Here is a 41,586-nt window from a genome sequence, read left to right as displayed (position 1 = left end):
CCCCCTCCCTGCGCCGAAATGATCACGTTCAGCACGAAATCTCGTGTCGCACCATGCTTGCACGCATGGTGACGCGCAATAAGTCCTCGTGATGGGCCGGCGTGATCATTTCGGGAGGGAAGGGCGGCGGAGTGCGGCCGAGGCCACGGTGCGAACGGCGCGGACGGTGACCACGGCCAATGCGAGGGTGGCGGCGCCGAGCACCGCGCCGGAGGTGAGAGTGACCGCCTTCACCTGAGCCGGGGTCAGCGGCGACAGGGCAGCAGCGGACTGCTCAGCCGGGTCGACGACGGCGCCGCGGTCGGACGACCGCAGCGCGACCTCGGCCCGCTCCGCGTCCTCGAGCCGGTCGATCGCGCTCTCGGCGGTGATGGCGGCCGTCACCATGAGCAGCCGCGTCACCACGTAGATCCAGGCCAGCATCGCCAGCGGCGCGGCGAACGCGGCGTAGGAGCTCTGCGTCGCCGTGCCGACGACGTACTGCACCAGGAACTGCTTGAGCAGCTCGAACACCACGGCGCCGAGCAGTGACACCACGGCCAGGTTGCGCACGGGCACCGCGATGCGCGGCAGCCCGGACAGCAGATACGCGAACAGCGCTGCGCTCACCCCGACCGACACCAGGCCGCTGACCACCCGCAGCACCCAGCCGCCGCTGCTGAACCCGAGCCAGTCGAGGACGTCGCCGGCGAAGGACACCAGCACCACGCTGGCGCCCCAGGAGACCAGGATGAGCACGCCCAGCCCGGCCAGCGAAACGATGTCGAGGGCCTTGCGCACCACGACGTTTCCCGGCTGGTCGTCGACGCCCCACATGGAGCGGACGGCGGCGCGCACCGCGTCGACCCAGCCCAGTCCAGTGAACAGCAGGATTCCCGCGCCGATGACGCCGATTGTGCCGGCCCGCTCGTGGAAGTCGCTGACGTCCAGCTGGAGACCCGGCAGGTTGTCGTCGACGATCTCCTGGACGGTCTCGACGCCGGACTCGCCGGCGATCGCGCTGACGAGCGCCGCGGCAAGCACCAGCAACGGGAACAGCGACACGAAGCCGTAGAAGCTGCACGCGCCGGCCAGCCGGTTGCCGCGCAGGTCGCCGTAGCGCTGCCAGGCCCGCAACGGCAGGGTGCGTTGTAGCCGCGCCCAGACCGCGCGCAGCCGGGCGATCACACCCGGGCTGCCTCTCCGCTCAGGGCGAAGTCGTGCTCGCGGCGCCAGTAGCCGTCGTCGCCGTGCTCGTAGAGGCTGAACGCGGCGACGTCGAAGCCCGCGTCGTAGCCGGCGAGCGTGTCGAAGGCGGTGTCCATCGCCTCCTCGGACACATGGTGGGCGACGGTCACATGCGGGTGGTACGGGAAGGACAGCTCGACCTTGAGCGGGCCGGTGCGGATGGCGTCGGACAGCCGCTCGCACGCGGAGATGCCCTGCGCCAGCGCGACGAACACCACCGGCGAGACCGGCAGGAACGTGGCCGTGCCGCGCAGGTGCACGCGGAACGGCGCGAAGCGGGTGGCGACCTCGTTGAGGTGGGCGTAGACGGTGTCGCGTTCGCCGGCGGCGACGTTGGTGGGCGGCAGCAGCGTGATGTGGGCGGGGATCGCGTCGGCCAGCGGGTCTCCGAAGGAGCGCCGCCAGTCCTGCAGCTCACTGCCGTACGGCTCCGGAATCGGCACGGCCAGACCGATGGTCTGGCCGGCGGGTCGGGAGTCGGATGTCACCAGGTCACCGCGCTGGGAGGAATCCGACGCGGTCGTACACCCTCGCGAGCGTCGGCCCGGCGACCTCGCGGGCCTTCGCGGCTCCCCTGGCCAGGACGGCATCGAGCTCGGCCGGGTCGTCGAGCAGCTCGCGGACCCGCTGCTGAAACGGCACGACGACGTCGAGCACCGCGGCCGCCACCTCCTTCTTGAGGTCGCCGTATCCCCGGCCGGCGAAGTCCTGCTCGATCTGTGCGATCGAGCGCCCACTGAACGCGGACAGGATAGTGACCAGGTTGGTGACGCCGGGCTTGTTCTCGGCATCGGCGACGACCTCGCGGCCGGTGTCGGTGACCGCGCTCTTGATGCGCTTCTCGATGGTCTTGGGTGCGTCGAGCAGCTCGATCAGCCCGGACCCGGCGACGCTCTTGCTCATCTTGGCGGTCGGGTCCTGCAGGTCGTAGATCTTGGCCGTCGCCGCGGGGATGTACGCCTCGGGCAGCACGAACGTGTCGCCGAACCGGGAGTTGAACCGGCCGCCGAGGTCGCGGGTGAGCTCGATGTGCTGGCGTTGGTCCTCGCCGACGGGCACCTGGTCGGCCTGGTAGAGGAGGATGTCCGCGGCCTGCAGGATCGGGTAGGTGAACAGGCCGACGGTGGTGCTCTCGGCCCCGGCGCGAGCTGACTTGTCCTTGAACTGAGTCATCCGGCTGGCCTCGCCGAACCCGGTGATACAGCTCAGCACCCACGACAGCTGCGGGTGCTCGGGCACGTGGCTCTGCACGAACAAGGTGCTGCGCTCGGGGTCGACGCCGCCGGCGAGGTACTGGGCAGCGGTGATGCGGGTGCGCTCGCGCAGCTGGGCGGGGTCGTGCCCGGCGGTGATGGCGTGCAGGTCGACGACGCAGTAGAAGGCGTCGTGGTCGTCCTGCAGCGCCACCCATTGCCGCAGCGCACCCAGGTAGTTACCCAGGTGCAGCGACGCATTGGTCGGCTGCATCCCGGAGAGCACACGTGGGCGGCGGCTGGTCGTCATGCCCGCCATTGTGTCAGCCGTCGTGGCGGAGGACACCCCGGAGCGGTCCTTCTCGGCACGGCGTCATCCAGCGGGCGGGGCCGCTGTCTCGCCGTCGTCCGGTGCGGCCGGCTGACCAGCGGCCTCACCACCGCCGGGCTCGGCCAGCGGGTGGACCCGCAGCCGCGACGCCCGCCGTCCGTCGACGGCGGTGATCTCGAGCCGGATGCCGTCGAACTCGACGGAGTCGCCGACGTAGGGCAGCCGGCCCAGCCGGGCCACCACGAAGCCGGCGACGGTCTCGTAGGGCCCGTCGGGCAGCGAGACCCCGATGCGTTGGGCGAAGTCCTCGATGTTGAGCATGCCGTCGACGTCGACGACGCCACCGAAGGCCGCCGCCGCGGGTAGCTCGTCGGTGTCGTACTCGTCGCGGATCTCGCCGACGAGCTCCTCGACGAGGTCCTCCAGGGTCACGATGCCGGCGGTGCCGCCGTACTCGTCGACGACGACGGCCAGGTGCGAGCCTTCGCGGCGCATCTCCGTCATCGCCGGCAGCACCCGCTTGGTGCCGGGGAGCACGAGGACGTCGCGAACCAGCTCCTCGACCCGGATGCTGCGCCGGGACACTTCGGGGTCGAACAGGTCGCGGACGTGTACGAAGCCGACGACGTCGTCAGTGGACGCGCCGACCACGGGGTAGCGCGAGTGCGGCATGGCGGCGGCCAGCTTGACCGCCTTGAACACCGGCATGTCGGCGTCGAGGAAGTCGACATCGGTGCGCGGGCGCATGACCTCGCGCACCTGGCGGTCGCCGGCGGCGAACACGTCACCCACGATGCGCCGCTCCTCCTCGCCGAGTCCTTCGTGGCCGGAGACCAGCTCGCGCAGCTCCTCCTCGCTCATCTCCTCGCGCTGCGCGGACGGGTCGCCGCCGACGAGCCGCACGACCACGTCGGTGGAGCGGGACAGGAACCAGATGACCGGGCGCATGAGGATGGCGAACCGGTCCAGCGGGGGCGCCACCAGCAGAGAGACCCCGGCGGAGCGTTGGAGGGCGATGCGCTTGGGTACCAGCTCGCCGAAGACCAGCGAGAGGTAGGCGATGAACAGCGTCAGTGCGATGAACGCGACGGTGTCCGACGCACCGGCCGGCAGCCCCCAGTCCTCGAGGACCGGTGCCAGGTCCGGCGCCAGCGTGGACGCACCGTACGCGGCGGAGAAGAAGCCGGCGACCGTGACGCCGATCTGCACCGCCGAGAGAAAGCGGTTGGGGTTGTGCGCGAGCGCCGCCACCCGCTCGCCGCGCCGGCCCTGCTGGGCCAACTGTGCCAGCTGGCTCTCGCGCAAGGACACCAGCGCCAGCTCGGTGGCCGCGAAGACCCCGCCGACCAGGATGAACAGCATGACGAGGCCGAAGTTGAGCAGGGTGCCCTGGTTCACGACGAGGTCCCCTTGCAGCTGGTATGTCGGCCCGTGGTGGAGTCGCCCATCCAGAAATCCTAGAGTGCGGGGTGTCAGCCGGCACGACCGAAGGCGCGAGAGGATGACGCGGTGACCAACCACCCCCGCGCGGGGCAGCCCGCCGCCCCCGAGGACCTGGTCGACGTTGCCCAGCTGGTCCGGGCCTACTACACGACGCATCCCGATCCGACGCAGCCCGGCCAGCGGGTGTCGTTCGGGACGTCGGGGCACCGGGGGTCCTCGCTCGCGGCGGCGTTCAACGACGACCACATCGCCGCGACGGCGCAGGCCATCTGCGACCACCGGGCCGCCGCGGGCGTCGACGGCCCGCTGTTCCTGGGCAAGGACACCCACGCGCTGTCCGAGCCGGCGTGGGCGACGGCCGTCGAGGTGTTCGCCGCCAACGACGTGATCCTGCTGGTCGACTCCGCCGACCGGTACACCCCGACGCCGGCGGTGTCGCACGCGATCCTGCGGCACAACTCCGGAGCGGGTCGTGACGGCCGGCGCGCGGACGGCGTCGTCGTCACCCCGTCGCACAACCCGCCGTGGGACGGCGGATTCAAGTACAACCCGCCGGACGGCGGCCCCGCGGGCTCGGAGATCACCGGAGCCATCCAGGACGCCGCCAACCGCTACCTCGAGAACGGGCTGGGCGGGGTGCAGCGGATGCACCTGGCCTCCGGTCGCGGCGCGCCGGCCAGCGGCACGTACGACTTCCTCGGCACCTACGTCGACGACCTGGCCGCGGTCGTGGACGTCGACGCGATCCGCTCCGCCGGGGTGCGCATCGGCGCGGACCCGCTGGGCGGGGCGTCCGTCGACTACTGGGCGGCCATCGCCGAGCGGCACCGGCTGGACCTCACCGTCGTCAACCCGCTCGTCGACCCCACCTGGCGTTTCATGACGCTGGACTGGGACGGCAGGATCCGCATGGACTGCTCCTCGCCCTACGCGATGGCGTCGCTGATCGACCGCATGTCCGACGACGGCGCCGGGTTCGACGTCGCGACCGGCAACGACGCCGACGCCGACCGGCACGGCATCGTGACGCCGGACGGCGGGCTGATGAACCCCAACCACTACCTCGCCGTCGCCATCGACTACCTGTTCCGCCACCGCGCCGGCTGGCCCGCGGCGGCGGCGGTCGGCAAGACCCTGGTCAGCTCGTCGATGATCGACCGGGTCGCGTCCGGGCTGGGCCGGTCGCTGGTGGAGGTGCCGGTCGGATTCAAGTGGTTCGTGCCGGGCCTGCTCGACGCCTCGGTCGGATTCGGCGGCGAGGAGTCCGCCGGCGCGTCGTTCCTGCGCCGCGACGGCGGCGCCTGGACCACCGACAAGGACGGCATCATCGCCTGCCTGCTCGCGGCGGAGATCATCGCGGTGACGGGGTCGTCGCCCAGCCAGCACTACCGAGTGCTGGCGCAGCGTTACGGCGAACCTGCCTACGCCCGGGTCGACGCGCCCGCGACCCGGGAGCAGAAGGCGGCTCTCGGTGCGCTGTCGCCGGACCAGGTGACGACGAAGGAGCTGGCCGGCGAGCCGATCGTGGCCGCCATGACCCGGGTGCCAGGCAACGACGCCCCGATCGGCGGGCTCAAGGTGGTGACGGAGTCCGGCTGGTTCGCCGCGCGTCCGTCCGGCACCGAGGACGTGTACAAGATCTACGCCGAGAGCTTCCGCGGCCCCGACCACCTGGCCGCGATCCAGGCGCAGGCGCGCGCCGTCGTCGATGGAGTTCTGACCAGCACGCCCCCATGACCAGCGACGATCGCGGACATCACGAGGATGCTGTGTGCTCCGCCTGGTCGTGTGCCTGGCGGAGCGCGGGAATGCCTGGTGATGTCGCGGATCGTTGACGATCACGCGGTAGCAATGGCCAGCGACGCCCGACGACCGGAACGGGCCGAAACGCGTTGCACCCGAGCCAGGACGTCATGACAGGCCAGTAGGCGTGCACCCAACAACCCACCCTGCCGGCCACCCCGGACCCGACCACTCCGGCGGCGCTCCCCGCCATCACCCTGATCAACGCGAGGCAGCAGAGAGGGCTGGAGGGTTCGCACAGCACCGCACAGCGGCTGCTACACTTTCACACAGGAACGAACATAGCCGAACACGACGGGAGTCCGATGCTGGCCGCGGAGCGTCAGGCGCTCATCCTCGACGAGGTGAGTCGTCGCGGCGCGGCACGGGTGACGGAGCTGGCCGGACGGTTCGGCGTCTCGGACATGACGATCCGCCGCGACCTCGACGCCCTGGTCGCCAGGGGGACTCTGGACAAGGTCCACGGCGGTGCCACGTCGCGGCGGGCGCCCAGCACCGAGGAGCCCGGCTTCGCCGCCAAGCGGCAGCGCCAGCAGGCCGAGAAGGAGGCCATCGCCCGGGCCGCGGCGGCGCTGGTCGCTCCGGGGTCGGCCGTCGGCCTGTCCGCTGGCACGACGACGTGGACGCTCGCCTGGCTGTTGCGTGGCATCCCGCGGCTCACCGTCGTCACCAACTCCATGCAGATCGCCGACGTGCTGCACGACAGCGGCGACGTCGACGTCATCCTCACCGGCGGCGTGCGCACGCCGTCCGACGCGCTGGTCGGGCCGGTCGCCGTCGCGTCTCTGGAGCGGCTCAACCTCGACCTGGTGTTCCTCGGCGTCCACGGTATCGACCCGCGTGCCGGATTCACCACGCCCAACCTGCTCGAGGCCGACACCGACCGCGCCCTGGTGGCGGCCGGTCGGCGGCTGGCCGTCGTCGCCGACCACACGAAGTGGGGAACGGTGGGCATCAGCACCATCGTCCGGCTGGACGAGGCCGACGTACTGGTCACCGACGACAAACTCCCCGACGACGCCCGCGAGCAGCTGACCGACCTGGTCGGGGACCTGGTCCTGGCCACAGCCGAACCCGAAGCACCGCACGAGAACGGACCGGAATGAAACGCACCACGGCGCGGCTGGCCGACGGCCGCGAGATCATCTACTTCGACCGCCGCGACGACGCGGCCCACCGGCTCGACGACCCCCGCGACCTCCCGCCGGTCAGCACCACGTCGCAGCTGCGCCACGACCCCGTCCTGGACGAGTGGGTCACGATGGCCGGGCACCGCCAGACCCGCACGTTCATGCCGCCCGCCGACCTGTGCCCGCTGTGCCCGTCCACGCCGGGCCGGCCGACCGAGGTGCCCTCGGAGCAGTACGACGTCGTCGCGTTCGAGAACCGCTTCCCCAGCCTCTCGACCCGCGCGACCACCGATGTCACCGGCACCGACCTGGTACCGGTGCGGCCAGGCAGCGGCCGGTGCGAGGTGCTGTGCTTCAGCAGCGACCACACAGCGTCGTTCGCCACGCTCGCACCGGAGCAGGCCCGGCTGGTCGTCGAAGCGTGGGCCGACCGCAGTACCGAGCTGTCCGCGCTGCCCGGCGTCGAGCAGGTGTTCTGCTTCGAGAACCGCGGCGAGGAGATCGGGGTGACCCTGTCGCACCCGCACGGGCAGATCTACGCCTACCCGTTCGTGACCCCGCGCACCACGCGGATGCTGGAATCGGCGCGCCGGCACCGCGAGCGCACCGGCCGCAACCTCTTCGCCGACATCCTGGCCGAGGAGCGGGCCGGCGAGCGGGTGGTGGCACGTACGGAGCACTGGACGGCGTTCGTGCCGGCCGCGGCCCGGTGGCCCATCGAGGTGCACCTGTACCCGCACCGGCAGGTCGCCGCGATCACCGACCTCGACGACACCGAGCGCGACGAGTTCGTCGACCTCTACTTGGACGTGTTGAAGCGGTTCGACGCGCTGTACGACGCGCCGATACCGTACATCGCGGCCTGGCACCAGGCGCCGGTCCGCACCGACCGTGGCCTCGCCTACCTGCACCTGCAGCTGTACTCCGTCAAACGGGCGGCGGACAAGCTCAAGTACCTGGCCGGGTCGGAGTCCGGAATGGGCGCGTTCATAACCGACATGCTGCCCGAGGACGTCGCGGCACGACTGCGGAAGGTGTTCTTGTGAAATTGCTGGTGACCGGGGGTGCCGGCTACATCGGCTCGGTGGTGGGCGCGCAGCTCGTGTCCGCCGGGCACGAGGTGGTCGTCCTCGACAACCTCCTGACCGGACACCGCGACTTCGTGCCGGAGGGCGCCGAGCTGGTGGAGAAGGGCGTCGAGGACGCCGGCTCGGTGCTGGACGCCAGCTTCGACGCCGTGCTGCACTTCGCCGCCCGGTCGCTGGTCGGCGAGTCGGTGACGCAGCCCGGGCTCTACTGGTGGAACAACGTGGTGGGCACGCTCCGGCTGCTCGACGCGATGCGCGAGGCGGGCGTGCGGCGGCTGGTTTCCTCGTCGACGGCGGCCACCTACGGCCAGCCGCCGGTCGTCCCCATCACCGAGGACACCCCGGCGGTGCCGATCAACCCGTACGGCCAGAGCAAGCTCGCCGTCGACCACGCCCTGGCCGGCGAGGCGACCGCGCACGGCCTGGCCGCGGTGAGCCTGCGCTACTTCAACGTCGGCGGCGCGCTGGGCCGGCACGGCGAGCGGCACGACCCGGAGACGCACCTGATCCCGAATGTGCTGGCGGTCCCGGCCGGCCGGCGTGAGACGGTCGACGTCTTCGGCACCGACTACCCGACGCCCGACGGCACCGCCGTCCGCGACTACCTGCACGTCGAGGACCTCGGCCGGGCGCACCTGCTGGCGCTGGACTGGACCGGCAGCGCCGAGGCGGGCGGCACGCACCGCGTCTACAACCTCGGTTCCGGCACCGGCTACTCCGTGCGTGAGGTGATCGAGGCGGTGCGGCGAGTCACCGGACATCCGGTGCCCACGCGCGAACGCGAGCGGCGGCCCGGCGACCCGCCGGTCCTCGTCGCCTCGTCGGAACGGATCACCGCCGACCTCGGCTGGCGGCCGGAGCACGACCTGGACACGATCGTGGAGGACGCGTGGACGTTCCTGCAGCGATGAGCACCCGCACCGGTTCCGCGCCGGGCCGGGTCAACCTCATCGGCGAGCACACCGACTACAACGGCGGCTTCGCGCTGCCGTTGGCCATAGCCTTCCGCACGACGGCACGGGTGACGCCGCGCACCGACGGCGTCGTGGCCGCATCGTCCAGCGCACCGGCGACCGTGCCGACGACGTTCCCCGTCGACAGCCGGCCCGGCGACGTCAGCGGCTGGGCGGCGTACGTGGCCGGGGTCTTCTGGGCACTGCGCGACGCAGGACACGACGTGCCCGGCGCGGACGTGCACATCGACAGCACCGTGCCATCCGGTGCCGGGCTGTCGTCGTCGCACGCGCTGGAGTGCTCGGTCGCGGTCACCCTGAACGACCTGTGCGGCCTCGGGCTCGATCGCACGACGCTGGCGCTGCTGGTGCAGCGGGCCGAGAATGTCTATGTCGGCGCGCCCACCGGCGCGATGGACCAGATGGCGTCGCTGCACGGCAAGGACGGGCACGTCATCCTCTTCGACGCCCGGGCCATGACCGCCGAGCCCGTGCCGTGCGAACTCCAGGCCGCCGGCCTGAGCCTGCTCGTCGTCGACACCCGGGTGCACCACGAGCACACCGGTGGCGGCTACGGCGCTCGCCGGGCCAGCTGCGAGCAGGCGGCCGCGCTGCTGGGCGTGCCCACGCTGCGGGAGGTGCAGGACGATGCCGTCGACGACGTGCTCGGCAAGCTCGGCGACGACGGTGTCATGCGCCGGCGCGTCCGCCACGTGCTCACCGAGAACGCCCGCGTCCTGGACACGGTGGCGCTGCTGCGCTCCGGCCGCGTCGGCGAGATCGGCCCGCTGCTGACCGCATCGCACGCCTCGATGCGCGACGACTACGAGATCACCGTCGACGAGGTGGACGTCGCGGTCGAGAGCGCGCTCGCGGCCGGCGCGCTTGGGGCCCGGATGACCGGCGGCGGCTTCGGCGGCTCCGTCGTCGCCCTCACCGGTACGGCAGACTCGGACCGGGTGGCCGACGCTGTACGTGCCGCCTTCGACGAACGGGGCTTCACCGCACCGTCCGTCTTCACCGTTCGCCCGGCAGCGGGCGCAGGCATCGAGGAGAACCCCACGTGAGTCCCAGTGGCACCCAGGTCGAGCTGCGGCACGGCGACTACACCGCCGTCGTGACCGAGGCCGGCGCCACCCTGCGCACGCTGCACCACGGCCAGCGGCCGCTCGTCGTCGGCTTCGACGTCGACGAGATCCGCCCCGCGCACCGGGGGGCCGTGCTGGCGCCATGGCCGAACCGCATCGCCGACGGCCGCTACGAGTTCGCCGGGCAGGCCCGCCAGCTCCCGCTGACCGAGCCCGACCGCCGCAACGCACTGCACGGTCTGGTCACCTGGGTGCGCTGGGACGTGGTGACGGAGTCCGCCGCCGCGGTCGAGCTGGCGCACCGGCTCGTTCCCCAGCCGTACTACCCGCACCCGCTCGACCTTCGCGTCCACTACCAGCTCGACGAGGCCGGCCTGCACTGGACCGTCTCCGCCACCAACACCGGCAACGGGCCGGCGCCGTACGGCACCGCGCCGCACCCGTACCTCGTGGCCGGCGACGGTCGGGTCGACGAGTGGTCGCTGGAGCTGCCGGCGACGGAGTATCTCGAGGTGACGCCGGACCGCCTGCTGCCGGTGGGCCGGGCGCCGGTGGACGGCTCCGCGTTCGACTTCCGGGCTGCCCGGACCATCGGCGACACCTTCGTCGACCACGCGTTCACCGCCCTGTCGGCCGACGACCGCGGCACGGCTCAGGTGCGGGTGCTTGCGGCCGACGGGCGCGGCGTGGCGTGCACCTGGGACGCCGCGAACTGCCCGTGGGTGCAGATCCACACCGCCGACCGGCCGGGCGAGGCCGGGCACCGCGTCGGCCTCGCGGTCGAGCCGATGACCTGCCCGCCCGACGCGTTCAACTCCGGCGTCGACCTCGTGGTGATGGCGCCGGGCGAGACACACCGCGCCACCTGGACCATCTCCGCACTCTGACCCTCGTAGCGCCCACTCCTTCCCGTCGCGCCCCGGGGCCGGAGAGTTCAGCGGACCACGGTGCGGGTGGCGAACTCCTGGCCGACCTGGAAGCCGAGCCGTTCGTACATGCGCCAGGCGACGCCGTTGTCGGCGTACATGCCGAGCGTGACTGCATGGGCTCCGTGCCCGAACGCGGCGCGCGTCACCGCGGCTGTCGCGTCAGCGCCCAGGCCGCGGCCGCGCCATCGCGGGTGCGTGGCGACGCCCCGCAGGTGCCAGACGCCCGGTGCCTGCGGGAACTCGGCCGCGCACGCGACCAGAACGCCATCGACCTCGACACCCCACCAGGACCGGGTGCGACCGTCGCCGGGCGTCACCGACGTGAGCGGCGACGACACCCGCAGCAGCTCGGCGAGCGCGTCGTGGTCGTCCTCGCCCAGGCGCCGCGCCGCGGCCTCACCGGGCCGCGGCGACGGCGGCCGATCGGTCCAGAACCAGACCCACTCCCACCCGTCCCCGAGCAGGGGCTCCAGGTGCGGCACCGCGTCGCGTGGTACGACGACCCTGGGCACCGGCTCGGTATCCACGACGGCCGCCGCCAGGCTCGCCGCCTCACTGTCGGGACCGACGACGAACAGCGCGCGGCCGTGCGGTGCGACGGCCGTCCACCCGACCGCACCGCCGAGCGACCAGGCACGGTCGAACTCCTCCGGGGCGAGGTGCCAGCGGGGAACCGGGTGACCATCGCTGTGGGCCAGCAAAGTGGCGTGGTCGGACAGTTCGACGGGTGCGGTTGTCAGCACCCATCCAGGCTAACGGCGGTGTCCGGCCCGGTCGCCGCCCGGGTCGTCCCCGGTTCGCACGGCTGCTGCGCAACAAGGACGAGCTGCGGCGGTACTGGACCGATGGACTGACCGGCCCGGCACGTACGTGGGTGACGACTCGAACCCCGCCGGCACGACAGACGGCACCACGGAAGGCACCCCGAGGGTGCGATCTTGAGCGTAATCGGTTAGCCTCCCCTTAGTTAGGCAACGCAAGCTTTCGACGGGGACCTCAACCGGGGACACGATGACCACCGCCACCACCGCGCGTACCGGCCGCCGCGCCGCCGAGGTACCGTCCTGGCGCCCGTTTCGGGTCACGGTGGCCCGGGTGCAACGGCTCAGCCCGTGCTTCCTGCGCATCACGTTCACCGGCGGTGACCTCGACGAGTTCGGCCACGACGGTCCCGACCAGCGCATCAAGCTGTACCTGCCGGCGACGGGGCGACGCGTGCCGGAGATCTCCACCACGGACTGGTACGCGCAGTACCGCGCCGCCGAGCCGGCAGAGCGCGGCTACGTGCGCACCTACACGATCCGCGCCGTCCGGCCGGCCGCCCGCGAGGTGGACGTCGACTTCGCGCTGCACGGCGACGCCGGCCCGGCCTCGGCCTGGGCGGCCCGCGCCGTCGTCGGCCAGGAGGTCGCGCTGATCGGCCCCAACCGCCTGTACGGCGCCGACTGTCTCGGCCACGAGTGGCACCCCCCGGTCGACGCCCGCGACGTTCTGATCGCCGGCGACGAGACCGCGGTGCCGGCCATCGGCGGCATCCTCGAGCGGCTGCGCGCCACCCTGGCCGAGACCACCCGGCTCCAGGTGTTCCTCGAGGTCCCGGAGGCCGCCGACGTCCTGCCGTTGTCCGCACCGCACCACGCCGACGTCACCTGGCTCACCCGGCACCGCCCGGACGGCTCGGTCGCGCCGAACGGCCAGCTGCTCGTCGACGCAGTGCGCGGCACCGACTTCGGCCGCGGCGCCCAGGCGGCCGCGCTCGACGCCAGCGCCGTCGACACCGTCGACATCGACCTCGAGGTGCTCTGGGAGGTGGCCGCCGGAGCCGCCAGCAGCGCCTACGCGTGGGTGGCCGGCGAGGCTGGCGCGGTCAAGACCATCCGCCGGCACCTGGTCCGCGAGCGCGGCGTCGACAAGGGCGCCGTCACGTTCATGGGCTACTGGCGCGCCGGCCGCTCCGAGGACTGACCGTCCTCGCCGCCTGGCTGCCGCACCTGCGCGACCAGCTTCTTCGGCGCCAGCACGCAGTAGCTCTCGGTGAGCAGCTCGGCCACCTCGGTCCAGTCGGTGTGGTCGCCCAGCACCAGGATCATGACGTCGCGGCCCCACCGGCCGCGGAAGAACGGCGGACCGACGGCGAGCAGCGCGTTCATCTCTTCGTCAGTGGCTCGGAACGACAGAACCGTCATCGGCCGGTCGGCGCCGACCACCCAGGCGTACGCGGCCGGATGACCGAGCTCGATGTCGAGGACGTGCGCGAAGGTGCGGCCGCGGACCCGCCACCGGGTGCCCACCCACGCCGGCTCCTCGTAGGCGTCGGGCAGGCTCAGGCACACCTCGCGCAGCCGCCGCACGATCTGCGGCGGCGGATCGGCGATGTCGGCGTCGGCCATGGGAGCGACGCTACCGCCCGCCACCGACACCCTTCCCCGGCCTACGCCCCGCCGGCCAGCGCGTGCTGGAGGTCGCTGGTGCGCTCGTGCAGGCTCCGGTACAGGGGGTAGAGCTTCTCGTAGACGGCGGCGTCGGCGGGGTCCGGCGCCACGGTGACTCCGCCGCCGCTCCACCTCGCGTCGCGGTCAGCGGCCCCGACGGCGACGGCGGCCAGCTTGGCGTCGCCGTAGGCCGCGCCGACGGTGACCGTGGGCACCTCCTGGTCGACCACGGCGACGCCGCTCACGATCCGGGTCCACAGGTCACCCTTGGTCCCGCCGCCGACCGCGACCACGCGTGACGGCGTGACGCCCGCGGCCGCGAACGCCTCCAGATTGTGCCGCACGCCGAACGCCGTCGCCTCCAGCAGCGCCCGGTAGACATGGCCCGGCCCGTGCCGCAGAGTCAGCCCGGCGATGACGCCGCGGGCGTCGGGGTCGGCGAACGGGGTTCGCTCGCCGTCGAAGTACGGCAGCGCCAGGAGGCCGTCCGCACCAGCGCCCACCGCGGCGGCGTCGGCGACCAGCGACTCGTAGGGCCGGTCACCGGTCAGTGACCGGAACCAGCCGGTGATCGAGCCCGAGCTGGCCATCCCGCCGGCCAGCGTGTGCAGGCCCGGATGCTGCCCGACCGTGCCCCAGAGGTTGGCGTCCGCGACCGGCGACGAGGTGACCGCGATGAAGAACATGGTCGAGCCGTACATGATCATGAGGTCGCCAGGCCGGCGGACGTCGACGCTCTCGGCCTCGGCCCAGGCGTCGATGGTCCCGACGGCGACCGGCGTGCCGGCCCGCAGGCCAGTCGCGGCCGCGGCGTCCGCCGTCACCGTCCCGGCGATCTCGGCCGGCCACAGCAGCCGCGGCAGCGCCAGCCCGGGAGCGACGACAGCGGCCCACTCCTCGATCCACTCGCCGCGGTGCCGGTCGTACAGCGGCTGCGCCTGGTTCGCGGAATGGTGATCGAGCACGTACTGGCCGGTCAGCCGGTACACGACGTACCCGTTGGCCATGAAGAAGTAGCGGGTGCGTGCCCACACCTCGTGCTCGTGCCGGCGCAGCCACGCCAGCTTCGGCCCGGCCGACTGCGACGACAGCCGCGACCCGCAGCGCTCCAGCACCGCGTCGGCGCCCAGGCGCTCCGTCAGCTCCGCGGCCTCCCCCACGGCCCGGGTGTCGACGCCGTAGAGGATGGCCGGGCGCAGCGGCGTCCCGTCCGCGCCGGCGGGCAGCACCGTCGGTCCGATACCGCTCACGCAGACCGCCTGGACGCGGCCCGCGTCGGCCGCACCGGTCAGCCGGCGGCTGAGCTCGCACACGTCCGACCACCACACACCGTCGGCGTCGTGCTCCACCCACCCCGGCCGCGGCCGTGCCGTCTCGTGCTCGACCACCTCGACGGCCACGATCTCACCGTCGACGGTGGCCAGCACTCCCTTGCTGCTCGCCGTCCCGATGTCGATCCCGAGGACGAGATCGTCCATCAGCTGCCCAGCGGCTCGAAGTCGACGTCGAGCATGCGGCAGACCTGCTCCAGCTCGGCCACGTAGTCGCCCGGGACGGCGTGGATGTGGTTGGCGCCGAAGCGGGACAGGAACTCGTCGGCCGGGACCTCCATGCGGGTGAACGCGTGCGGCCACTCGAAGGTGGACTGGCGTGCCAGCGTCTCGTTGACCTCGTCGCCGTAGTCCTCGAACGCGCCGCGCACGACCTGCATGCGGTACCGGCCGCTGAGCCGCGTCAGCCTGGCCAGCGTCATGTCGCCCGGCGCCGCGATGTGGTGGACGGACGCGCCGCCGGCAGGGAAGAAGAACACCTCCGGGTAGAGGTGCACGCGGCGCAGGTTCTCCGCCGGGTCGTCGCTGCGGGCGGCGTACCAGGTGGCGTGCTGGCCGGAGTTGGCCATGTCCCAGATATCGCGGTCGGCGTGGTAGTGCCGGACGTCGGCGAACAGGACCGGGTCGCCGGAGATCAGCTTCAGGATCTGCATGGTCAGCGCGGCATCCATGTCCGACTCAGTCGCGGTGACATGGGTCGGCTTCGGGCCCTCCCAGTCATAGGGGTCGTTGAGGAACGCCTCGGTGACGTCCATGGTGGTGAAGTGCGTGGTCAGCTCCGGCTGGCCCTTGATGCCGGAGAAGTCGAGGTTCCACTCGTCGATCAGCTCGCGCACCGCGTGGTAGGAGCGGATCTGCCGCTCCAGCAGCTCCGGGGTGAGCTGCTTGCCGTCGTAGTGGACGTTGGCGTGCTTCTCCAGCCACTCCCGGCCGGCCTTCGCGCGCGAGTCCGGCACCAGCTCCGACCGGCGCACGATCTCCCACTGGTCGATCTCCTCGACGTCGACGCCGAACGTCGACAGCCACTGGTCGGCGTTGGCGACGGCGGTGTACATGCCCATCGGGCGGCCGCCGAACCGGCCGAACGTGCTGCCGCGCAGCCCGCCGACTGCCTGCGCCGCGCGCACGTGCACGAGCAGGCGCTCCAGCGTGGCCGGGTCGGCGACGTCGCCCCAGACGCGGCCGTGCACCCGGCCGATCTGGTCCAGCGCGCCGCCGGCTGCCAGCATGCCCACCATGCCCGGCTGCACCGGGTCGATGTTGGACAGCAGCACCAGCGGCCCCGGTGTCGCGTCGGCGGCCAGCATCGAGAAGTGCGGGAACGCCCAGACGGAGTAGTTGAAGACGGTCAGGTCCGGCCGCTCCTGCGCGACCAGCCGCGCCTGGCTGCTGGCGAGCTCGTTGGTCGACACCAGCTCAGGTGCCCGGACCACCTCGTGGCCGGCCCCTTCCAGGGCGGCGACGATGGCGTCCTCCGACGACCGCGCCCAGTCCGCGATGTCCCTGTGCACGAAGTCCCGGCCATCGGAGATCGTCAACACACCGATACGCGCCACGGTGTCCCACTCCCATCGTCTCGCTCACTCTGCGCTACCCGCGCCACAACGTTCTCGGTTGATCCAGGAATCGATCTAGAAATCGATTGCTCACACGCTAGGTGAGGCCTGCTGCGATGTCAACGACGAGCCCTCCCGACCTACCGCCGGTTTCCTGCGATTTCGGCATTCGTCCTGTCTGGAGTGTTGACCTCGGCGTTACACCTGGTTAACCTCGGCGCCACGGCAAGTAATCGATTGCTGAGAGGACTGTGGCCATGCCACCTCCGCCCTTGTCGTCCCCCGGCGGGCACCCGTCCCGTCGCCACTTCCTTGGTCTCTCCGCCGCGCTGACCGGCGCCGTCGCACTCCCCAGCGTGTTGAGCGGATGCGGTGACGCGTCGGCGTCGTCGCGTCCGCTGCAGTTCTGGAACTTCTACGCACCGGCGCCGAACGAGGATCCCGCCACCATGGCTCGGGCGGCCTGGATGCAGGACACCGTCGACCTCTGGAACGCCGAGAACGACCAGCAGATCGAGCTGGTCTACGCGCCCGTGCTCGGCAGCGAGAAGCTGGCCACCGCGTTCTCCGCGGGCGAGGGTCCCGACATCTTCCTCATCAGTCCCGGCGACATCGCCCGCTACCTCAACGGGGACGTCCTGGCGGAGCTCACGCCGCACATGACGCAGGAGGCGGTGGACGACTTCTTCGCCGACAACCTGGCCACGCGCATGATCGGCGACCGCGTCTACGCGCTGCCCATGGAGATCGAGCCGCTCGCGCTCTTCTACAGCCGCCCGGCGTTCGAGCAGGCCGGCCTGTCCGAGGGCGATCTCCCGGCCACCTGGGAGGACCTGCTCTCCGTCTCCGACCGGCTCGTCGCGGCGGGTCAGGGCGGACTGGTGTTCCCGACCGCGCAGGACTACTACCAGAACTTCGTCTGGTACCCGTGGATGTGGCAGGGCGGCGGCGAGGTCGTCGTCGACAGTGGCGCGCGCAGCGCCTTCGACTCGGCCGGCGCCGTCGACGCGCTGCGGCTGTGGAAGGACGGCGTCGATCTGGGCCTGACCCCGCGCGTGCCACCGGCGTCCAACGACATCGTCATCTCCTTCTCCGAGGGCTACGCGTCGATCTGGCAGTCCGGCATCTGGTCGATCCAGGACTTCGAGCGCAAGGCACCGGACTTCGACTACGGGGTCATCCCGCTGCCCGTTCCCGACGGCGGGGAGTCCGCCACGGTCCTCGGTGGCTGGGCCTTCGCCGCCAACGCGCTGGGCAGCAACCCCGACGAGGCGGCCCGCTTCTGCGCCTGGGCGCTCGGCTCGATGGACGACGACGGCATCGCCCGGGTGGCCAACTGGTGCATCGACTCCAAGCGCGACATCTCACCGCGCCGGTCCAGCCTGGAGTACGGCAGCCAGGCCGGCGGCTACGACAGCGAGCACATGCGGATGTTCCGCGACGAGATCTTCCCCACCGGCCGCGGCGAGCCGCGGTACCCGCCGGTCATCTACAAGGCGGTGTCCGACGCCATCCAGTCGTGCCAGCTCGCCGGCGGCGACCCCGAGGACCAGGCGGCCACCGCGGCCCAGGCGATTGACGCCTACCTCACCACCTACGAGGGGGTGGACCTGGCATGAGCACGCCCACCACCAGCGCCACGGAGCCCGCGAGCCGCCCCGGTGCGCCACGCGCCACCGACGCCGGACCGACCGGCGGCGCCCGCTCGGCCCGGGCCCGCCGCGAACGCCGCGCCGCCTATCTGTTCATGGCGCCCAACCTCATCGGGCTGACGATCTTCGTCGCGATCCCGATGCTGCTCTCCATCGTGCTGGCCTTCTTCCGCGTCGACGGGTTCGGCGGCTACGACTTCGTCGGGTTCGCCAACTTCGAGCGCATGTTCGCCGACCCGTACTTCCTGTCCAGCCTCGGCCGCACGTTGCTGTACCTGCTGGTGATGGTGCCGGGCCTGTTCCTGTCCGGTCTCGGCCTGGCACTGCTGGTTCGGAACAAGTTCCCGCTGGTGGGGCTGTTCCGTACCGCGCTGTTCGCGCCCAACGTCGTCAGCCTCGTCGTCGTGGCACTGATCTGGCAGTTCCTGCTGACCGACGACGTCGGCTTCATCGCCCGCCTGCTCGACCGTGTCGGGCTCACCGCGCCCTCCTGGCTGGGCGACCCGGCGTTCGCACTGCCCACGGTCATGGTCATCACGATCTGGTTCTCCATGGGCTACTACATGCTGATCTTCCTGGCCGGCCTCCAGGACATCCCGCGCGAGTACTACGAGGTGGCGAGCATCGACGGCGCCGGGCCGTGGACCACGTTCCGCAACATCACCTGGCCGCTGCTGAAGCCGACCAGCTTCTTCATCCTGCTGACCTCGACGATCGCGGTGATGACCGGCGGCCTGGACCTGCTGGTGATCCTGACGGGCGGTGGTCCGGCCAACTCGACCACGCTGGTCATCTACTACGTGTACCAGCAGGCGTTCGTGTACGGAGAGTTCGGCTATGCCGCGGCCATCGGGTCGTTCCTCGTGGTGATCCTGCTGGCCTGGTCGGCACTGCTGTTCGCCCTCACCAAGGGAGGCCGATTCACCCATGCCCAGTGACACCGCGGCCATCCCCCGCCAGGCCCCGTCGGCCACACCCGCACCGTCCGCCCGGCGGCGCAGGTCATGGCGACGCCGCAAGGCCTCCACGCTCTTGGTCGTGGTGGGCGTCATCACCATTCTGACGGTGTTCCCGCTGGTGTGGATGGTGACCAGCTCGTTCAAGGGCGCCGACGAGGTGCTCAGCACGGACCTGCTGCCGTCGGCGCCCACCGTCGACAACTTCGAGTACGTCTTCTCCGCCGCGCCGTTCGGCCGGTACCTGCTCAACAGCTTCATCGTGTCGGTGACGGTGACCGTGGTCGCGCTGTTCTTCCACTCGATGGCCGCCTACGCCCTGGCCCGGCTGAGGTTTCCCGGCCGCGACGCGATCTTCATGGGGATCTTCTCGACGCTGCTGGTCACCGCGCCGGTGGTGCTCGTGCCGCTCTTCCTGGTTGTGCACCGGCTGGGGCTGCTGAACAGCTACGCCGGCCTGATTCTGCCGGCCATCTTCAGCGCCTTCGGCATCTTCCTGCTCAGGCAGTTCTACCTGGCCATCCCGGCTGAGCTGGAGGAGGCCGCGGTGCTCGACGGCTGCGGGTACTGGCGCATCTACTGGTCGATCATCGTGCCGCTGAGCCGGTCCATCTTCGCCGCCCTCGCCGTGCTGTTCTTCCTGGCCAACTGGAACGCGTTCCTGTGGCCACTCGTCGCGACGACGGACACGGACCTGCAGGTGGTGCAGCTGGGCATCGTCAGTTTCCAGGACCAGAACACCACCGACTGGCAGTACGTCCTGGCCGCCGCCACGGTCGCGGCTGTGCCGACCCTCCTGGCGTTCGCCATCTTCCAGCGCAGGATCGTGGAGTCGATCAAGACCTCGGGCCTGAAGTGACACCTGGCCCGATGAAACACCGTTCCGCAGAGAAGCACACGAAGGAGAAGCGACCTTGCTCGACGACCCGATCGGCCTGGAGTCCCTGACCCGCCGCTCGTCCCGCATCAGCCGCTCGATCAGCGCCGAGAACCCCACCGGCGAGAAGGGCCGCGGCGGAATGGCGACGGAGGGGACCGGCGCGCGCGCCGCCGGCGACCTCGGCCAGGGCTGGAAGATCTCGCCCAGCATCCACGTCCCCGCCGGCGAGACCGCGGTCCTGGGCGAGATCGACGGGCCGGGGGTGATCAAGCACATCTGGTGCACCACCGCACCGCACCGCGCCTGGCGCGGGACCATCCTGCGAATGTACTGGGAGGGCGAGGAGACCCCCGCCGTCGAGGTGCCGCTCGGCGACTTGTTCTGCAACGGCTGGAACACGTTCAGCCAGGTCTCGTCGCTGGCGATCGCCGCCAACCCGAACGGCGCCTTCAACTCCTACTGGCCGATGCCGTTCCGCCGCGCGGCGAGGATCACGCTGGAGAACGTGTCGGCCGAGGAGGTCGTGCTCTACTACCAGATCGACTACGAGCTCGGCGACGTCGCCGACGACTCCACCTACCTGCACGCGCACTGGCGGCGCAGCCACCCGGTGCCCCGCGGCGAGGTGCACACCATCCTCGACCGGGTCGAGGGCACCGGCCACTACGTCGGCACCTACCTGGCCTGGGCCACCAACGACCCCGGCTGGTGGGGCGAGGGCGAGGTCAAGTTCTACCTCGACGGCGACACCGACTTCCCGACCATCTGCGGCACCGGCACCGAGGACTACTTCGGCGGCGCCTGGAACTTCGACGTCCCCGGCCAGGGCTACACCGCCTTCACCACGCCCTACCTCGGCCTCAACCAGGTGCTGCGGCCCGACGGCCTCTACGCCAGCCAGCAGCGCTTTGGAATGTACCGGTGGCACATCCCGGACCCGATCCGGTTCGCCGAGAACCTGCGCGTCACGATCCAGAGCCTCGGCATCGGGCCCGGCCACCACAACGGGCTGCCCCACCGCTACCGCCCGACCAGCGACGACCTCGCCTCCACCGCGCTGTTCTACCTGGACGCGCCGTCGCTGCCGAACCGGCCGCCGGCGCCGGACCTGATGGCCATGGAGGTGGAGTGACGTCATGGACCGTGCTGCGGAGCCATCAGCGGGAGTCCGGCGCCGTGCGGTCTACCCAGCGGGAGCGTTCCGGACCTTCACGATGACCTTCGACGAGACCTGGGGCGACGACGTGCGCGTCATCGGGCGCCCGGGTGGATCGGCGCGCTTCACGTCCATCGCGGAGTTGGAGGTGTACTACGGGTAGAAGCGTGATCGGTCGGGGTCAGCGCCTGGCGGGAAACTAACGAGAAATCGATTCCCGCGGTCGACTAAGATGGCGCCGCTGATGTCGACGGGGCATGAGAGGGGCACGGGGTGGTCACCATCTACGACGTCGCGCGCCACGCGGGCGTCTCGGCGGCGACGGTGTCGCGCGTCCTCAACGGGCACGCCAAGGTCGACCCCGCGCTCGCCGAGCGCGTCACCAGCTCGGTCGCCGAGCTCGGCTACCGCCGCAACGCCGTCGCCCGCAACCTGCGCAAGAGCCGCACCAGCCTCTGGGCAGTCATCATCTCCGACGTGGAGAACCCCTTCTTCACCTCCATGGTCCGCGGCGTCGAGGACATCGCGCTGGCTGCCGGGTACTCCGTGGTGCTCTGCAACAGCGACGAGAACCCCGAGAAGGAGTCCAACTACATCGTCGCCGCGCTCACCGAGCAGATGGCCGGCGTCATCATCTCCCCGTCCTCCAACCGAGTCGACGACGTCAAGCTGCTGCTCGACTCCGGCTGCCCCGTCGTCGTCATCGACCGCGAGCTGCACGGCCTGCGCACCGACACCGTCCTCGTCGACAACGAGCGCGGCGCCGAGCAGGCTACCGCGCACCTCATCGACCAGGGGTACCGCCGCATCGCGTGCATCGGCGGACCCCGCTGGCTCAGCACCGCCACCCACCGCTACGACGGCTACCGGCGCGCGTTGGGCACGGCCGGGCTCTCGCTGGAACCGTCACTGGTCCGCTTCGCCGACTTCCGCGAGCGCGGCGGCTACGACGCGATGGCCTCCCTCCTCGACGACGGCGCCGAGCCCGACGCCCTGTTCGCCGCCAACAACCTGATGACGGTCGGCGCGATGGAGTGCCTCGTCCAGCGCGACCTCGCGGTGCCCACGGACATCGCCGTCGTCGGCTTCGACACCATTCCCTGGGCCGACCTGATCCGGCCCACCCTGACCACTGTCTCCCAGCCCGCCTACGAGGTCGGCCGGCAGGCGGCCCAGCTGCTCGCCCGGCGCATCACGAAGCCCGACGCCGACGCCACCAACGTCTTGCTGCCCACCGAGCTCCAGGTCCGCGCCAGCTCCACCCGCCGCATCTCCACTGGGGAATGATCACGTTCAGCACGAAATCTCGTGTCGCACCATGCTTGCGAGCCTCGTAACGCGCGAGAAGTCCTGGTAATGCTCCTGACCAAGCCGATGCCGTGCTGGCGCGACCGAGCCCTGCCCCATGACCGGGCGGGCCGTTGACTCCCGGCGTTCGGGCACTCTACGCTCTTGACTCGAGGTTAGAAATCGATTTCTCAGATGCCTTGGCGACGCCGTCGTCGAAGGAGGCCCGCATGAGAGTCCAGCTGCTCGTCACCGCCGGAGCCGGCGCTCTACTGCTGACGGTGTCGTCCGTCGCCGGCGGGGCGCCCACGGCGGACGGTGAGCCGACGCCGTCGTCGTCGCACCCGGCAACGGCTTCGTCAGCAGCAGCGGGCTCCGAGCCGGCGCCCGGCGTGACGGTCGGGCCGGCGGTGCCGGTGGCCCGGCTCACCGGCGCCGGGTCCATCAACGAGACCGCCGCCAGCTACCAGGTCCACGGCACCGACCTCGGCATCATCTGGGACAACGGCGCCGGCGAGGTCCTCATGGCCTTCGGCGACACGTACGGCGAGGGCTGGGGCGGCAACGGTGCCGGGCCGCGCGAGGCGGACTGGCGCTGCAACGTGCTGGCCCGCTCGTCCGACACCGACCTCGCCGACGGCATGACGTTCGACACGATGGTCCAGGACCGGCCGGGGCACGCGAAGCAACTGCTCGACTGCAAGCAGGTCAACAACGACGAGGAGACCGTCATCCCGACGGCGGGTGTCACGGTGCACGGCCGCAGCTACATCCACTACATGTCGGTCAACCACTGGGGCCCGCCCGGCCAATGGTTCACCAACCACTCGGGCATCGCATACTCCGACGACAACGGCGAGACGTGGACGAAGGACCCGGACGCGGTCTGGACGAACACCCCGGAGTGGAGCAACAAGTTCCAGCTGGCAGCGTTCGCCCGGCACGGCGGACACGTCTACATGTTCGGCACGCCCAACGGCCGGTTCGGCGACGCGCACCTGGCCCGGGTCCCGGCCTCGCGGGTTCTGGACAAGGAGGCCTACCGGTACTGGGACGGCTCGGGCTGGTCCCGCGACGAGGCCGCCGCCGCGCCGGTGGCGACCGGACCCGTCGGCGAGCTGTCGGTGCAGTACAACGGGTACGCCGGGCGCTGGCTGATGACGTACCTCGACGAGTCGCGCGCCGCCATCGTGCTGCGCGACGCGCCGCGGCCGACCGGCCCGTGGAGCGAGGAGCAGGTGATCGTCAGCGGCACTGAGTACCCGGCGCTCTACGGCGGGTTCATGCACCCGTGGTCCAGCGGCCCGGACCTCTACTTCGCCATGACGCAGTGGGCGCCGTACAACGTGACGCTGATGCGCTCGACCATCAGCTGAATGATCACGTCAAGTACGGCCGTTTCCGCTTCACCAGAGCGCTTGCCCGGTGAAGCGGAAACTCCGCTGGTGATGGAGGATCACCCGGCCGTAGGACATCGATCATCGGCGCCAGCCGTTCGACCAGCATCCACGCTTGGTCCGGCCCCGCGAGTGGCGCGGACTGGGCTCCCCGCGCGGCTCCTACCACGTCGGCGCGTACCGCCACCACGGCGTGTCGAGGAGTCTGTCCGATGCTGGAGCCGCGGCAGGGGACGTCGCCGCCGCTGTACGCCGTACCAGCAACCACTCGACACGACACGTCTGCGTCAGGCCGGCGTGACCGTCTCGATGACGACGTCGAAGCCGGTGCCGCCGTGGTCGCCGCCGAGCTCGCGCATCCGCACGCAGATGCCGGTCTCGGTGTCGAGGGCGACCTCGAAGGCGTCGGCGTAGGCCTGCCGCGGCGGCACGAACCCACCCTCCTGACGGAGCAGGCCTGCGACCACCTCTCCGTCGAGCAGCGCACAGCAGGTGCAGCGCGGGCTGTATGACGAGGCCGGCCGCACGGTCGCGTCGACGGTGGGCCGGCCGGCGCGGGTGCCGCCGGTCAGCGCGAGCACGTCCAGGGCGGGCACCTCCGGCGACGGCGGTCCCTCCGGCGGCGCGCCGTCGGCCAGCTCGACCGGGTCGAGCATGGCCACCCACAGATAGTTGACGTGCATCGGGTCGTCGTAGATCACGGAGAAGTCCGTGGGCCGGGCGGCGACCAGCCCGTCGGGACGGCGCCGCGGCGACGGCGCCTCCGGGTCCTGCGGGAAGTGGTACCGCGGCTTCATCACCTCGCCCGGCAGCGGCGATCCGTCGGAGGTGGCCGCGAAGACCCCGCGATCGGTGCGCTCGCGGCTGGACTCGTCGTAGACGCTGACGCGGCCGTTCTCGTCCTCGACCCGGGTGCGGCCGGGGCGGTCGACCCACGCCCGCACCGTGCCGGTGGGGATGCGGGCGTCGCCGACCATCCGGCGGGTGAGCCGCACCGACGTCCACAGCCATGGAGAGGACCGGGCCAGCGCCCGGAACCTCTCCACGTCAGCCATGCCGACGAGCGTATGTCACACGCTTTTCGTCCGGCCGGTGCACCGCGGGTCGGAGTCGTCGGGGCGGTCGAAGACGAACTCGAGCGCCCCGTACATCGACCGGCCGCGCGGCACGCTCACCGCGTCGGGAATCCGATGAAAGCCGCCGCCCGCCTCGACGTTGTCGCCGGAGATCCACGTGTAGTGGACGGTGTCGGTGCCACCGGTGTTCACGGTCTTGACGCGCGCCTGGACATTGTTTTTGTCGCCGAGGCGGCCGTCATTGTGAGAGATGCCCCAGCTGAACTCTTCGGGGTAGTGATACTCGCCGTGGTTGACGTACTCCAGCCTGAACAGCGCGAAGTAGCCGCCGGTCGAGCATGAGCCGGAGGTGGTCGCGGCGGCCGCCGGCGCGGTGGCGGCCACGACGACCGATGCCGCCAACGCCACGGCGGTGCCCACCCTGCCGCTCAGCCCGGCCAGCCTGCTCGGGTGCGTACTCATCATCGATCCTCTCGGAGATCTCTAGACGCTGGTGGTGCGGCCGGTGCACCGCGGGTCGGAGTCGTCCGGGCGGTCGAAGACGAACTCGAACGCCCCGTACATGCTCTTGGTACGCGACACACGGACACCGTCGATGGCCTGTTCGTCGCCGCCGGAGCGGATGTTGTCGGCGGAGATCCAGGTGTGGTGGATCGGGTCGGTGCCGCCGGTGTTCACCGAATTGACCCGTGCCTGGACGTTGTTCTTGTACGTGATCTCGCCTCTGGGTGTGTAGATGTACCAGGTGTACTCGTCCGGGTAGTCGTAGGCGCCTTTCGTGGTGTACCAGAGCGTGAATTCCGCGCGGTACGAGTCGGCGCTGCACCTGCCGGTGCTCTCTCCCGCTGCTGCCGTCGTCGCCGGGACGACGAGCATGGCCGTGGCCGCGGCCGCGGCGGCGGCCGTTCTGAGCCCGAAGCTCATCGGAGTCTCCCTGCCTGCGAAGGGTGTGCCGTCACGGCTGACGCTAGGCAGGGTCGCTTCGTATTCCCTTCGGTCCCGCTTCATTCGATCTTCGTACGGCCCTCATGGCGCAACGGCCGGACATGACAAGACCCCGGGCGCGCCGGCGGGGCGCGTCCCGGGGTCCGTTCCGGACGGAGCCGGTCGTCAGGCCAGGCGCTTGGCGAGGTTCTCGTCGAGCGCGGCGAGGAACTCCTCGGTGGTCTTCCACTCCTGGTCCGGGCCGACCAGCAGGGCGAGGTCCTTCGTCATGGCGCCGGACTCGACCGTGGTGACGATGACGTCCTCGAGCGCCTCGGCGAAGCCGGTGACCTCAGGGGTGTTGTCCAGCTTGCCGCGGTGCTTGAGGCCGCCGGTCCACGCGTAGATCGAGGCGATCGGGTTGGTGGACGTCGGCTTGCCGGCCTGGTGCTGCCGGTAGTGGCGGGTGACGGTGCCGTGCGCGGCCTCCGCCTCGACCGTCTTGCCGTCCGGGGTCATGAGGACCGAGGTCATCAGGCCCAGCGAGCCGAAGCCCTGTGCGACGGTGTCGGACTGGACGTCGCCGTCGTAGTTCTTGCACGCCCACACGTAGCCGCCCTCCCACTTGAGGGAAGCGGCCACCATGTCGTCGATGAGCCGGTGCTCGTAGGTGAGGCCAGCTTTCTCGAAGTCGGCCTTGAACTCGCGCTCGAAGACGTCGGCGAAGATGTCCTTGAAGGCGCCGTCGTAGGCCTTGAGGATGGTGTTCTTGGTGGACATGTACACCGGGTAGCCGCGCTGCAGACCGTACGAGAGCGAGGCACGCGCGAAGTCCTCGATGGACTTGTTGTAGTTGTACATCCCCAGCACGACGCCGCCGTCCTCGGGCATTTGCACGATCTCGTGCTCAATCGGCTTCGAGCCATCGGCCGGCGTGTAGGTGATGGTGACGGTGCCCGCGCCGGGGACCTTGAAGTCGGTGGCCTTGTACTGGTCGCCGTGGGCGTGGCGGCCGACGATGATCGGCTTGGTCCAGCCGGGCACCAGCCGTGGGATGTTGCTGATGACGATGGGCTCGCGGAAGATGACGCCGCCGAGGATGTTGCGGATGGTGCCGTTGGGCGAGCGCCACATCTTCTTGAGGCCGAACTCCTCCACGCGCGCCTCGTCCGGCGTGATGGTGGCGCACTTGACGCCGACGCCGTGCTCCTTGATGGCGTTGGCGGCGTCGACCGTCACCTGATCGTCGGTGGCATCCCGGTGCTGGATCGACAGGTCGTAGTAGCGCAGGTCGATGTCGAGGTACGGGTGGATCAGACGGTCCTTGATGAAGGCCCAGATGATCCGCGTCATCTCGTCGCCGTCGAGCTCGACGACGGGCCCGGCTACCTTGATCTTCGCCATGGTGTCAGTGCTCCTGAGTATGAGGTTGTCTCGACGTCAAGATAACAGACGGCGTGGCCGGCCTCAGATCAGGCCCAGGGCCGCGACGGCGTCGCGCTCCTCGGTCAGCTCCTGGACGGACGCCTCGATGCGCTGGCGGGAGAAATCGTTGACCTCCAGGCCCTGGACGATCTCCCACGCGCCGTTCCGCGAGACCACCGGGAACGACGAGATCAGGCCCTCCGGCACCCCGTACGAGCCGTCCGACACGATGGCCGCGGAGGTCCAGTCGTCCGACGCGGTGCCGTTGACCCAGTCGTAGACGTGGTCGATGGCGGCATTCGCCGCCGAGGCCGCCGACGACGCGCCACGGGCCTCGATGATGGCGGCACCGCGCCTGGCCACGGTCGGGATGAACTCCTCGGCCAGCCAGGCCTCGTCGACCAGCTCCGACGCCGGCTTGCCGGAGACCTCGGCGTGGAAGATGTCGGGGTACTGAGTGGCGGAGTGGTTGCCCCAGATCGTCAGCTTCGCGATGTCGGCGACGCCGACGCCCAGCTTGGCCGACAGCTGCGACAGCGCCCGGTTGTGGTCCAGACGGGTCATGGCGGTGAAACGGTCGGCCGGGACGTCCGGCGCGTGCGAGCGGGCGATCAGCGCGTTGGTGTTGGCCGGGTTGCCGACCACGAGCACCCGCACGTCGGACGCGGCGCCGGCGTTGATGGCCTCGCCCTGCGGCTTGAAGATGCCGCCGTTGGCCTCGAGCAGGTCGCCGCGCTCCATGCCCTTCGTCCGCGGCCGCGCACCGACCAGCAGGGCGACGTTGACGCCGTCGAAGGCCGTCCGGGGATCGTCGGTGATGTCGATGCCGGTGAGCAGCGGGAACGCGCAGTCGTCGAGCTCCATGGCGGTACCTTCGGCTGCCTTGACCGCCTGCGGGATCTCCAGCAGCCGCAAGCGCACCGGTGTGTCCGACCCGAGCAGCTGCCCCGACGCCACCCGGAACAGCAGCGCGTAGCCGATCTGACCGGCCGCGCCGGTGACGGTGACAGTGACTGGGGCCTTGGCCATGACAACTCTCCTCGATGAGTGACAAGGGACGGCGACGCCTTGCTCGACGCCTGCGATGCTACGAGAGGCTCCGGTGCGGGGTCAGGACGGGGGCGGCACGATGAGGCACGCGATCAAGGTCCCCGCGCCGAGGAACCCGAGCGTCAGGATGTCGAGAAACCGGGAGCGCAGCTTCAGCAGCCCGGCCCGGTCGCTGGGCAGGATCGCGCGCAGGAACGCTGCCAGGCAAACCCCGCCGGCCATGATGAAGGTGCCGCGCCGGAAGTGGTCGTCGGCGACGACGACCGCGCCGGCCGCGATGACCATGAGCACCAGCAGCAGTGGCCACTGCCGGAACACCGCGCGCAGCCAGCTGGCCGGGGTCAGCCGGCGCTCGGCTGCCTGGGCCCACCGACTGGTCGCGGGGGCCCGGTGGGTTCCGGACCGAGCGTTCACCGTTGCGAGATCTCCACCCAGCGCTGGTCGTGCGGCCCGGTGTAGTCGCTGTCGGGCCGGATGAGGCGGTTGTCCTCGTGCTGCTCGATGACATGAGCCGTCCAGCCGCTCATCCGCGAGATGGCGAAGACCGGCGTGAACAGGTCCGTCGGGATCCCCAGCGCGTGGTAGACGCTGGCGGCGAAGAAGTCGACGTTCGGGTAGAGGCCCTTGGAGTCGAGCACCACCTGCTCCATGCGCCTGGACAGCTCGTAGTAGCGCCGGTTGCCGGTGAGCTCGGCAAGTTCCTCGCTCATCCGCCGCAGGTGGGTGGCCCGGGGGTCCTCGGTCTTGTAGACGCGGTGGCCGAAGCCCATGATCTTGCGTCCCGCGTCGAGCTCGGCCCGGACGAACGGGTCGACCTCGCTGACGTCTCCGTCGATGGAGGACAGCGTCTTCATGACCGCCTCGTTGGCGCCGCCATGCAGCGGTCCCCGCAACGCGCCCATGGCGCCGGTAATGGCCGAGTGCATGTCCGACAGCGTCGCGGCGACGACCCGGGCGGTGAACGTCGAGGCGTTCATGGTGTGGTCGGCGTGCAGGACCAAGCACTCGTCGAAGATCTCAGCCGCCCGCGGCGCCGGCCGCTCACCGGTGATCTGCAGCAAGAAGGTGCCGGCGATGCCCAGCTCGGGGTCGGCGTCGGGCACCTCACGGCCGGAGCGCTGCGCCTCGTACCCCGCGACCAGCACCGGCAGCTGCGCGACCAGCCGCGTGGCCTTGCGCCGGTCGGCTTCGATGGAGGCGTCGGCGGCGTCGGGATCGTCGATCGCCAAGGCCGAGACCAGAGTGCGCAGCGCCTCCATCGGGGTGCCGCTGTTGACCACCGCCGGTAGCAGGCTGGTGGCGACCGCGCCGTAACGGCGGCCGTCGGCGAGTTCGCCGGTCAGGCCATCCAGCTGCGCCTGGGTGGGCAGCGTGCCCCGTTGGAGGAGATGGACACACTCCTCGAACGAGATGCGCCCGGCGATGTCGTGGATGTCGTAGCCGCGGTAGGACAGCCGTCCTTCTCGCCCGTCGATATCGGAGATCGACGTGGACGCCGCTACCACGTCGGCGAGGCCTCGCGGGGAATTCTCGGCCATGTACTGGATCCTCCTCCTCAAAAGGCGAGCCGGCGTCACCCTACCGAGTCGCGGTGCCTGCTCAAGGTGCGGTCCGGCCCGAAACCCCCGCCTCCGCCGCCTCGACGACGTTGGCCAGCAGCATCGCACGGGTCATCGGGCCGATGCCGCCGGGCATCGGCGCCAGGAAGCCGGCCACCTCACGCACGTCGGGTGCGACGTCGCCGGTGTAGCGGCCCTTGCCGTCCGAGCCGACCACCCGGGTGATGCCGACGTCGAGCACGGCCGCGCCGGGCTTGATCATGTCCGCGGTGACGAGGCCAGGCACCCCGGCCGCGGCGACGACGATGTCGGCGCGGCGCACCTGGGTGGCCAGGTCACGGGTGCCGGTGTGGCAGATGGTCACGGTGGCGTTCTCGCTGCGCCGGGAGAACAGCAGGCCCATGGGCCGCCCGGCGGTGACGCCGCGCCCGACGATCACCAGCTCGGCGCCGTCGATCGGAACGTCGTAGCGGCGCAGCAGCTCGAGGCTGCCGCGCGGAGTGCACGGCAACGGCGCGGGCTGCATGAGGACGAGGCGGCCGAGGTTCTGCGGGTGCAGCCCGTCGGCGTCCTTGGCCGGGTCGATGGCCGAGAGCACGCGGTCGTCGTCCAGGCCCTTCGGCAGCGGGAGCTGCACGATGAAGCCGTGGCAGCCGGGGTCGTCGTTCAGCCGCGCGACCGCAGCCTCGACCTCGGTCTGGCTGGCGGTGGCCGGCAGCTCCACCTGGATGGACTCGATGCCGACCTCGGCGCAGTCGCGGTGCTTGCCGGCGACGTAGGCGTGGCTGCCCGGGTCGTCGCCGACGAGGACGGTACCCAGCCCCGGCACGACGCCGTGGTCGGCCAACGCTTTGACACGACCGGTGAGCTCGGAGCGGATGCTGGCTGCTGTGGACTTGCCGTCGAGAATCGTCGCGCTCACGGATGCGATTCTCGCACGGCTGATCAGCCGCTCTTGCGCCGGAACATGCGCTGGGTCTTGGCCGCGTCCTCGTGGGAGGGGCCGGTGCCAGCCGCGTCGTCCTGCGGGTGCTCGTGGTCGGCGGACTTCTTACGCTCCAGGGCCTCGCGGAACTTGGCCTTGAGATCGTCGTTGCCGCCGGACTTCTTGGCTGCTGCCATGGTCACACTCTAGCCCGCCGCTCCCCATGATCATCAACGGTTGGCGACGTCATGGCGTCGCCAACCGTTGATGATCATGGGGACGGGGTCAGTGGAAGAAGTGCCGGGTGCCGGTGAAGTACATCGTCACCCCGGCCTCGCTGGCCGCGGCCACGACCTCCTCGTCGCGCACTGAGCCGCCCGGCTGGACCACGGCGCGCACGCCGGCGTCGGCCAAGACCTGCAGGCCGTCCGGGAACGGGAAGAAGGCGTCGGAGGCGGCAACCGACCCACCGGCCCGGTCGCCGGCGCGCGACACCGCCAGGCGGGCGGAGTCGACCCGGTTGACCTGGCCCATGCCGACGCCGACCGCGGCACCGTCGGCGGCCAGCAGGATCGCGTTGCTCTTGACCGACCGCACCGCGCGCCAGGCGAACGCCAGGTCCGCGAGAACCCCCTCGTCCGCCGGCGAGCCGCTCGCCAGCGTCCACGACGCGGGGTCGTCGCCGGGCGCGTCAACCCGGTCGACCTGCTGCATGAGCCGGCCACCGGAGATGGAGCGGGTCTCGACCGGCCGCTGGTCCGTCTCGGGCACCCGCAGCAGCCGCACGTTCTTCTTCAGCGTCAACACCTCGAGCGCGCCGGGCTCGAAGTCCGGCGCGACGATCACCTCGGTGAAGACCTTCGCGATCTGCTGGGCCGCCTCCTCGGTGACGGGCCGGTTGGCCGCGATGACGCCGCCGAACGCGGACACCGGGTCGGTGGCGTGCGCCTTGCGGTGCGCCTCGGCGATGTCGGCGCCGACGGCGATGCCGCACGGGTTGGCGTGCTTGATGACGGCGACGGCGGGCTCGGTGAAGTCGTGGGCGGAGCGCCAGGCGGCGTCGGCGTCGACGTAGTTGTTGTACGACATCTCCTTGCCGTGCAGCTGCTCCGCACCGGCAAGCCCGGGTGCGCCGTGCCCGGTGCGGTAGAGCGCCGCGGCCTGGTGGGGGTTCTCGCCGTACCGCAGCACGGCGCTGCGCTCCCACGTGCCGCCCACCCACTCCGGGAAGACGGTGCCGTCGGCAGGCGGGGCGACGACGCTGCCCAGCCAGGACGCGACGTGGACGTCGTAGGTGGCGGTGTGGGTGAACGCCTGCAGCGCCAGCCGCTGCCGCTCGGCCAGCGTGAACCCGCCGGCGGCCACGGCCGTCAGCACGTCGCCGTAGCGCGCCGGGTCGACGACGACGGCGACGTTGGCGTGGTTTTTCGCCGCGCCGCGGACCATGGACGGCCCGCCGATGTCGATCTGCTCGACGACCTCGTCCGGGCCGGCGCCGGAGGCGACCGTCTGCGCGAACGGGTACAGGTTGCTGACCAGCAGCTCGAACGGCTCGATGCCCAGCTCCGCCAGCTGCTGGCGATGCGAATCCAGCCGCACGTCGGCCAGCAGGCCGGCGTGCACGTTCGGGTGCAGCGTCTTGACCCGGCCGTCGAGGCACTCGGGGAACCCGGTGAGGTCCTCAACCGTGGTCACCTCGACACCGGCCGCGGCGATCCGCTGCGCCGTGGACCCCGTCGACACGATGGCGACACCGGCCGCGGCCAGCCCGCGGGCCAGCTGCTCCAGCCCTGTCTTGTCGTAGACGCTGATCAGCGCCCGCCGGATCGGCGTACGTGCCTCGCTCACTCCGATGGTGACCTTTCTCTCGGTGATGGTCCAGCCGTCGCGGGCCAGCCGCCCGACGTACTCGACCAGCTGGGCGCGCTCGGCGACCTTGATGCGCCCGGTCAGCGTCTGCTCGGTGTCGCCGTCGTGCACCGGCACGGCGACCTGGGCGAGGATCGGACCGGTGTCGACGCCCTCGTCGACGAAGAACAGGGTCGCGCCGGTGATCTTGACGCCGTAGGCCAGGGCGTCGCGCGGGCCGTGGATGCCGGGGAACGACGGCAGCAGCGCGTTGTGCGTGTTGAGGTAGCGGTCGCCGAACCGGGCCAGGAACGCCGGCCCCACCAGCTTCAGGAAGCCGGCGGAGACCACGAGGTCGGGACGGTGCTCGGCGGTGCGCTCGGCGAGGGCACGGTCCCAGTCGGCACGGTCGGGGTGGTCCTTGACCCGCTCGACGAACGTCGGAACGCCGGCCTCGGCCGCGAGCTCCAGCGCCCGGATGCCGTCGCGGTCGGCGCCGACGGCGACCACCGTCGCGCCGTAGGACTCGTCGGCGCAGGCTTCGAGGAGGGCCGCGAGGTTGCTGCCCGTCCCGGACACCAGCACCACGATCCGGCAGACCCGTCCCGGCCGCTCAGGCACCGTCCAACTCCTCGATCGTCGTCACCGCTCCGGACACACGTGGGGCGGCGTCGGCGACAATACCCCGGGTCTCGCCGCGCTCCGCTCGCCACGTCACCTCGACCACCGTTGATCTTGGAGTTTTCGCAGAATCGCGGTCCGATTCGCACGATGGATTCCGCCAAAAACTCCAAGATCAACGCAGGTCGGCCGGGGGTGGTGGCGGCGGTTCGGGCTCCGGGGCTGGTTCGGGCTCCGGGGCTGGTTCGGGCTCCGGGGCTGGTTCGGGCTCCAGGACTGGTTCGGGCTCCGGGCCTGGTTCGGGCTCCGGCCCTGGTTCGGGCTCCGGGTCGACGACGGCGTCAGGGTCGCCGTCGTCGGTGGTCGCGGGCGTGTCGCGGTGCAGCCGCAGAACCACGACGACCAGCGCGGCCGGCACACTGACGAACGCCAGCGTCGCTGTCGCCACCTCCCACGGCACCGGGCCGATCTCGGTGAGCCGTTCCGCGCCGGCCGACCCGCCGGACAGCAGCGCCAGCACCGCCATCGCCGCGGCGGCGACCGCGCCGGACCCGCCGGCCACGCCGACGGCCCGCCACGTCGGCCACGACTCGTCCTCGCCGAGCCACCGGTGCACCACGAGCCCGGCCGCCACCCCGGACAGCAGCGGCCCCGCCACCACCAGCCAAGCGACCGCACCGGGCAGTTCGGCCGGGAGCGCGCCCAGCGCCGGGACCGCGGGCACCAGGCCCAGCGTGACCCCGTCCGGCGCCACTGACGTCCCGGTGCCGACGGCGAACCCAGGCCCCAGCGCGAACGCGGAGCTCCAGACGACGCCGTTGGGCACGATGGCCGCACAGGCCAGGGCGAGCACCGTGCCGCCGAGCGGCCCGGCGTCCAGCGCCGTGGCCAGCGCGCCGACCCGGCCGGAGTTGACGACCGCGCTGATCGCCGTCAGCACCGCTCCGACCACGACGAGCCCGGCCACCGCGGCGGCGGCGCCGGCCAGCGTCGCCCGCACGGACCCGGGCAGGCCGGCCAGCCGGCCGGCGAGCAGCCCCGACTCGTGCGCGGTGCCCAGCGTCACCGCGGCACCGGACCAGGCCGCGGCCCAGAGCACGGCCTCCAGCGGTAGCACGGTCAGGTCAGGAGTGCCGGCGAACCCGGCGATCAGACCGGCACCTAGCGCGTACGTCAGCGCGGCGGGCACCGCGACGGCGACCGCGCCGCGCCCTGTCGCAACCCCGGCCGAGTGCGCCGCCCACCGCGCGCAACGGTGCAGCAGCAACAGGACGACGAGCGTCAGCCCGAGCGGTGCGAACGTGATGTCGGCGTCGCCGGCCTCCAGCCCGACGCGGTGCGCAGCCAGCCAGAGCCGGGCGCCGACGCGCAGCGGGTCGCCCATCGGTGCTACGGCGCCCTCGCCGATCCACACCGCGACGCCCGGCAGCACGCAGATCGCGAGGCCGGCCACCAGAGCCCAGGCGGACGCGACGATGGCCGCCAGCCACGGGACCCGCGACCCCCACGCCGGTTCGTCACGACGCAGCAGCGGTCGGGTCAACAGGTCGGCCACGTCTCCATGGTGACCAGAAGCTCCGCCGCGGGCGGGGTCACCACGCCGACAAGCCGCTGATCAGGCCGCATTTTCCGCGCCGGAATACGAGGAAAGGGCACCGTTCACCGATTCGTCGTGCAACCGTTGGCGGCATTGGGGGGTCCTGACAGGTGTAGGCCACGATACGAGCACCGAAAGGGGGCGGGCGATGCGCGGCCGAGCGGAGTTCGATGCGTTCTACGACGCCACCAGCCGCCGCGTCCTGCACCAGATGTACGCCATGACCGGCAACCTCGCCGATGCCCGGGAATGCACCCAGGAGGCCTATGGCCGCGCCTGGCGACGCTGGAGCGCGGTCAGCCAGACCGCCAGCCCCGAGGCGTGGGTCCGCACCACCGCCTGGCTCGCCGCGGCCGGCCGCTGGCGGCCGACGACGTGGCGCGTGCGGCGCCGCGAGGAGCCGGAGCCGGGCAGCAGCCAGTCCGACCTGATCGCCGTGCTGCGACAGCTGCCCGCCGCCCAGCGCCGGGTCGTCGTCCTGCGGTACCTCGCCGGCCTCGACGTCGACGAGATCGCCCTTGAGACCGGCACGCCGGTCGGCACCGTCGAGGCCCGGCTGGCCGGCGCGAAGGCCGCGCTCGCCCCCGTCATCGCCGACGACACCGTCCCCGCCGGAGGTCGCCGTGAATAGCCGTCTCGACGACGCGCTGTCCCGACGCCTGGCCGGGCTGGACGCCGATCTCGCCGGCGTCGCGCTGCCCGGTGCCGCCGCCGCCCGCCGACGTGCCGCCCAGCGCACCCGGCACCAGGTCACCGGCGGGGTCTTGGCCGGTGTCGCCGTCATCGCCGCCGGAGTTCTCGCGATCGGCGATCCGGAGCTCACCGCGACCCCGGAGCCGGCGCCTCCGGCCACCGACGCCGAGACGCCGACCACCGTCCCGACCACCCCGACCGACGAGCCGACCACCCCTCCCGCCGACCCGAGCCCCGACCCGTCGCAGGTGTCCAGTCCCGACACCGGCACCGACGACGGCGACACTGACGGCGGTGGCGGCGACTCGAGATTGGACGTCCCACCCGGCGCCCTGCTCGACCTGGCGGATGTCACCGGAGACAGCGGTGCCGACTGGGCCGAGGCTCCGCCCGGGGACAGCTGGCTTCCGTGCGTGCCGCCGGTCCCCTCGGCGGCCAAAGCCGCGAGCTTCGCCGTCGGCAACAGCCGGTTCGACCACATCGTCGAGCCGACGGAGCCTGGCACCGCGGCGGACCGCCTAGCCGCGCTCCGTGCGCAGGTCACCGCCTGCGCCGACGGCGGCGGAGACTACGACCTCATCCAGGTGTGGGAACTGTCCGGCGTCGGCGACGAGGCCTACTTGCTGGTCTGGAGCGGCCCGCCGACCACGCAGGAGACAACGACCTACGTCACCGCGAGCCTGGCCCGCTCCGGCGGCTATGTCAGCGCCGTCTTCCGCGGTGGCGAGGGTCAGGACTACAACGGAGTACCCGGCCCGGACGACGCCGTGCGGGCCATCGAACGTCTCTGTGGCGCCATCGGCACCGACTGCCCCGTCACTCCGGAGCAGAACCGGCTCTACCCCGAGCCGGAAGGTGACCTCGAGGGCTGGCTGACCATCGACGATCTCGCCGAGATCGGGCTGACCGACATCACCGAGGGCGGCGAGGTCAGCGACAACACCGACGAGTACGGGTGGACCGACTACGGTCATGTCGGGCTGCCCCGCGACCCACTGGCCGATGGCGCGGAGTCACTGGAGCACCGCAACTACGCCGACCCGATGGAGCCGGGTGGGTCTGCCCTGGACCAGCTGCGAGCGCGGTTCCCCGACGCGGACACCGCACGCGCCCATTACGAGGCGCTCGTCACGGCGGCCGACGGGTTCACCCAGCCCGGCGACGTGATCGAGAACACCGGCGCGGTGTCCGGCGACGGGTACGAGGGCATGACGTGGCGCGCAGAGAGCGAGTACGGCGTCTTCGTCTACGGTGCGCTCTTGCGTGGCGACACGGTCACCGTCGTCCTCCACTCCATCGCCAGCCACAGCGACGGCCAGCCGTACGACGTCCCCCCGGAGCAGATGCGGCGCCTGCTCGATCTGGCCGGACAGCGGCTCGGGGGGTGACGACGATGGCCGACATCAGCACCGCCGACTTCGACGAGTTCTACAACGCCACCAGCCGTCGCGTCCTGCACCAGATGTACGCGATGACCGGCAACCTCGCCGACGCTCAGGAATGCACCCAGGAGGCCTACGCGCGCGCCTGGCAGCGGTGGAAGACCGTGAGCCAGACCACCAGCCCCGAGGCGTGGATCCGCACGGTCGCCTGGCGCATCGCCGCCAGCCGGTGGCGCAAGACCAAGAACGGGGTCATGGCCCTGGTCAAGCACGGGGCCCCGAGCCACACCCCGTCGCCGGACCCCGACCACGTCGCGCTGGTGACCGCGCTGCGCCAGATCCCCGAGGCGCAGCGGCAGGCGATCGTCCTGCACCACCTGGTCGGCATGAGCGTCGACGACATCGCGCACGAGACCGGCACGCCCAGCGGCACCATCAAGGCGCGCCTCTCCCGCGGCCGCGCCGCCCTCGCCGAGCTGCTCACCGAGGACGACGTTCCGACGGGGGGTGAGCAATGACGGACGACTTCGACGAAACCCTGGAACGCCGGCTCGCCTCTCTCGGTGGCGACCTCCCCGCCGCACCCCTGCCCGGCCCGGCAGCCGCCCGCGGCCGCGCGGCCAGTCGCACCCGCCACCAGGTCACCGGCGGGATCGTCGCCGGAATCGCCGTCGTCGGCGCCGCGGTGCTGGTCATCGACCCGGGCGACCTGAGGACGACATCGGACCGGACCCCGCCGATCAGCGCGTCCACGCCGGGCACCACCGAGACCCCGCTGACGCGGCCCGACGACCTTGCCGCCGCACTGCTGACGGCGGAAGACCTTGCCGCCGACGACGCCCGCACCGCGTGGGCAACAGCCGAGGCGGACGCCGACGTCGCCTGCGATCCGTCCGCCGTCGTGGACACGATGAGCTCGGTCACCGACCGCGCGGAGGTCGCGTTCCAGGCCGAGGGCGTCGGCGAGATCCGCCAGGACCTCGCCCGGCTCGGCCCCGACGCCTCGATCCAGCCGCTGTTCGACGAGATGGTCGGCTGCCTGCCCGACCGTGCCAGCGGCGAGGTGCCGCAGGTCGTCGACACCCTGCAGATCCTCGAGGTCGGCGACGACGGCTGGATGATCCGCTACTACGCCGACCCCGGCGACCCGCAGGCGGACGCGGTCACCGTCGCCGCGACGCAGGTCAGCGACGTCCTCAGTATCACAACCCGGATCGAGCCGACCGAGAACACCATCGGCGACGTCGACATCGACACCCCCGTCCGGGCCACCGAGCGCGTCTGCGACGTGCTGTTCGGCACCGACTGCGTCGGCGACCCCGCCACCGCCGAGGCCGGCACCGACAGTGCGCCGACCGGCGACCCGACCGAGGCGGCCGCGGACCCGACGGGCGATCCCGGCGGCGAACCGGACGAGCCCACCGGCGACCCGGAAGAACCGACCGAGACGGAGACCCCCGCCGACCTGCTCGACCTGGCGGACGACCCGTTCCTCACCGACGCCGACCTCGCCACCGTCGGCCAGTACACCGGGTTCACCCGCAACCCCGACTACGAGGAACCCGCCGGCCTCGGCGAGCGCTGCATCGACGACCTCACCGCCACCGACGCCGACGCCGCGCTGGACATGAACTACTTCCAGGAGCTGGGCGAGGGCAGGATGCTCGAGTACGTGCTGCGGATGCCGGACGTGGACTCGGCGTTCCGGGTGCTCGCCGCGCACACCTCCCGCCCCGAGGTCTGCGGCGAGGTCGGTGAGCAGCGTGAAGAGACCGTGGAGCAGCCGGTCGCCGTCGAGGTCGACGGTTCCGACGAAGCCCTCAGCTGGAGCGTGCTGAACTCCCCGACGCCGGACAATCCCGGCTCGGAGCCGTCTTTCACCGGCAACGGCATGGCGCGGGTCGGGAACATCGTGGTCGTCGTCTCCTTCCAGGCCTTCGGCGACCCGTCCGACGGCGACTGGGCCGGCCTGGCCGCCCAGCTGCTCGGCACCGCCCTGGAGCGCGCCGTCCGCTGATCCCCGTCGTACGCTGCGGCACATGGACCGCGCATCCGCCGAGGCTCTGGACTGCGACGACCCGCTGCGCCACCTGCGCGACCGCTTCGAGCTGCCGGACGGGGTGATCTACCTCGACGGCAACTCGCTCGGGCCGTTGCCACGCGGCGTCGAGGAGCGGGTCGGCCGGCTGGTCGCGCAGGAGTGGCGCGACGACCTCATCACGTCGTGGAACACGCACGGCTGGTACGACCTGCCGGCCACCGTCGGCGCGAAGCTGGAACCCCTGCTGGGCGCCGCACCCGGCACGGTCACCGTCGGCGACTCCACCAGCGTCGCGCTGTTCAAGCTGCTGGTGGCGGCCGCTCGGTCGCGGCCGGGACGCGGCGTCGTCGTCACCGAGCCGGGCAACTTCCCCACCGACTCGTATGTGGTCGACGGGGTCGCGCGGCTGCTGGGGCTGACCGTGCGCTGGTGGTCGGCTCCGGACACGCCTGACATCCACGCCGTGCTCGACGACGACGTGGCGGTGGTGTCGCTGTGTCACGTCGACTACCGGCTGGGGCGGATGCACGACGGCGCCACCGTCACCGCCGCGGCTCACACGGCCGGCGCGGTGATGCTGTGGGACCTGTGCCACTCCGCTGGAGCCGTCGACGTCGACCTCGCCGGATGGGACGCCGACCTCGCCGTCGGCTGCGGGTACAAGTACCTCAACGGCGGGCCGGGCGCGCCGGCGTTCGTGTACGTCGCGCCGCGTTTGCTCGACGTCGTGGACCAGCCGATCACCGGGTGGTTCGGGCACGCCGAGCCGTTCGCGCTGGAGCGCTCCTACCGGCCCGCGGCGGACGTGCGCCGGATGCTCAGCGGCACCACCCCCGTGGTCGGGGCAGCCGTGCTCGACGCGGCGCTGGACGCGTTCGACGGGGTGTCGATGGTGGAGGTGCGCCGCAAGTCGCTCGCGATGTCGGACCTGTTCCTGTCGCTGGCGGCTGAACGGCTCGCCGCGTACGGCGTCGTGCCGGAGGTGCCCCGGGAGCACGCGGCCCGCGGCTCGCAGGTGTGCCTGCGACTGCCGGGGGCGTACGGGTTCGTGCAGGCCCTGATCGGCCGGCGGGTCATCGGCGACTTCCGTGAGCCGGACCTGGCCCGGTTCGGCTTCGCGCCCCTGTACCTGCGCTTCACCGACGTGTACGACGCGGTCGAGCACATGGAGGCCGTCCTGGCCCGCCGCGAGCACGAGCGCCCCGAGAACGTCGTGCGCGCTGCCGTGACGTGAGCTTTCCGTGCGACCTTCGTCAGCGGCCTCGGTCGTAGGTGGCGATGATGACGCCGGTGGTCGTCGGGACCGACTTCGCCAGCCGGAAGCCGGTCAGCGGAGCCCCCTCGCGGAACAGCCGCTTGCCCTCGCCCAGCACGAGAGGGTGGATGGACAACACGTACTGGTCGACGAGGTCATGCTTGATCAGCGTCTGCATCAGCTCGCCGCTGCCGAGCACGCCGATGTCTCCCGGCTCGCGATCCTTGACCGTCTGCACGGCCCGGACGACGGCGTCGGTGTCGCCGCCGATGAGCCGGGAGTTCTCCCACGGCAGCGGTTCTGTGAGCGTCGTCGACACGACGTACTTCGTGGCGGCGTTGAGCACCGGCGTGAACGGGTTGTCATCGTTCTGCTTCGGCCAGAACCCGAAGAAGTTCTCGTAGGTCTGCCGGCCGAACAGCAGTGGGCCGCCCTTGGCCATGCCCTCGCCCATCTCGGCCATCGCGACCTCGTCGGAGTAGGGCATCGCCCAGCCCCCGTGACGGAAGCCGCCGCGGGTGTCCTCGTCCGGGCTGGCCGGCGCCTGCATCACACCGTCCAGGCTCAGGTTCTCGATCACGACCAGCTTGCCCATGGTCTCCTCCTCGACTCGGCCCGGAACTAGACGGTACAGTACTGCACGACAGTACTGAACTGTCCAGTACTACGTCGCGGGAAGAGTCAACCCAGAGGAGACGAGGACCCGCATGAGCGCACCGACCGCGGTGGACGAGACCCGTGCGGCCCGCAAGCGCCGCGCCATCCTGGAGGCCGCGGCAGAAGTGTTCCTCCGCAACGGCTACGCCGGCACCAGCATGGACGAGATCGCCGCGCTGGCCGCCGTCTCCAAGCAGACCGTCTACAAGCACTTCGCCGACAAGAAGACGCTGTTCACCGAGTTCGTCACCCGAACCGTCGACGAGGCGGCCGAGCCGGTCCACGCCGAGGTCGAGAGCCTGCAGGACACCGGCGACGTCGAGGCCGACCTGCGCGACCTCGCCCGCCGGCAGCTGGGCATGGTCATGCGGCCGCGGCTGCTCCAACTGCGCCGGCTGGTGATCGGCGAGGCCGGCCGCTTCCCCGAGCTGGGACAGGTGTTCGCCGAGCGCGGGCCGCTGCGAACGATGGCGGCCATGGCGACGGCGTTCGAGCGGCTCGGCGCGCGCGGGCTGCTCACCGTCGGCGACACCGAGCTGGCCGCCGCCCACTTCAACTGGCTGGTGATGTCGATCCCGCTGAACCGGGCCATGCTCAGCGGCGACGACGACGCACCGGACCCGGCCGAGTTGGACCGCTACGCGGCCGAAGGCGTCCGCGTCTTCCTCGCCGCCTACGGCCCACCCGCCTAGACCCCGTAC

The 41,586-nt window shown here is 71.4% G+C and carries 40 protein-coding genes and 1 pseudogene; 20 read left to right on the top strand and 21 right to left on the bottom strand.

From position 1 onward, the window contains the following. Window positions 1-105: 105 nt before the first annotated feature. The 4 genes from E1269_RS27035 to E1269_RS27020 form a co-directional block, all read right to left on the bottom strand. A complete protein-coding gene (locus E1269_RS27035) occupies window positions 106-1,167 on the bottom strand; it encodes a YihY/virulence factor BrkB family protein (RefSeq protein ID WP_162606649.1) in 1,062 nt (353 codons plus the stop codon). Then, on the bottom strand, window positions 1,164-1,715 hold the full coding sequence (locus E1269_RS27030; RefSeq protein WP_203434118.1) for a 2'-5' RNA ligase family protein: 552 nt from the start codon (window positions 1,713-1,715) through the stop codon (window positions 1,164-1,166). The genes E1269_RS27035 and E1269_RS27030 overlap by 4 nt, the downstream gene beginning before the upstream one ends. A gap of 4 nt (window positions 1,716-1,719) precedes the next feature. Beyond that, entirely contained in the window at window positions 1,720-2,730 is a 1,011-nt protein-coding gene (trpS, locus tag E1269_RS27025) for a tryptophan--tRNA ligase (RefSeq protein ID WP_131900451.1), read from the bottom strand. Between the two features lie 63 nt (window positions 2,731-2,793). After that, window positions 2,794-4,149: a hemolysin family protein gene (locus E1269_RS27020; RefSeq protein WP_131900449.1), complete on the bottom strand. Its 1,356-nt coding sequence runs from the start codon at window positions 4,147-4,149 to the stop codon at window positions 2,794-2,796. 111 nt (window positions 4,150-4,260) lie between these two features. Between E1269_RS27020 and pgm the strand changes: the two genes are divergently transcribed. The 6 genes from pgm (at window position 4,261) to E1269_RS26990 (ending at window position 11,143) form a co-directional block, all read left to right on the top strand. Continuing rightward, window positions 4,261-5,931, top strand: a complete 1,671-nt coding sequence (gene pgm / locus E1269_RS27015; RefSeq protein WP_131900447.1) for a phosphoglucomutase (alpha-D-glucose-1,6-bisphosphate-dependent) — start codon at window positions 4,261-4,263, stop codon at window positions 5,929-5,931. A gap of 371 nt (window positions 5,932-6,302) precedes the next feature. Then, window positions 6,303-7,103 (top strand): DeoR/GlpR family DNA-binding transcription regulator, encoded by an 801-nt coding sequence (locus E1269_RS27010; RefSeq protein ID WP_131900446.1) that lies wholly within the window; start codon window positions 6,303-6,305, stop codon window positions 7,101-7,103. After that, the gene (gene galT, locus E1269_RS27005; RefSeq protein WP_131900444.1) at window positions 7,100-8,173 is read left to right on the top strand and encodes a galactose-1-phosphate uridylyltransferase; all 1,074 of its coding nucleotides are present in this window, start codon (window positions 7,100-7,102) and stop codon (window positions 8,171-8,173) included. The genes E1269_RS27010 and galT overlap by 4 nt, the downstream gene beginning before the upstream one ends. After that, on the top strand, window positions 8,170-9,126 hold the full coding sequence (gene galE, locus E1269_RS27000; RefSeq protein ID WP_131900442.1) for a UDP-glucose 4-epimerase GalE: 957 nt from the start codon (window positions 8,170-8,172) through the stop codon (window positions 9,124-9,126). The genes galT and galE overlap by 4 nt, the downstream gene beginning before the upstream one ends. Next, window positions 9,105-10,235 (top strand): galactokinase, encoded by a 1,131-nt coding sequence (gene galK, locus E1269_RS26995; protein WP_131900440.1) that lies wholly within the window; start codon window positions 9,105-9,107, stop codon window positions 10,233-10,235. The genes galE and galK overlap by 22 nt, the downstream gene beginning before the upstream one ends. After that, on the top strand, window positions 10,232-11,143 hold the full coding sequence (locus E1269_RS26990) for an aldose 1-epimerase family protein (RefSeq protein ID WP_131900438.1): 912 nt from the start codon (window positions 10,232-10,234) through the stop codon (window positions 11,141-11,143). The genes galK and E1269_RS26990 overlap by 4 nt, the downstream gene beginning before the upstream one ends. Window positions 11,144-11,190: 47 nt before the next feature. Here the strand turns inward: E1269_RS26990 and E1269_RS26985 are convergent, their stop codons facing one another. Further along, complete coding sequence (locus E1269_RS26985; protein ID WP_131900436.1) at window positions 11,191-11,928, bottom strand: GNAT family N-acetyltransferase; 738 nt, start codon at window positions 11,926-11,928, stop codon at window positions 11,191-11,193. Window positions 11,929-12,196: 268 nt separating this feature from the next. Between E1269_RS26985 and E1269_RS26980 the strand changes: the two genes are divergently transcribed. Further along, the gene (locus tag E1269_RS26980; protein ID WP_131900434.1) at window positions 12,197-13,150 is read left to right on the top strand and encodes a siderophore-interacting protein; all 954 of its coding nucleotides are present in this window, start codon (window positions 12,197-12,199) and stop codon (window positions 13,148-13,150) included. Here E1269_RS26980 and E1269_RS26975 read toward each other — a convergent pair. The 3 genes from E1269_RS26975 to E1269_RS26965 are packed head-to-tail and all read right to left on the bottom strand — an operon-like array spanning window position 13,120 to window position 16,504. Continuing rightward, window positions 13,120-13,575, bottom strand: coding sequence for an MmcQ/YjbR family DNA-binding protein (locus E1269_RS26975; RefSeq protein WP_131900432.1), 456 nt, complete (start codon window positions 13,573-13,575; stop codon window positions 13,120-13,122). The two genes, E1269_RS26980 and E1269_RS26975, sit on opposite strands and share 31 nt — an antisense overlap. Before the next feature lie 41 nt (window positions 13,576-13,616). After that, entirely contained in the window at window positions 13,617-15,095 is a 1,479-nt protein-coding gene (locus tag E1269_RS26970) for an FGGY-family carbohydrate kinase (RefSeq protein WP_131900430.1), read from the bottom strand. Beyond that, the gene (locus E1269_RS26965) at window positions 15,095-16,504 is read right to left on the bottom strand and encodes an L-fucose/L-arabinose isomerase family protein (protein WP_131900428.1); all 1,410 of its coding nucleotides are present in this window, start codon (window positions 16,502-16,504) and stop codon (window positions 15,095-15,097) included. The genes E1269_RS26970 and E1269_RS26965 overlap by 1 nt, the downstream gene beginning before the upstream one ends. A gap of 257 nt (window positions 16,505-16,761) precedes the next feature. On the opposite strand from E1269_RS26965, the gene E1269_RS26960 reads away from it, so the two are divergent. From E1269_RS26960 to E1269_RS26930, 7 genes are all read left to right on the top strand, one after another. Then, window positions 16,762-18,123: an ABC transporter substrate-binding protein gene (locus E1269_RS26960; RefSeq protein ID WP_131900426.1), complete on the top strand. Its 1,362-nt coding sequence runs from the start codon at window positions 16,762-16,764 to the stop codon at window positions 18,121-18,123. After that, on the top strand, window positions 18,120-19,094 hold the full coding sequence (locus E1269_RS26955) for a carbohydrate ABC transporter permease (protein WP_131900424.1): 975 nt from the start codon (window positions 18,120-18,122) through the stop codon (window positions 19,092-19,094). The genes E1269_RS26960 and E1269_RS26955 overlap by 4 nt, the downstream gene beginning before the upstream one ends. After that, complete coding sequence (locus E1269_RS26950; RefSeq protein ID WP_131900422.1) at window positions 19,084-19,971, top strand: carbohydrate ABC transporter permease; 888 nt, start codon at window positions 19,084-19,086, stop codon at window positions 19,969-19,971. Before E1269_RS26955 ends, E1269_RS26950 begins: the two co-directional genes overlap by 11 nt. Window positions 19,972-20,026: 55 nt before the next feature. Then, a complete protein-coding gene (locus E1269_RS26945; RefSeq protein ID WP_203434117.1) occupies window positions 20,027-21,124 on the top strand; it encodes a glycoside hydrolase family 172 protein in 1,098 nt (365 codons plus the stop codon). 4 nt (window positions 21,125-21,128) lie between these two features. Continuing rightward, complete coding sequence (locus tag E1269_RS26940) at window positions 21,129-21,311, top strand: hypothetical protein (protein ID WP_131900420.1); 183 nt, start codon at window positions 21,129-21,131, stop codon at window positions 21,309-21,311. Between the two features lie 110 nt (window positions 21,312-21,421). After that, complete coding sequence (locus E1269_RS26935) at window positions 21,422-22,435, top strand: LacI family DNA-binding transcriptional regulator (protein WP_131900418.1); 1,014 nt, start codon at window positions 21,422-21,424, stop codon at window positions 22,433-22,435. Between the two features lie 230 nt (window positions 22,436-22,665). Then, window positions 22,666-23,811: a DUF4185 domain-containing protein gene (locus tag E1269_RS26930; RefSeq protein WP_131900416.1), complete on the top strand. Its 1,146-nt coding sequence runs from the start codon at window positions 22,666-22,668 to the stop codon at window positions 23,809-23,811. 308 nt (window positions 23,812-24,119) lie between these two features. Here the strand turns inward: E1269_RS26930 and E1269_RS26925 are convergent, their stop codons facing one another. The 12 genes and pseudogenes from E1269_RS26925 to E1269_RS26880 all read right to left on the bottom strand — a co-directional run bounded on the left by E1269_RS26925 (window position 24,120) and on the right by E1269_RS26880 (window position 34,815). Continuing rightward, window positions 24,120-24,887, bottom strand: coding sequence for a hypothetical protein (locus E1269_RS26925; protein WP_131900414.1), 768 nt, complete (start codon window positions 24,885-24,887; stop codon window positions 24,120-24,122). 15 nt (window positions 24,888-24,902) lie between these two features. Then, complete coding sequence (locus E1269_RS26920; protein WP_131900412.1) at window positions 24,903-25,370, bottom strand: hypothetical protein; 468 nt, start codon at window positions 25,368-25,370, stop codon at window positions 24,903-24,905. Between the two features lie 21 nt (window positions 25,371-25,391). Continuing rightward, the gene (locus E1269_RS26915; RefSeq protein WP_131900410.1) at window positions 25,392-25,832 is read right to left on the bottom strand and encodes a hypothetical protein; all 441 of its coding nucleotides are present in this window, start codon (window positions 25,830-25,832) and stop codon (window positions 25,392-25,394) included. A gap of 186 nt (window positions 25,833-26,018) precedes the next feature. Beyond that, on the bottom strand, window positions 26,019-27,236 hold the full coding sequence (locus E1269_RS26910; protein ID WP_131900408.1) for an NADP-dependent isocitrate dehydrogenase: 1,218 nt from the start codon (window positions 27,234-27,236) through the stop codon (window positions 26,019-26,021). 63 nt (window positions 27,237-27,299) lie between these two features. Then, the gene (locus tag E1269_RS26905) at window positions 27,300-28,286 is read right to left on the bottom strand and encodes a malate dehydrogenase (protein WP_131900406.1); all 987 of its coding nucleotides are present in this window, start codon (window positions 28,284-28,286) and stop codon (window positions 27,300-27,302) included. An 81-nt stretch (window positions 28,287-28,367) separates the two neighbouring features. Next, a complete protein-coding gene (locus E1269_RS33090) occupies window positions 28,368-28,721 on the bottom strand; it encodes a DUF3017 domain-containing protein (protein ID WP_203434116.1) in 354 nt (117 codons plus the stop codon). Continuing rightward, window positions 28,718-29,845, bottom strand: a complete 1,128-nt coding sequence (locus tag E1269_RS26895; protein ID WP_131900404.1) for a citrate/2-methylcitrate synthase — start codon at window positions 29,843-29,845, stop codon at window positions 28,718-28,720. The genes E1269_RS33090 and E1269_RS26895 overlap by 4 nt, the downstream gene beginning before the upstream one ends. Window positions 29,846-29,906: 61 nt before the next feature. After that, the gene (locus E1269_RS26890) at window positions 29,907-30,788 is read right to left on the bottom strand and encodes a bifunctional methylenetetrahydrofolate dehydrogenase/methenyltetrahydrofolate cyclohydrolase (RefSeq protein WP_131900402.1); all 882 of its coding nucleotides are present in this window, start codon (window positions 30,786-30,788) and stop codon (window positions 29,907-29,909) included. Between the two features lie 23 nt (window positions 30,789-30,811). Then, window positions 30,812-30,988 (bottom strand): DUF5302 domain-containing protein, encoded by a 177-nt coding sequence (locus E1269_RS32530; protein WP_162606648.1) that lies wholly within the window; start codon window positions 30,986-30,988, stop codon window positions 30,812-30,814. A gap of 88 nt (window positions 30,989-31,076) precedes the next feature. Beyond that, on the bottom strand, window positions 31,077-32,639 hold the full coding sequence (gene purH / locus E1269_RS26885) for a bifunctional phosphoribosylaminoimidazolecarboxamide formyltransferase/IMP cyclohydrolase (protein ID WP_420810677.1): 1,563 nt from the start codon (window positions 32,637-32,639) through the stop codon (window positions 31,077-31,079). Between the two features lie 48 nt (window positions 32,640-32,687). Then, a pseudogene (gene purN, locus E1269_RS34415) lies at window positions 32,688-33,224 on the bottom strand (phosphoribosylglycinamide formyltransferase); the annotation flags it as partial. A 211-nt stretch (window positions 33,225-33,435) separates the two neighbouring features. Further along, window positions 33,436-34,815 (bottom strand): cell division protein PerM, encoded by a 1,380-nt coding sequence (locus E1269_RS26880; protein WP_131900398.1) that lies wholly within the window; start codon window positions 34,813-34,815, stop codon window positions 33,436-33,438. Between the two features lie 190 nt (window positions 34,816-35,005). Between E1269_RS26880 and E1269_RS26875 the strand changes: the two genes are divergently transcribed. The 5 genes from E1269_RS26875 to kynU are packed head-to-tail and all read left to right on the top strand — an operon-like array spanning window position 35,006 to window position 40,207. Further along, complete coding sequence (locus E1269_RS26875) at window positions 35,006-35,488, top strand: RNA polymerase sigma factor (RefSeq protein ID WP_131900396.1); 483 nt, start codon at window positions 35,006-35,008, stop codon at window positions 35,486-35,488. After that, a complete protein-coding gene (locus tag E1269_RS26870) occupies window positions 35,481-36,938 on the top strand; it encodes a hypothetical protein (RefSeq protein ID WP_131900394.1) in 1,458 nt (485 codons plus the stop codon). Before E1269_RS26875 ends, E1269_RS26870 begins: the two co-directional genes overlap by 8 nt. Before the next feature lie 5 nt (window positions 36,939-36,943). After that, the gene (locus tag E1269_RS26865) at window positions 36,944-37,450 is read left to right on the top strand and encodes a SigE family RNA polymerase sigma factor (protein WP_203434115.1); all 507 of its coding nucleotides are present in this window, start codon (window positions 36,944-36,946) and stop codon (window positions 37,448-37,450) included. After that, window positions 37,447-38,949 (top strand): hypothetical protein, encoded by a 1,503-nt coding sequence (locus tag E1269_RS26860; protein ID WP_131900392.1) that lies wholly within the window; start codon window positions 37,447-37,449, stop codon window positions 38,947-38,949. Before E1269_RS26865 ends, E1269_RS26860 begins: the two co-directional genes overlap by 4 nt. A gap of 22 nt (window positions 38,950-38,971) precedes the next feature. Continuing rightward, entirely contained in the window at window positions 38,972-40,207 is a 1,236-nt protein-coding gene (gene kynU, locus E1269_RS26855) for a kynureninase (RefSeq protein ID WP_131900390.1), read from the top strand. 19 nt (window positions 40,208-40,226) lie between these two features. Here the strand turns inward: kynU and E1269_RS26850 are convergent, their stop codons facing one another. Continuing rightward, window positions 40,227-40,823 (bottom strand): dihydrofolate reductase family protein, encoded by a 597-nt coding sequence (locus tag E1269_RS26850; protein WP_131900388.1) that lies wholly within the window; start codon window positions 40,821-40,823, stop codon window positions 40,227-40,229. Window positions 40,824-40,935: 112 nt separating this feature from the next. Between E1269_RS26850 and E1269_RS26845 the strand changes: the two genes are divergently transcribed. Then, a complete protein-coding gene (locus E1269_RS26845; protein ID WP_131900386.1) occupies window positions 40,936-41,577 on the top strand; it encodes a TetR/AcrR family transcriptional regulator in 642 nt (213 codons plus the stop codon). Window positions 41,578-41,586 lie beyond the last annotated feature (9 nt).

The organism is Jiangella asiatica, assembly GCF_004349065.1.
Classification (GTDB): domain Bacteria; phylum Actinomycetota; class Actinomycetes; order Jiangellales; family Jiangellaceae; genus Jiangella; species Jiangella asiatica.
This window is presented reverse-complemented; position numbering and strand designations above follow the sequence as displayed.

Bases quoted from the DNA above. Each gene is read 5' to 3' on its own strand.
- E1269_RS26905 (WP_131900406.1), bottom strand. From the start codon at position 28,286: ATGGCCAAGGCCCCAGTCACTGTCACCGTCACCGGCGCGGCCGGTCAG.
- E1269_RS26955 (WP_131900424.1), top strand. From the start codon at position 18,120: ATGAGCACGCCCACCACCAGCGCCACGGAGCCCGCGAGCCGCCCCGGT.
- E1269_RS26860 (WP_131900392.1), top strand. From the start codon at position 37,447: ATGACGGACGACTTCGACGAAACCCTGGAACGCCGGCTCGCCTCTCTC.
- E1269_RS26895 (WP_131900404.1), bottom strand. From the start codon at position 29,845: ATGGCCGAGAATTCCCCGCGAGGCCTCGCCGACGTGGTAGCGGCGTCC.
- kynU (WP_131900390.1), top strand. From the start codon at position 38,972: ATGGACCGCGCATCCGCCGAGGCTCTGGACTGCGACGACCCGCTGCGC.
- E1269_RS27010 (WP_131900446.1), top strand. From the start codon at position 6,303: ATGCTGGCCGCGGAGCGTCAGGCGCTCATCCTCGACGAGGTGAGTCGT.
- E1269_RS26980 (WP_131900434.1), top strand. From the start codon at position 12,197: ATGACCACCGCCACCACCGCGCGTACCGGCCGCCGCGCCGCCGAGGTA.
- E1269_RS26975 (WP_131900432.1), bottom strand. From the start codon at position 13,575: ATGGCCGACGCCGACATCGCCGATCCGCCGCCGCAGATCGTGCGGCGG.
- E1269_RS26850 (WP_131900388.1), bottom strand. From the start codon at position 40,823: ATGGGCAAGCTGGTCGTGATCGAGAACCTGAGCCTGGACGGTGTGATG.
- E1269_RS26960 (WP_131900426.1), top strand. From the start codon at position 16,762: ATGCCACCTCCGCCCTTGTCGTCCCCCGGCGGGCACCCGTCCCGTCGC.
- trpS (WP_131900451.1), bottom strand. From the start codon at position 2,730: ATGACGACCAGCCGCCGCCCACGTGTGCTCTCCGGGATGCAGCCGACC.
- E1269_RS26865 (WP_203434115.1), top strand. From the start codon at position 36,944: ATGGCCGACATCAGCACCGCCGACTTCGACGAGTTCTACAACGCCACC.
- E1269_RS32530 (WP_162606648.1), bottom strand. From the start codon at position 30,988: ATGGCAGCAGCCAAGAAGTCCGGCGGCAACGACGATCTCAAGGCCAAG.
- E1269_RS26925 (WP_131900414.1), bottom strand. From the start codon at position 24,887: ATGGCTGACGTGGAGAGGTTCCGGGCGCTGGCCCGGTCCTCTCCATGG.
- E1269_RS26950 (WP_131900422.1), top strand. From the start codon at position 19,084: ATGCCCAGTGACACCGCGGCCATCCCCCGCCAGGCCCCGTCGGCCACA.
- E1269_RS26920 (WP_131900412.1), bottom strand. From the start codon at position 25,370: ATGAGTACGCACCCGAGCAGGCTGGCCGGGCTGAGCGGCAGGGTGGGC.
- galT (WP_131900444.1), top strand. From the start codon at position 7,100: ATGAAACGCACCACGGCGCGGCTGGCCGACGGCCGCGAGATCATCTAC.
- E1269_RS26970 (WP_131900430.1), bottom strand. From the start codon at position 15,095: ATGGACGATCTCGTCCTCGGGATCGACATCGGGACGGCGAGCAGCAAG.
- E1269_RS26930 (WP_131900416.1), top strand. From the start codon at position 22,666: ATGAGAGTCCAGCTGCTCGTCACCGCCGGAGCCGGCGCTCTACTGCTG.
- E1269_RS26915 (WP_131900410.1), bottom strand. From the start codon at position 25,832: ATGAGCTTCGGGCTCAGAACGGCCGCCGCCGCGGCCGCGGCCACGGCC.
- E1269_RS26875 (WP_131900396.1), top strand. From the start codon at position 35,006: ATGCGCGGCCGAGCGGAGTTCGATGCGTTCTACGACGCCACCAGCCGC.
- E1269_RS26910 (WP_131900408.1), bottom strand. From the start codon at position 27,236: ATGGCGAAGATCAAGGTAGCCGGGCCCGTCGTCGAGCTCGACGGCGAC.
- E1269_RS26940 (WP_131900420.1), top strand. From the start codon at position 21,129: ATGGACCGTGCTGCGGAGCCATCAGCGGGAGTCCGGCGCCGTGCGGTC.
- E1269_RS26845 (WP_131900386.1), top strand. From the start codon at position 40,936: ATGAGCGCACCGACCGCGGTGGACGAGACCCGTGCGGCCCGCAAGCGC.